This is a genomic window from Corallococcus sp. AB018 (assembly GCF_003986945.1).
GTDB lineage: Bacteria > Myxococcota > Myxococcia > Myxococcales > Myxococcaceae > Corallococcus > Corallococcus exiguus.
In genome coordinates this window covers 1-42,018 of sequence record NZ_RAWR01000073.1, presented here as the reverse complement: position 1 = coordinate 42,018, position 42,018 = coordinate 1, and the positions used below count along the sequence as shown (strand labels likewise).

The following is a 42,018-nucleotide window of genomic DNA, read 5'->3' as shown; positions in this document are numbered from 1 at the left end:
GCGTCCGTCCAACGTCACACTCACGGGCTGGTCGTTGATGGCCAGGGCGATGACCTCATAGCTCGCGCGCAGCCGCAGCCGCTCCGGACGCAGGGGCCGGCCCGCCACGGCTTGTGCGAGGAGCACCTTCTGCGCCTCGACGCCGAAGCGCACGTGGTGGAAGCCGTCCCGGTCCAGGGTGAGGTCCCCCTCCAGCGCCGCCGCGGGAACGAGCGTGAAGAAGCCGTTCGTCCGGTCGCGCTCCAGGGCGGGACCGGCCCGCAGGCGCACGTAGGACACGAGGTCGCTCGAGTGCCACAGGTCCAGCGTCACGTCTGTCGCGGCCACGGTGAGGAAGTCCGCGTGCACGTTCTCGCGGCGCACCTGTTCGCCGTGGAGCACCTCCATCCAGAAGCCCAGGTTGGCGTAGATGTCGAAGCGCCGGGGGTGGCCGTAGAAGGTCGTCACCCGGAAGAGCGGCGCGTCATTCTGGCTGCGGAAGTCGTAGCGCAGGAGCGTGGCCTCGTAGGAGGGCGCGTCCCCCAGGTACAGCTCCGTCTCCAGCAGCGTCATCCGGTGCAGCCGGTCCGAGTCCCCCGGCCACTCCAGGTCCACGCCGAAGTCCACCCGCACGCGTTCCTCCAGGCGGTCCGTCTCGCGCATCCAGCGCGGCGCCCAGGCCCCGCCCACGTAGACGCGCCGGTGCAGGTCGAAGTTGTACTGGAGCACCCGCCCGCGCTCGTCGCGGTACCAGCCCGGCGGCGCCTCCGCGATGGCGGGCACCAGGCGGTACTGGCGCACCGTCTCCGCGGGCATCAGGTTCGGCACGCACCCGTCCACCCGCTGCAGGGGCTGGTCCTTCTCGTGGCCCTCCGAGTCCAGCTCATAGGCGGGCGACACCAGGCACTCCATCTTCACGTCGTCGCAGCGGGCGCGCCACGCTCCAGAAGGAACGTCGGGCGTGGGCGGCAGGGCGAGGCACCGCACCTGCCCGTCGTAGGGCTGCTGGGGAGACGACGCGTTCGGGACGGCCATCTGGAAGTCCCACGGCTCCGGCTCCGCGGGAGGCTCCGGCGTCGCGGCCGGCGCTGCTTCCACTGGCGTTCCGACCGGAGCTTGCGGAGCCTCCGGTGCTTCCGGCGCCTCCACCTGCCCCAGCAGGAGGGCGCATCCCAGGGTCACCGCTGAAACCAGCATCACTGCTCCTCGTCGAAGTTGAGCGGCCCTTCGCGTTCCGGCCACGCGGTCAGGCTTGGTGATGGGGGGCCCTTACAAGGCCCGTGCCCCTGGCCGGAGCACGGCCTTTCGCGGACTTGCCCGTGCGGCTGTGCAGGCGCCTGCACAGCCCCTGTGCACGCGGAAGCGCGTGCGCTGGCGCGAGAACGACGCACCCCCTTCCAGGTCGGTCGACCGGCGGGGGTGGCGGGGATATAAGCCCCCCGGCCCCATGGGGTTCACGGTGGCCCGTCCCGGACGACGAAGGAGCACGCGCGCGTGGCAAGCGACGTCGAAAAGAACTCGCAGGGGGATTCCACCTTCACCCAGGCCATCCTCGGTGATGACACCCTGACGTCTTCATGGGGGCGGCGGTGGCTGGCCCTGTCCTTCAGCGCGCGCGTGGTCCTGGCGACCGCGGGCTTCGCGGCGCTGCTCTTCGTGCCCTACCTGGGCGCGGTCGGCCTGTGGGACCCCTGGGAGACGCACTACGGCGAAGTGGGCCGGCAGATGATCCAGCGCGCCGACTACGTCTATCCCTTCTGGGAGAACGCGTGGTTCTTCTCCAAGCCGCCGCTCACCATGTGGATGCAGGCGCTGGGGATGAACATCGTCGGCGCGCTCCGGGGCGACGGCGCCATGGGGCTCTACACGGAGTGGGGCATGCGCATGCCCTTCGCGCTCCTGAGCATCACCGCCGTGGCGCTCCTGTCGCTGGCGGTGGCGCGCACCGTGAACATGCGCGCGGGCCTGGCCACGGGCTTCGTGCTGGCCACCATGCCGCTGTACTTCCTGCTCACCCGGCAGACCGTCACCGACACGCCCTTCGTCACGACCTTCGTGTGCGCCATGGCATGCGCCATCATCGGGCAGTTGGATGACACCACGAAGCACCGCGCTGGCTGGTGGTACGCGTTCTATGTCTTCGCGGGCCTGGCCACGCTGGCCAAGGGCCTGCTGGGCGTGGGCCTGCCGGCGGTCATCCTGGTGCTGTACGCGGCCGCTGGCGTCATCCCGTGGACCCGCGAGAGCCTGGAGGCGCACCTGCGCTGGCTCACCAGTGGCGAGGTCCGCGCCCAGGTGCGCGCGGGCACTCGGGCCATGCCCGTGCTGTGGGCGCAGATGTACCGGATGAAGCTGGGCACGGGCATCCTCGTGTTCGCGGCGGTGGCGGTGCCCTGGTACCTGACGCTGTGCCTCTTCGACGGCGTGGACGACGAGGGCAAGCTGTTCTGGTACCGCTTCTTCATCCACGACCACCTGAACCGCCTCACCGCGGGCGTGCACACCACCACGCCGGGCGGGTCGTTCACCTACTTCATCGAACAGGGCGGCTTCGCCATCTTCCCGTGGGTGGCGCTGCTGCCCGGCGCGTTCGCGGTCGTGTCGCGCCTCAAGCTGCGCTCGCGGGACAAGGCGGACCACCTGGCGCTCATCGCCGTGCTGTGGGTGGCGTTCGCGTTCTACCTGCTGGCCTCCAGCGCGACGAAGTTCCACCACTACGTGTTCCCGGTGCTGCCGGGCCTGGCCATCCTCATCTCGCTGTTCGTGGATCGCCTGTGGAAGGACGGCGTCTCCGAGCACGCCGTCAGCCTCATCTTCGGCCTGATCCTCTTCATCCTGGTGGGCAAGGACCTGGCGGAGAACCCCAAGGACTTCACCGACCTGTTCGTCTACAACTACGACCGGCCCTATCCGCAGGACCTGGTCACCAAGCCCATCGCGTTCTTCTCCTCGCGCCCGCTGTGGATGGGCGACCTGGTGACGCTGGTGCTGCTGGCCTTCGGCGTGTACCTGGCCTTCGACGCGTTCTCCTCCAAGGCGAAGCTGGAGCGCCCGGCCGCGGCGCGCGCGGTGGCGCTGGGCCTGCTGCTCACCGGCGGGGCCACGCTGGCCACGGTGGCCACGCAGGGGCAGGTGTCCGCGATGGGTCTGTGGGGCGTGGCGCTGGTGGCGCTCGCGGGCTTCCTCATCTGGCAGGCGTCGCGGCCGGAGGAGGCGCCGGGGCGCACGGTGCTCCAAGCGGTGGGCTTCGGCCTGGCGCTGGTGGGCGTGGCGCTGGCGGTGCGCGGCTTCAAGGGGCCGCCCGCGTCGGACGCGCTGTTCAAGGCCCTGTCCGGCACCATCAACGTGAAGGTGGGCATGGGCTTCGCGTTCGGCGTGGCCGGCGTGCTGGCGGCGGTGGCCGCGCTGCAGCGCTCGCGCGTGTTGCTGTTCAGCACCTTCTGGGGCCTGGCCGCGGCGTTCGCGCTCTGGTTCAACTGGGGCCACTGGGTGGACCTGTCCCACCACTGGACGCAGCGCGACCTGTTCTGGCGCTACTACGACCAGCGCAAGGCGGGCGAGCCCATCGCCGCGTACATGATGAACTGGCGCGGTGAGACGTTCTACTCGCGCAACACGGTGGAGCAGTTCCGCGCCAACGACGCCAACACGCGCATGCGCCAGTACGCGGCGCGGCCCGGCCGTGAGTGGGCGCTGGTGGAGCACAACCGCGTGAACCTGCTGCGCACCGCGGTGGGCTCCGACAAGACCGTCACCCTCGTCGACCGCGACATCAACAACAAGTTCGTCCTGGTGACCATCGAGTGAGCATCCTCGTCCCGCCCCCGCTCGCGGAGGCCCCCGCGAAGGGAGGCCTGCGCGTCCGCGGTCTGGCGAAGCGCTTCGGCGAGCGCACCGCCGTGGAGGACCTCACCTTCGACGTGCGGCCCGGCGAGGTGTTCGGCCTGCTGGGCCCCAACGGCGCGGGCAAGACGACGACGGTGCGCATGCTGACGGGGCTGCTCAGGCCCTCCAGCGGCGACGCGGAGGTGTGGGGCCACTCCGTCACGCGCGACGGCGAGTCGCTGCGCAAGGTGGTGGGCCTGCTCACCGAACAGCCCGGGCTCTACGACCGGCTCACCGCCCGGGAGAACCTGCGCTTCTTCATGAAGCTGCATGAGCTGGACGAGTCCGTCGCGTGGCCCCGGGCGAAGCACTACCTGGATCGCTTCGGGCTGGGCGGCCGCGAGGACGACCCGTGCGGCGGCTTCAGCAAGGGCATGCGGCAGAAGCTGGCCATCGTGCGCACGCTGGTGCACGACCCGCGCGTCATCTTCCTGGATGAGCCCACCAGCGGCCTGGACCCGGAGTCCGCGCGCACCGTGCGCGACGCGGTGGCGGAGCTGGCCTCCGAGGGGCGCACCATCGTGCTGTGCTCGCACAACCTGGCGGAGGTGGAGCGGCTGTGCGAGCGCGTGGCCGTGGTGCGCCGCCGCCTGCTGGCGCTGGGGCCGGTGCGCGAGATGCGCCGCGCGGGACAGTCGCTGGACGTGCGCGTGGAGGGCGACGCGCAGGGCTTCGTCACCGCGCTGGCGGCGCTGCCCTTCCGGCCCAACGTGCTGGTGGAGGGCGGCCGCCTGCGGGTGATGCTGGCGGATGAAGCCCAGGCGCCGGACGTGGTGGCGTGCCTGGTGCGTGCGGGGGCTCGCGTGCACAGCGTGGTGCCCGCGCAGCGGCCGTTGGAAGAGGTGTACCTGGACCTGCTGCGGGAAGAGGGGACGTGAGCATGGCCTTCCGGCCGCGACGCGCGTTGGCGGTGTTCTGGAAGGACTGGCTGGACCTGCGCAAGAACGTGGGCCTGCTCGTGTCCATGGCGGTGTTGCCGCTGGTGATGGTGACGGTGCCCATCGGCGTGGTGTGGACGTACGTGCGGCAGCCGGACCACTCGGACCTGCGCACGGTGGCGCTCTTCTACGACCCCACGCTGCCTTTGGGCGCGAGCGCGGCGCGCTTCCTCGTCGACAAGTCGCTCACCGACTGGTTCGGCATGTTCCTGGTGATGCCCGTCTTCATCCCCATCCTCATCGCGTCCCAGAGCGTGGCGGGAGAGAAGGAGCGCCGCACGCTGGAGCCGCTGCTCGCGTCGCCGGTGTCCGCGGCGGAGCTGGTGGCGGGCAAGTGCCTGGCCGCGCTGGTGCCCGCGGTGGTGCTGACCTGGGTCGCCTTCGCGCTGTTCTGCGTGGGCGTGGACTGGGTGGCGTGGCCGCTGGTGGGCGCGCCGCTGATGCCCAATGCGCTGTGGGGCTTCGGCGTGTTCGTGCTCGCGCCGCTGTTCGCCTTCTTCGGCAACGGCGTCGCGGTGCTCATCTCCGCCCGGGTGAGCGAGGCGCGCATGGCGCAGCAGCTGGCCGCGCTGGTGGTGCTGCCGCTGGTGGGGCTGGTGGGAGGCCAGGTGGCCGGCGTGCTCAAGGCGGGCCCGGGGTACTACGCCATCCAGGGCGCGGTGGTGCTGGTGCTGGACTTCATCCTGCTGGCGGCCAGCATCCGGTTCCTGGACCGGGAACGTCTGGTCAGCCGCTGGGGTTGAGTCACTGGCGGGTTGGAGAGTGGACTGCCAGGGGGCCGGCCGGACGGGCAGGCGCCCGTGAAGCTGTTATGTTCCAAAGCAGGATGCCGGGGGAAGCGCACTGGCGCTTTCGTGCCGGCGGCCCCGCATTTAGGGGATGGGGTTACGAAGCTTTGAAGACCTGCCGCCCAGGCGGCCACGGAGGCGCTGAACAGACATGGGGATCTTCGACAGCATCAAGGGCGAGGCGCAGCGGAACTTCATCGCCCGCGCGGACAGCGCGAAGGGTGAGATCGTCTACAAGTATCCGGAGAAGAACGTCCGGATGAAGACGCAGCTCACCGTGGACGCGGATGAGGTGGCGCTGTTCGTCAAGGACGGCAAGGTGGAGGGGAAGCTGGGGCCCGGCCGCCACACCCTGGACACCAACAACATCCCGTTCCTGTCGCGCCTGCTGGAGAGCTTCACCGGCGGCAACATGTTCATGGCGGAGATCTTCTTCGTCTCCAACCGTGAGCACACGGGCGTGAAGTTCGGCGGCCCCATTGGCGACGTGCGCGACCCGGAGACGGGCCTGGGCATCGGCACCATGGTGTACGGCGACTTCTCCATCCGCGTGACGGAGCCGGAGAAGCTGGTGGTGGGCCTGGTCGGCATGGGCCGCGCCACCAACGAGGAGTTCCTGGGCTGGTTCAAGGGCCAGGTGCTCAAGGTGACGCGCGACCGCACCGCCGAGCTGCTGGTGAAGAAGAAGTGGCCGCTGCTGGACGTGACGAGCGGCGCCTACGTGGAGGAGATGGAGCAGGAGATCCTCGCCGGCCTGAAGCCGCACGTGGACTCCTACGGCCTCACCATCGTCCGCATGGGCAACTTCGTCGTCAGCATCAAGCCCGAGGACGAAGTCACCCTGAAGAAGCTGTCCAAGGACGTCGCGTACTCGCGGCTGGCGGGCGGCTTCCAGCAGTACGCCCAGGGCCAGGCGATGCTCGGCGCGTCCGAGGGCATGGCCAAGGGCGGTGGCGGATCCGACGGCGCCATGCAGGGCATGGGCATGGGCATGGGGTTCGGCATGGCGCAGATGTTCGCCAACCAGCAGAACAACCCGCAGCAGCAGCGCCCCGCGGAGCCCGCCCAGGCGGCCGCTCCCGCGGACACGCGCAGCCCGGCTCAGCGCCTCAAGGAGATCAAGGAGCTGAAGGACGCGGGCGTGCTCTCCGACGAGGAGTACGCCGCCAAGCGCGCGGAGCTGATGAAGCTGCTGTAGTCCCGCTGCTTTCGCGCTGACGCATGAGGGCCCTGTCTCCTGCTTGGGAGGCGGGGCCTTCGCGCGTTTCAGGGGGCGGGTGTGCCCGGCACGGCGAGGCGCAGCTGTTCGTGCAGCGTCTCCGCGCGCAGGTAGAGGAACTGCACGTCGCCGAAGGCCAGCGTGGCGCCGTCGTGGAGCATCACCTGGGCCTTGAAGCCCAGGGGCGCGCCGTTGATGAAGGTGCCGTTCATGGACTGGGCGTCGCGCACGGAGAAGTCCCCGGCGCCCGCGTTCCAGCGCAGGGTGGCGTGGTGCTGGGAGACGGAGGGCTCCGGCACCATCAGGTCGCACGCGTCGGTGCGGCCCACGGTGAACTCCTCGCCGTCCTGGTTCGGCTGGAGGAAGTGCACCTCCAGGTTGTCGAAGTCGCGCAGCATGGCGAGCAGCCGCTCCTCCATGCGCGAGCGGTGCGCCATCCCCACCGTGCGCATGCCCACCATGCCCGGGGCCACCACGGCCTTGAAGGCGGCGTCCACGGGCTGCTGGATGAGGGCGATAGCGCCGGACGCGGCCCGGAAGGACTCCAGCGAGGCGCCCGCGAAGGGACGGAGCTGTTTCACGGACACCATGGCCCTGGACCCTACGTGCAACCGGCGGGGACGGGAAGGGCCCGGTGGGGCGTCGAGGCCATGCCTACGAGGCCAGCGGCGTGGCCTGGGCCCGGGGCATCTGGGGTACCGGGGCCGGCGCCGGCGCCGGCGGTGGGGCCGGCTGCGCGGGCGTGTCGTCCAACCGGCGCAGGTCCAGCTTCATGGGCACCTGGAGCGTGGTGCTCAGCCGCAAGAGCAGCACGTCCGGCGCGAGGCCGTTCTCGCCAATCGCCTGCGTCACCTCGCGCGCGGAGGGCGCGGTGCCCCGGGCCCAGAGCTCCTTGAGGAACGCGCCCGCCTCCGGTGCGCGCCACCACGCCGGGCCGAAGCGCGCCTTCAGCTGCCCCTGGAGCTGCCCCGCCAGGAACCACGCACGGAAGCTGTCCGCGGACTGGTAGAAATCCTCCTGGTCCACGAGGTAGCGCTCCACGTCGTCCGCGGTCATGGGCATGGCGCCCGTGCGCGCCATCAGCGCACGGTACAGTTCGCGCGGGTCCACGTCCGTGCGGCGGTGCAGCTCCAACTGGTAGAGCAGCCGGCCCGCCGCGTGGCGGATGAGGTACAGCTTGTGCGCGCTGGAGGTCGCCAGGTACTGGGCGCGCTTGTCGGCATCCCCCAGCACTCCCGCGTTCTCCTCCAGCCACACCGGGTCCTCCAGCAGGTCCTCGAAGAGCGCGGAGTACGCCTCGCCCACGGTGGGGTTGCCCAGCCGCGCCAGTTCGAAGCGCTGCTCCTGCGTGAAGGCCATGTGCAAGAGGTGCCCCACCTCATGCAGCACGCGGCCCTGGTGCAGCACTCCCGTGCCCGGCTTGAAGGACAGCCTCACGTCGGACGGCACCTTCACCGACAGCGCCAGCGGGCGCGGGTTCTTCCGCGGCAGGTCGCGCGCGTCCACCTTCACGTTGGGCAGCGCGTTCAGGTCGATGCCCAGCCCCGCCACCGTGGCCTGCGCCTTCGCCAGCGACTCGCCCTTGGGGAACGCGTCCTCCACCTCGCGCGAGCGGAACAGGCGCGGGATGTCCGCGCGGGTGATTTGCGCGAAGGGCAGCCCCAGCTCGCGCTGGGAGAGCCGCTCCATCACCAGCCGGTACGGTTCCTGGGTGGCCTGGAGCACCTCTTCCGCCAGCTGCGCCAGCCGCTCCAGGTCCGCCTGCCGCAGCTCGCTGCCGAAGGCCTCGTAGGACTCGAAGCCCATCTGCTGCACCAGCTCGCGGGTGCGTGACTCGCGGCGCAGCAGCGTCTGGTTGAGGCGGGTGAGCGCGGGCGTGGCCGCCGCGTAGAGCGCCTTGCGCCTGAGGGCGCTCTTCTCGTTGGCGAGCAGCCGCTCCAGGTCGTGGTAGCGCACCTCTCGCCCGTCCACGCTCATCTTGAGGGACGCCTCCAGGTTGGCGGAGGCGTCGTTGTGCTCGGCCAGCTCGCGCGACAGGAACTCACCGGCGAAGTGACCGTGGAGCGCGGTGAGGGCGCGCAGTTCGCGCGGGTCCTTGGTCAGGTGCCGCAGCCGGTCGATGCGCCGCAGGTGCTCCAGGCTGAAGAGCGCCTGCTTGCCGCTGTAGGTGGCGGCGATGTCCACCGGTTTGCCCTCCGTCCAGAAGTCCCAGACGAGCCGGTGCTGCTCCTCCAGGAGGAGGGCGGCCTCCGTGGACAGGGCGTTCACTTCGCCGGTCAGCAGTTCTTCCTCGCTGGGAGGGGGGACCACCACCGGGGGCGGCGCCTTGTGACAGGCGCTCAGCAAACACATGGCGGCGGCGAGGAGGGACGGAATCCTTGGGGACATGGGCCGCCCATGTTACTTCCGACCCGCCGATGCCCAACGTAAACCCATGGCGAGCGGCCCGAGGGCGCCAGGGCCTCTACTCCGCCCTGCGACAGTTCTTCGCTGGCCAGGGTTACCTGGAAGTGGAGACGCCGCTGCTCGTGCCCACGCCCGGCATGGAGCCGTACATCTCCGCCTTCGAGACGCCCTTCGTCCCGGAGACGGACCTGGGCAAGGCCCGCACGCTCTACCTGCACACCAGCCCCGAGTACGCGATGAAGCGCCTGCTCGCGCAGGGCGCGGGGCCGCTGTTCCAGATCTGCAAGGTGTTCCGGAACGGCGAGGTATCCCAGACGCACAACCCGGAGTTCACGCTGCTGGAGTTCTACCGGCCGCACGCGGACTACCACGCCATCATGGACGACCTGGAGGGCGCGCTGGCGGCGGCGGGCCGGGTGGCGGCGGACGCGAAGGAGGGTGACCCTGTCGCGGACCCCGCCTTCTTCACGCGCACGCCGTACGAGCGCGTGACGGTGCGGGACGCGGTGCTGCGCGCCACGGGCGTGGACATCCACGTGCACTCGGACGGCGCGTCGCTCAAGCGGGCCGCGGACGCAGTGGGCGTGCACACCGGGAGCTCCACGTCCTTCGACGACGTCTTCTTCCACCTCTTCCTGGAGCGGGTGGAGCGGGGGCTCGGCCACGAGCGGCCCACCTTCCTCATCGAGTACCCCGCGTCCATGGCGGCGCTGTCCCGGCTGAAGCCCGGCGACGGCCGCGTGGCGGAGCGGGTGGAGCTGTACGCGAAGGGGCTGGAGCTGGCGAACGGCTTCTCCGAATTGACGGACGCGGTGGAGCAGCGCGCGCGGCTGGTGGAAGAGCAGGAGCTGCGCCGCAAGCTGGGCCGCGCCGTGTATCCCCTGGACGAGCGCTTCCTGGAGGCGGTGGGCCGCATGCCCCCCGCCGCGGGCATCGCCGTGGGGCTCGACCGAATCCTGATGCTGCTGCTCGGGGTCCAGCGCATCGAGGACGTCCTCCTGTTCCCCGCACACGGGTTCGTCTGATGCTCAAGGTGCTCCAGACGGTGTTCGCTGGCACGGCCACGGTGGGCCTCACGGGCGTGACGTCCGCGGCGGTGACGCTGCTGTCCGGGTTGGATCAGCACCCGGCGGCGGACAAGGTGCTGCGCGCGTGGGCCCTCTCGGGGCTGGCGTCCGCGGGCGTGAGGCATGAAGCCTTCGGCCTGGAGAACGTCCCCAGGGAAGGCAACGTCGTCTTCGTGAGCAACCACCAGTCGCACTTCGACGCGATGGTGAACTTCGCGCACATCGACAAGCACACGCGCTACGTCGCCAAGGCGGAGCTCTTCAAGGTGCCGGTGTTCGGCCGGGCCTTGCGCGTCGCGGGCAACATCCCCGTGCAGCGCACCGGCGGCGCGAATGACCGGGCCCGGCTCCAGGAGGCCGTGACGGCGCTGCGCGAGCGGGTCAGCGTGCTGTTCTACGCGGAGGGCACGCGCAGCCCGGATGGCGAGCTGAGGCCCTTCAAGAAGGGCGCCGCCACGCTGGCCATCCAGGCGCAGGTCCCCGTCGTCCCCATGGCCGTCGCCGGCACCCGGCTCATCCTCCCCAAGGGCGGGCGGGCCATCCAGTGGGGCCAGCGGGTCGCGCTGGTGGTGGGCAAGCCCGTGCCCACCGAAGGGCTGACGTTGGATGACCGGGATACCCTTACCCGCCGCCTGGAAGAGGCGGTGGCCGGGCTGTACGCCGAGGCGCGCGAGCGCTCGGGAGACCTTTCATGAAGAAGAGCACCCAGACCCAGTCGCAGGCCCACCCCTGGCATGGCATCTCGCCCGGGCCGGAGGCTCCTGAAGTCGTCACCGCGTACATCGAGATCGTCCCCACGGACGCCGTGAAGTACGAGATGGACAAGGAGTCCGGCATCCTGATGCTGGACCGGCCCCAGCGCTTCAGCAGCCAGTGCCCCACGCTCTACGGCTTCATCCCGCGCACGTACTGCGGCGAGCAGGTGGCGAAGCGCTGCGCGGAGCGCACCGGCCACAAGGACATCCACGGCGACGGGGACCCCATCGACATCTGCGTGCTGACGGAGAAGGTCGTCTCCAACGGCAACCTGCTGGTGCACGCGGTGCCCGTGGGCGGCTTCCGGATGGTCGACGGCAACGAGGCCGACGACAAGATCATCGCGGTGCTGGAGTCGGACCTCGTGTACGGCGAGCTCCAGTACATCGCGCAGCTGCCGCGCCCGCTGCTGGATCGCCTGAAGCACTACTTCCTCACCTACAAGCAGATTCCGGGCGAGGGAAAGCGCAGCGTCGAAATCGCGGAGGTCTACGACCGGCAGGAGGCGCTGGAGGTCATCCGCCGCAGCATGCGCGACTACGACAAGCTCTTCGTGGAGCCGGAGGCGAAGCCCGCGAAGAAGTCCGCGCCGGCCGCGCGCCGCAAGACGTCCGTGGCGAAGGTGGCGGCCAAGGGCCGCGGCAACCGGAGCGGGAAGTAGCCGCTTCCTGAAGTCACGACGCGCGGGAAGGGCAGGGCCCCGAAGGGCCCTCTTCCTTTCACGCGTGGGCCGTATGGGGCCCGCCTACGAGCGGCGGGCGCGCTTGGGCGCGGAGCTGGCGGCGCGCTTGCCCCGGGCCGGAGCGGGGGCCTTGCGAGCCGTCTTGGCCTTGGCGGCGGAGGCCGTCTTCGACACCTTCTTGGAGGCCTTCTTCGCCACGGTCTTCACGCGGGCGGCGGCCTTCTTGGCCACGGCCTTCACCTTGCCCACGACCTTCTTCGCGACCTTCTTCGCGGCCTTCTTCGCCGGGGCCACGGCCTGGCGTACGGAGGGCTTCTTGCCCGTGGCGGCCTTCTTGGCCGGCTTCGAGGCGGGGCCGGGGACGGCGGTGCCCCGGGCGGGGAGCTGGTCCACGAGCTTCTTCGGCGCGATGGCGCGATAGCTCTCGTCGATCCACGCCTTGATGACGGGCACCGGCACCTGCGAGGCCTCGTCGAAGTGGGCGGTCACCCAGCCGCTCTTTCCCAGGCCGTACTCGGTGGGCTCGGTGAAGGGCAGCGTGAGCGCGGCGTCCTTGGAGTCGGGCAGCTTGGCGGAGAGGTTCAGCTTCTCGCCGTCGACGGTCATGAAGAGGAAGGTCTTGTCATTGACCTTCATCGCGCGGTGGCCCCAGGGGAAGTCCTCGTGGGCGCCGGGGTAGCTCATCGCATGTTCGCGCAGTACCGCTTCGACCTTCTGCGTCTCGTTCTCTGCGGGCATGGGCACCTGGCTTCGTTGTGGGTCGGGACAGCTTAACCGCACCTGTCGCATCCAGCGTATTCCCCAATGTGTCGGTTGCTGACGGAAAGACAGGTGACGGGTCACCCGTGGTTTCCCGCATCCGTCGGAGCCCTTGGTCCTAGGTACGGGGTGGGGGGCACGCATAGTCTCGGGGTCAACGATAAGGAGTCGCTTCCCGATGCCCCAGTCCCTGCTCGCCACGGATGGCTACAAGTTCAGCATGGCGGAGGCCGGCTGGCCCCTGCGGAAGGAAACGTTCTACTACTCGCACCGCAAGGGCGGGCCCCAGGTGATGCCGCTGGACCTGGCGGCCTGGGTGAAGAACCTCCTGCCGGAGCCGCAGCCGGACGACTACGCGTTCCTCGCCCGCCACGACTACGAGATGGGCGTGGGCTTCAAGGCGGCCATCCTGCGCAAGGCGCAGCTGTCCGTGCGAGCCATTCCGCGGGGCGCGCTGTTCCTGCCGCGCGAGCCCATCCTCACCATCACGGGTCCCTCCGCGCTGGTGTCCTGGCTGGAGCCGATGCTGTTGCAGCTCAACTACCGCGTCCAGGTGGCCACGCAGGCGCTGCAGGACCGCGAGGCGCTGGCCCGGACGCTGGCCACGGTGACGTGCGAGGAGGAGAAGCGCATCGCCCTGGAGACGCTGGACCAGGTGGGTGTGCGGGCCGTGTCCATCCAGGTGGACCCGGAAGGTTACGTGCGGCGGGTGCGGGCGCAGGTGCAGGAGCTGGTGGACGTCGTCGAGGACCCCTCGCGCATCTTCGAGGTGGGCCTGCGCGCGGCGACCTGTCTGGAGCAGCACGAGCTGGCCCTGCGCGCGTGCCAGGAGGCGGGCGTGCAGCGCACGAGCAACGTGGAGGGCGCGCGCGTGCTGGGAATGATTCCCGTGGGCACCATGGGCCACGAGCACGTGCAGCGCTACGGCTCCGACGACGCGGCCTACCGCGCGATGCACGAGCGCCGGCCGCAGCGCTCCAGCTACCTGCTGGACACCTTCGACACGCTGACGTCGGGCATCCCCGCGGCGTTCAAGCTCATCGCGGAGGAGCCGCAGGGCGGGGACTCCATCCGGTTCGACTCCGGGAACAAGAAGCTCCAGTACCTGTACGCGGTGACACGCGCGCGCGACCTGGGCATCAAGCCGGTCATCATCCTGGAGGACGGCCTGGACGCGCAGATGACGCGCGAGTTCGAGGAGCTGCGCAAGCAGGTGGGCTGGGAGCCGACGACGCAGTTCTACGGCTACGGCGGCCACATCGTGGCGCGCACCATGTTCCATGCGCTGACGCGCGACCGGGTGGCGGCCATCTACAAGCTGTCGTGCTCGGGCGCGACGCCGGTGATGAAGTTCGGCAACGAGCTGGCGGAGGGCAAGCAGAGCGTGCCCGGGACGCCCATCGTCTTCCGCCGCCGCACGGGCACGGGGCCACTGGGACTGGTGGGGCAGGCGGGAGAGGCGACGCCCCAGGGCTACTTCCCGCTGATGGAGGCGGCACCGTCCATGCCGACGCTGGTGGGGACCGAAGGCCTGACGCCGGAGGAACAGCGCATCGGCTACACTGCCACCACGCAGGCGCTGGTGGAGTCCATCACCCGGCGCCACTTCCCGCAGGGCCGCTGACGCCAAGGGCGCGGTGGCGCTGAGGGGCCTGGAGAGCACGTCATGCCGCTGCCGCTTCCCCGGTTCCACGACGACGCACGTGTCGGCCAGCTCTACCTGGAGCGCGTGGCGGAGGTCTCCCAGGAGGCCTGGCGCTACGCCGCCGAGCACCGCGTGCGTCCGGCCCGCGAGGACAAGGTCCGCATCGCCGCGTTCGGCATCGACGCGCAGGTGGGCTTCTGCACCCCGGGCGCGAGCCTCTTCGTCCCGGGCGCGGTGGAGGACACGCAGCGCACGCTGCGCTGGCTGTACGCGCACCTGGACCGGCTGACGGGACTCGTCTTCTCGCTGGACACACACCGGGCCTTTCAAATCTTCCATCCGGCCTGGTGGAAGGACGCGGAAGGGCGTCCGCCCGCGCCCATGACGGTCATCAGCGCGAAGGACGTGCGGGAGGGCCGCTGGCGTGCGACGCGCCATCCGGAAGAGAGCCTGGCGTACTGCGAGGGGCTGGAGGCGAGCGGCCGGTACGTGCTGACCATCTGGCCGTACCACGCGCTGCTGGGCGGGCAGAGCCACGCGCTGGTGCCCGCGATGTACGAGGCGAGCCTCTTCCACGCCCTGGTGCGCGACACGCCCACGCACTTCGAGCTGAAGGGCGAGCACCCGCTGACGGAGAACTACTCCGTGATGGCGCCGGAGGTGACGGAGGTGAAGGGCCAGCGCGTGGGCGAGTTCAACGCGCGGCTGATGGAGCACCTGCTGACGTTCGACCGCGTGTACGTCTTCGGGCAGGCCAGCTCGCACTGCGTGCTGTCCACGCTGCGCGACCTGCAGCAGTACCTGGAGCGCACGGACCGCTCGAAGCTTCGGAACATCTACATCCTGGAGGACGCGATGAGCCCCGTGCCCGCGCCTCCGTTGGAGCCACTGCCTCCGGCGCTGGACTTCCCGCGCCTGGCGAAGGAAGCGCTGGCGGGCTTCAAGGCCGCCGGGATGCAGGTGGTGCGGACGACGGATCCGATTCCGTAGAGCTGCGCTGCCTCTACCGGCCCAGGTGCGCGAGTGCCCACTTCGCGGTGGCGTCGCGCAGCGTCTCCCTGGCGGTGGCGCCCGGGCGGGCCTGTCCGTTCAGCTCCACCACCTCGCGGAAGAGGGACAGCTCCGGTCCGTTGTCCCGCTGCACGACACCCGCGAAGAGCACCACGTGCGTGCCCTGCGCGCGCGCCAGCCTCGCGAGCGCCACGGGGCCCTTGCCCATGGACGTCTGCCGGTCGAAGCGGCCCTCGCCCGTGAGCACCAGGTCCGCGAGCAGCACGCGCCGCTCCATCCCCAGCGCCCGCGCCACCAGGTCATACCCGGACGTGAGCTTCCCGCCTCCGAGCGCCGCGAGCCCGTAGCCCAGGCCACCCGCCGCGCCCGCGCCCGGGAGGTTCGCGGCGTCCTCGTCCACGATGCGGCAGAACGTGGCCAGCGCCGTCTCCAGCTCCTCCACCGCCGCCGCGTCCGCGCCCTTCTGCGGACCGAAGAGGCGGGCGGAGCCGTCCGCGCCCAGCAGCGGCGTCGTCACGTCCGTGGCGATGAGCAGCTCCACCTGCTCCAGGCGCGGGTGCTTGCCGCTCGCGTCCACGCGCGAAAGCCTGGCGAGGCTCGCGCCCCCCGGCGGCAGCGGCGCCCCGTCCGCGTCCAGGAAGCGGAAGCCCAGCGCCTCCAGCGCGCCCTTGCCGCCGTCCGTGGTGGCGCTGCCGCCCAGGCCGACGATGAGCCGCTCGCATCCCGAGTCCAACGCCGCGCGCACGAGCTCCCCCGTGCCGTGCGTGCACGCGGCCCGCGCGTCCCGTTGGCTCGGCGGCACCAGCGCGAGCCCCGAGGCCTGCGCCATCTCCACCACCGCCGTGCGCCCGTCATCCAGCCACGCCCAGCAGGCGTCCACCGGCGTGCCCATGGGGCCGCGCACGATGAGCTTGCGGCGCTCGGCCCGCGGCGTGCCCGCGAGCAGCGCGTCCAGCGTGCCCGGACCTCCGTCCGCGAGCGGCGCGACGTCCAGCACCACGTCCAGCGAGGCCTGCCGCAGCCCCTCCGCCATGGCGTCCGCGGCTTCGGCCGCGCTCAAGGTGCCCTTGAACTCCTGGGGCGCAAGCAGCCAGCGTGGGGGGATCATGCTCGGGCACCTACGGGCTTGGACCGCGCGGACACGGGGGGACTCCGGTGGGCGCTCCGCCACCGCGTCTGCAGCATGGACGTCATCGTTCCTCCCGGGCCGGGGCGGTACTGACCCCGGCATACCATTCCAGGAGGGGACGTGGCCCCCGCAGCGACGGCATCACGCGTTGTGAAATCCGCTCCAACCGCAGGAGGAGCTTGGACACCTCGTCCGACGGCTGCCGGGCGGGGCCCTGGATGCGCTGACAGAAGAACGTGCGGCACCCGAACGGCCGGTCCGCGTACACGGTGCAGCGCAGGCCCGCGGCGTCCAGGTAGGGGCAGGCGCCGTCGGCGCGAGGGGACGGGAGGGGCTTGCTGCGCTTGAGCAGCTCCCACTCCGGGAGCCACAGCCAGGGCTGGCGCTTCGTGACGGCCAGCTGGCAGCACTCACCGCTCGCGGGGCACGAATACGGGGCATACGCCTCGTCCGCCTGGCGGTAGACGGTGCGTGTCTCCTGGAGGGCGCGCTCCAACGCCCGCGTCCCGGACGCGGGGGTCTCGTCGTCTGCGTCGTCCCAATCCCGGCGCGCCATGACTGAACCGTTCCCGCACGTCGGGGTCCGCTCGATGGACCCCTTGGATGGGTCCTACCCTATCTCACAACATGCGCAGAACGAAACATTTGAGGTAGCGCGTCTCGCGCAGGTTGAGGAGGACGGGGTGGTCGCGGCCGGCGCCGCGGCGCTCGATGATCTGCACCCGGCGCTTCGCGTCCGACGCCGCGGAGGCGAGCATCTCCTCGAAGCCCTGCTCATCCACGTGGTACGTGCAGCTCGCGGTCACCAGGATGCCGCCGGGGCGCAGGAGCTGGAAGGCGCGCAGGTTGAGCTCCTTGTAGCCGCGCAACGCCGCCGGAATCGCGTCCTTGTTCTTCGCGAAGGAGGGCGGATCCAACACGATGGTGTCGTAGCGCTTGCCCTCGTCCACCGCGTCGCGCAGGAAGTCGAACGCGTTGGCCGTCACGACCTCCAGGTTGGAGAGCTTGTTGGACTGGGCGTTGTCGCGCAGCTGCGCGGAGGCGGACTCCGAAATCTCCACCGCCGTGACGTGCTTGGCGCGCGTGGCCAGCTGGAGCGCGAACCCGCCCACGTAGCTGAAGCAGTCCAGCGCCTCGCCGAAGGCGTAATGCGCCGCCATCACGTGGTTCTCACGCTGGTCCAGGAACGCGCCCGTCTTCTGGCCCTCCAGCAGGTCCGCGCGCATGCGCACCAGGCCCTCGTCGAAGGACACGGGGCCCGGCGGCAGCGCACCGCGCAGCAGGCCCTTCTCCGGGAGGAGGCCCTCCAGGTGGCGCACGCTCACGTCGGAGCGGTTGACCATGCCCTTCGGGTGGAACTGCTCCTCCAGCAGGTCCGCGATGAGCGCCTTGCGCTGCTCCATGGCGGGGACCAGGAACTGCACGCTGAGGTAGTCGCCGTAGCGGTCCACCACGAGCCCGGGCAGGCCGTCCGCCTCGCCGTGCACCAGCCGGTACGTCGTCTCGCCGGGCAGCGCCAGCTTGCGCAGCGCTTCGGCGGACTGGAGGCGCTGGCGGAAGAAGTCCACGTCCACCGCGACGTCGTCGTTGGTGAGCCAGCGCAGCGAAATCTTGGACTGCTTCGAATAGAAGGCCTTGCCCATGAACCAGCCGCGGCCGTCCACCACGCGGACGACTTCACCGCCCTGGAGGCCGGGGTCGCCGTTGAGGTCCGCGCGGTAGATCCACGGCGGGCCCGCGAGCCACCGGTCGGAGCCGCGGCGCAGGAGCATCACCTGGGGCGTGCCGTCCGGGCCCAGCTCTGGCGACGTGCGGTCCGGCCGGAGCTTCTCGGGGCGATGGCCGTGCTTCTCCGGGCGCTGGCCGGGCTTCTCCGGGCGCTGGCCGGGCTTCATCGAGGCGTCTCGGGGGGAAAGAGGCGGGAGCAACCGCGCGGCGTATACTCGCAACCCACGTGAGTTACGAGTTGGTCCTTCAGGCGCGGACCCAGGGCGCCCCCTTCGACATGGCCCGGGTGGACGCCCTGCTGGCGGCACGCCCGGGGACCGACCGCTCGGACGGTGTGCGCGAGTGGGACCTGGGGGTGGGCACCGTGGAGGTGCTGCCCCTGCGCGACGGCAAGCGGGTGGTGGGCGCGGAGCTGCGCGTGCCGCTGGTGGACGGTGAAGAGCTCATCCGCGAGGTCCTCACGGAGGCCGCCGGGCTGGCCCACCAGGCTCAGCTCCGGCTATTCGACCCGCAGCTGGGAGAGGTCCTCACGGGCTCCGCCACGGAGCGGGTGGTCGAGCAGTACCTGCGCACGGAGCACTACCGGCGCACCGCGAAGCCCATGGAGATCACCCCCGGCCTGGCGGAGGCAATGGACCGGGCCGAGCGGGTGCAGTCGCTGGGCCTGCCGTCCGAGCGCATGTCGCTGTCGTCGCGGCTGGTGCTCTTCGCGGTGGGCGGCTTCGCCCTCCTCTTCTTCGTGATGCGCTTCCTGATGGAGAAGCTCAACGGGGAGTGAGCCGGGGGGCGCCGGGGACCCTGGAGGGCGGAAGACACGGCGTGTCCGTCCAGCAATGAGCGCTGGAGTGAATCTGGCGTTAACGTGCCAGCGTGCTCAAGGCCCTCGTCATCGTCTGCATCCTGTTGCCCCTGGCGGAGCTGTACCTGCTGATTACCCTGGGGCATCACATCGGGTTGGGGTCCACGCTCGCGCTGCTGGCGGTCTCCGCCGTGCTGGGGAGCCTCATCGCCCGGAGGCAGGGCGAGAAGGTGTTCCGCAACTGGCGCGAGGCCATGGCCGGCGGCGGCGTGCCCGAGGAGGGCCTGCTCAACGGCGTGCTGGTGATGGTGGGCGGCGCGCTGCTCATCGCGCCGGGGTTCATCTCGGACCTGATGGGGCTCTCGCTGATGGTGCCGCCGGTGCGCCGCTGGGTGACGGCGCGGGTGCGCCGCTCGCTGGAGAAGACGCTGCGGTCGGGCACCGTGCGCTTCACGCAGGTCGGGCCTGTTCCGGGAGTGGATCCGTTCGAGGAAGCCCGGCGCTTCGACGAGCAGGAGACGCCCGCGAAGGTGGAGCCCTCGCCCTCGGAAGAAGGCCCCGCCACCTTCCGCCGCCCCCGGAGCGAAGGGGGCGAGGTGGACGCGGAGTTCACCAGCGACGAGGAACCCCGGGGCTGACGGGTACGCGCTGGGGCGAGCCGTTCCAGCGAGGTGTCACGGGCGTGGGAGCCGGCATGGGCGCGGGGGCCTTCGCGGGGGCGCCGGGCTCGGGTTCGGCGGACATGCCCAGGGCGATGCGGGCCTCGGTGGCGTAGCGGCCGTTGGGGAACTCGCGGAGGTACTGGCGGAACTCGTCCTCCGCGTCCGCGGGCAGGTGCTGCCTGTTGAGGCAGCGGCCGCGCAGGATGCGGGCCTGTTCGCGGTGGTTCGTGCGAGGGCTGGCGGCGGCGATCTCCCCCAGTCCCACGAGGAACTGCCCGCACGTGGTGGGGGCCGTCTGCACCTTGGCGTAGCCGAGGAAGCGCTCGTCGGAGTCGTCCGACATCAGTCCGCCCGGAACGAGCGCTCCCAGCGTCTTGCGCTTGCGCGGCTCCGCGGGCGTGACCGGAGCCATGGAGGGAGCCTGCACGGCGCCCGGCACGGGCGCGGAGGACGCGAGCGAACCCGCTGAAGCGCCAGGGTAGGGCGCGAAGTCGTCGGAGGGGGTGGGCTCGCGCGGATGCACGGCCTGGGGAATCTCCGTGTTGGGAGCGTGCGCCTGGGCCAGGGCCTCGCCTGGCGAGGGCACCGCGGGGGCCTGGGCGACGGCGGTGCGAGGCGCCTCGGGAGCCGGAGCATCAGGCGTCTTCTGGGCGACGGCCTGCGACGGCGCGGCGTTGGTCTCTCCGGGCTGAGCCTCGGGCGCCTTCTGCGCGACGGCCTGCGACGGCGAGGCCTTGTTCTCCACGGGCGAGGTGCCAGGCGTGTTCTGGGTGACGGCCTGCGACGGCGAGGCCTTGTTCTCCACGGGCGGGGTGCCGGGCGTGTTCTGGGCGACGGCCTGCGACGGCGCGGCGTTGTTCTCCTCGGGCGGGGTGCCGGCCGCGGGCGTGCGCGCCTCCGAGGGCGTGTCGCGGGTGGCAACGGACGGGCTCACTTCGACGCGCGACGGTCCCTTCTTCGCTGGCACGACGCTCGCGACCGCTGCGCCGGGCTCCGCGGCCCGCAGGTCCCGGAACGCCTGCCGGTCTCCGGCGGAGAGCGCGCGAGGCTTCAAGGTTTCACCCGTGCCCGCGAGCTCCACGCGTTCGCCCGCGTCCACGAAGCGCGGAGGCTGACCCTCCGCGTCCACACGCACGCGCCCTTCGAGCACCGCCACCGCGGCTCCGGCCGCCGTGCGCTCCACGGAAAAGACCGTCCCCACGACGGACACCCGCAGGCCCGCGGACTCCACGAGGAACGCGTCGCGCCGCGCATGCGAGGCATTCACGGACAGCCGTCCCTGCTGGACGGTCAGGTGCACGGCGTTCGACTCCGCGCGGGCAAACACCACGTCCGAGCCCGCCGACAGACGCACGCGGCTCTCATCCGGAAGCCGCAGCACGGCCGACGCCTTCGGAGGCGTCCGCACCGCCATGCCCGAGCGCAGCCGCATCCCGGCCGCCAGCGCATGTTCCGCACCGGTGGCCTCCCGCACCACCGCGCCGGTGACGCGCTCCGCCTCCGTGGTGGACGCAGCCTCCGAATGAGCCGCGACCGCTTCCTGCTTCGCGGGCGCCACCTCTGGACGGGCCGCGACCGCTTCCTCCGTCGGAGCGTGGGAATCCTTCGTGCCGGAAACCGCCTCCGAAGGAGGAGTCCGCACCGCGACGGGCGTCGTGTTCCCGTCCTGCTTCCAGCGCGCCCCACCCAGCCACACCACCAGCGCGACGGCGCAGGCCCCCGCGAGCGTCATCGCCCAGGGCGACAGGAACCGCCGCTCGGGCACCGCCATCCGCTTCGCCGCGGCCGCCTTCAGCTTCGCCCCCGTCTCCTCCCACCGCACGGAGGGCTCCACGGAGCGCGCCGTGTGCAGCAGCGCCCGGGCCTCCACCACGCGCTTCCACTCCGCCGCGCACGCGGCGCACTCCGCCACGTGCGCCTCCACCCGGGCCTTGCCGGCGGCATCCAGCTCCCCCGCGGCCAGCGCCCACAGGGCCTGTGTCTCATGACCGGCCATGGGAACCTCCCACCGGCCGGGCGACGACCAGACGCTGCATGGCTTCGGTGAACTCCAATCTCGCGTGGTGCAGGCGGCTGCGCACGGTGTTGGGAGAGCTTCCCACGGCGAGGGCAATCTCGTCCGGGCTCATGCCGCACAGCTCGGCGTAGACGAAGACGATGCGCTTCTTGGGCTTGAGCTTCTCCAGCGCCGCCTCCACCAGCCGGGCGGCCTGACGACGCTCCGCGGCGCGCTCCGGGTCCTCCCCCGTCGCCACCATCTCCGGCGGGTCCGCGAAGGAGTCCTCCGGCCGGCGCCGCTTCCACCTCAGATGGCTGAGCGCCACGTTGGCGCACACCCGATAGAGGAACGTCTTGAAGCGAGACTCCCCCCGGAAGCCCTTCACCGCCGTGAGCAGCCGCAGGTAGGTCTCCTGAAGGAGGTCATCCACCTCCACGCGGTTTCCCACCAGGTGGCGCAGGGTGCGCGCCGCGTCCAGCTTGGTGGCCTCGTAGAGCTGCTCGAAGGCGGTCAGGTCCCCCTGCTGGACCCGCTGGACCAGGAGCCGCAGGCGGGCCTCGTCCGCGGAAGCCGGGCCACGCGCGTCCGCCACGTCCACGCCGGACTCCGGCGGGACCGCGGACGCCCACGTGCGCGCTCCTCGGCTGAACACCAGGCCTTCTCCTTCAGGGCGACGCCGGACGTCCCCTTCCTCCAGGAACGCCCTCCAGTCTGTAGTGGTGGTCCAGACGAGCACACTGCCTCCGTGCCCCTGGGTCTCCGGAGAGACGAAAAAAGATCAAAATTATTTGATCAATCTGGCCCCCTCTTGCGTCGAAGGCTCTCGAAATCGGATGACCCCCCCGGTGGCCGGTCCGGACCCATCCCCTTCTTTGGAGCCCCCACTCATGAGGAACATCACGCTTCGCGGCACATTGGTCGTGCCGTTCCTTGCGCTGTTAGGCCTGCTGTCGGGTTGCATCCTGGAGACGAACGGCGGCGGGTACTGGCCCGACGACGACTACGACTCCAGCTACGGCTGCTCCACCACGTCCGACTGCGGCTCGAACCAGTACTGTCACTCCGGTAGCTGCTGGGACCTGAACTCCGACTCCAAGAACTGCGTCTACTCCAGCGAGTGTCCCGGCACGCAGATGTGCATCAACGGCTGGTGCGCCCAGTCGTGCTACCGCGACTCGGAATGTGGCGCGAACGGCCGCTGCAAGGACAACTTCTGTACCTCCTCCGGCACCAAGCCGGACGCGGGCACCACGGACGGCGGCACCAAGCCGGATGCCGGCACCAAGCCGGACGCGGGCTCGGACGGCGGCACCAAGCCGGACGCGGGCACGGACGGCGGCACCAAGCCGGACGCGGGCTCCGACGCCGGCACCGCGGTCTGCCGGGTCAACTCTGACTGCGGCGCGGACCACTACTGCATCAACGGCGCGTGCCGTCAGCAGTGCGACAGGGACGACAAGTGCGGCCCGGGTGGCCTGTGCGTCCAGGGCCTGTGCCAGAAGCCGCCGACGGACCCGAACGCGTGCACCACGGAGGCCCAGTGCCCCTCGGGCCGCGACTGCGTGAACGGCCAGTGCCGTGCGCCCTGCTCCTCCACGACGGAGTGCTCGGCGGACACCAAGTGCGAAGTGGGCTACTGCCTGCCCATTCCGTCCGGCGGCCAGTGCACGGCGAACTGCGAGTGCCCGGCGGGCCAGGTCTGCAACAGCGGCCAGTGCAAGTCGCCGCAGCCGGACCCGGGCCAGGCGTGCCTCGCCAACTGCGACTGCCCCTCCGGTCAGGTGTGCACGAGCGGCTACTGCAAGGCGCCGGTGCCGGACGCGGGCTCGGGCAGCAACTGGTCCTGCACGGTGAACTGCGAGTGCCCGTCCGGTGAGGTCTGCACCAGCGGAAAGTGCAAGCTGCCTCCGCCGCAGCCGTCGAACGACGCGGGGACGTCCGGCACCGTGTGCCGCGCCAACTGCGAGTGCCCGGCGGGCCAGGCCTGCAACAGCGGCCAGTGCAAGCCGGTGAACCACGGCTCCGGCAAGGTCTGCCAGGCCAACTGCGAGTGCCCGTCCGGCGAGCGCTGCCAGGACAACGTCTGCTGGCTGTAGCCGTCAGCGGATGAAGCTCACCGCGAGGGGGCCACCATGCGCCAGCATCGGTGGATCTCCTTGCGGTGGAAGTCCTCGGGGATGGAGCGGGGGGTGATTTCCTCCACCTGCGCCATGTCCCGGGTCGCGGAGTCCTTCAGTTCGAAGCCCAGGAAGTTGGTGGAGAAGTAGAGGACGCCTCCGGGGGCCATGAGCGCCCGGAGGTGTTCCATCATCCGCACGTGGTCGCGCTGCACGTCGAAGTTCCCCGACATCTTCTTCGACGTGGAGAACGACGGCGGGTCGCAGACGATGAGGTCGTACTTGTCGTCCCCGTGCTTCGCCTGGTCCTCCATCCACGCCTTCGCGTCCGCGCGGATGAGCACGTGGCGCGGATCCGCCAGGCCGTTGAGGACCAGGTTGTCCTCCGCCCAGTCCAGGTACGTGTTGGACAGGTCCACGCTCACGCTGCCCGCCGCGCCGCCCGCCGCCGCGTACACGGTGAACGCGCCGGTGTAGGCGAAGAGGTTGAGGAAGTGCTTCCCCTTGGCCTCGCTGCGCACGCGAGCGCGGGTGTTGCGGTGGTCCATGAAGAGGCCGGTGTCCAGGTAGTCGCCCAGGTTCACCCAGAACTTGAGGCCCTGCTCCTCCACCACCAGCCGCTCGCTGCCCTCTCCCACGCGGCCGTACTGCGAGCGGCCCCAGGGCTGGGGAGTGTGCGTCTTCACGGACGTACGCTCGGGCGGCACGGCCAGCACGGCGGTGACGGCGGCGAGCACCTCCGCGCGGTCCGCGTCCGCGTTCGCGCCCTTCGCGTGGGCCTTGCGGCGCGGGAACTCCACGACGTGGGCGTGGTCGCCGTAGACGTCCACGGCGTAGGAGTACTCGGGGATGTCCCGGTCATAGACGCGGAAGGCGGTGAGCCCCTGCGCGCGGGCCCACTTGCGCAGGCGCTTCGCGTTCTTGCGCAGGCGGTTCTCGAACATGCCCGCGCCCTGCGTCTCCTGATTGCCTTCGTCCGCCATGGCTCCCCTCATATTGCAGGCCGCCCCGGGGGCGGGGGAAAACCACGGCCCATGAGCGTGCGCGTCGAGAAGAACGGCCCCGTCACCACCGTCATCCTCCACCGGCCGGAGGTCCGCAACGCGGTGGATGCCGACACGGCGCGCGAGCTGGCGGACGCCTTCCGTGCCTTCGACGCGGACCCCGACGCGCGCGTGGGCGTCCTGTACGGCGACGCGGGCACCTTCTGCGCGGGCGCGGACCTGAAGGCCGTGTCGGAAGGGCGCCTGCTGCGCCTGGAGCCGGACGGCGACGGGCCCATGGGGCCTTCGCGCATGCGCCTGTCCAAGCCGGTGGTGGCGGCCATCAGCGGCCACGCGGTGGCGGGCGGCCTGGAACTGGCGCTGTGGTGCGACCTTCGCGTGGCGGAGGAGGACGCGGTGCTGGGCGTCTTCTGCCGGCGCTGGGGTGTGCCACTCATCGACGGAGGCACCGTGCGCCTGCCCCGGCTGATTGGCCTGTCGCGCGCCCTGGACCTCATCCTCACCGGCCGCCCCGTGTCGTCTGCCGAGGCGCTGGGCATGGGCCTGGTCAACCGCGTGGTGCCGAAGGGCGAGGCCCGGAGCGCCGCGGAGGCCCTGGCCGCTCAAGTCGCCGCCTTCCCCCAGGCCTGCATGAACGCGGACCGGGCCTCCGCCTATGCCCAGGGCGACCTGGCCTTCGAAGACGCGATGCGCCAGGAGTTCCAGGGCGGGGTGAAGGTGCTCCAGTCGGAGTCCATCCCGGGGGCCACGCGCTTCGCGAAAGGGGCGGGCCGGCACGGCCGCTTCGAGTAGGACGACTCCGGGACAGGCCGGGGACGCTGCGCGGCCGGTGGGACTGTGTTAGTTCGCGAAGCCATGCGCTTCGACACGCTCGCCATCCACGCCGGCCAGGAGCCGGATCCCACCACCGGCGCCATCATGACGCCCGTGTACCTGACCTCCACCTACGTCCAGGACGGACCGGGGGAGCACAAGGGCTACGAGTACAGCCGCACGCAGAACCCCACGCGCAAGGCGCTGCAGGACTGCCTGGCCGCGCTGGAGGGCGCGAAGTACGGCGCCGCGTTCGCGTCCGGCCTGGCCGGCACGGACATGCTGATGCACATGCTGGAGGCCGGTGACCACGTCATCGTCTCCGACGACGTGTACGGCGGCACCTTCCGCATCTTCGACAAGGTGTTCAAGCGCTCCGGCCTGAACTTCTCCTTCGTGGACCTCTCCAAGCCGGAGAACTTCGAGGCGGCCATCACCCCGAAGACGAAGATGGTCTGGGTGGAGACGCCGACGAACCCGATGCTCAAGCTCATCGACCTGGCGCGCATCGCCGAGGTCGCCAAGAAGCGCGGCATCATCTCCGTCGCGGACAACACGTTCATGACGCCGTACTTCCAGAAGCCGCTCGACCTGGGCTTCGACGTCGTGGCGCACTCCACGACGAAGTACCTGAACGGCCACAGCGACGTGGTGGGCGGCTTCGTCTGCACCAGCCGCGATGACATCGCCGAGCGGATGTACTTCCTGCAGAACGCCGTGGGCGGCGTGTCCGGCGCCTTCGACAGCTTCCTCGTGCTGCGCGGCGTGAAGACGCTGCACGTGCGCATGGACCGCCACGCGCAGAACGCGATGAAGGTGGCCCAGTACCTGTCCACGCACAAGCAGGTGAAGAAGGTCACCTACCCGGGCCTGGAGACGCATCCGCAGTACGCGCTCGCCAAGCAGCAGATGACCGGCTTCGGCGGCATGCTGACGTTCGACATCCACGGCGGCCTGGAGGCGGCGCGCACCTTCCTCAAGACGGTGAAGGTCTTCGCCTGCGCCGAGTCCCTGGGCGGTGTCGAGTCCCTCATCGAGCACCCCGCCATCATGACCCACGCCTCCGTCCCCAGGGAGATGCGTGAGAAGCTGGGCATCCTGGACGGCTTCATCCGCCTGTCCGTCGGCATCGAGGACGCGCAGGACCTCATCGACGACCTCGCGCAGGCGCTCGACCGCGTGAAGTAGTCCCCGGCGCTCGCTCGCGCTCCAGGCGGCCTGGCCTGCCCTCCGGGGCAGGGGGAATGTTGGTTGGTACACAACGTTTCCGGCGCGATGCGTAACCGACTGCTTGGCCCCACCTGCCTCCTGGGCGCGTGGCTCGCGACTGGCTGCGAGTCTCCGCCCGTTCCCACTGACTCCGACGTTCCTCCGGCCGCGCTGCCGGAGTCGCTCTCCGCGTCCAACTGCAATCAGCTCGTCACGAAGACGGTGACGGCCAGCGGTGACGACGGCAACGTTCCCGGCAACACGCAGGACGACAACCTCTCCACGCGCTGGAGCGCGCAGGGGACGGGCGTCTGGCTCCAGATGGACCTGGGCTCGGCGCAGACGCTCACGGGCACCACCATCGCGTGGCACCGGGGCAACGAGCGCCAGAACCACTTCGTCGTCTCCACGTCCACCGACGGCGGCACCTTCACCCAGGCATACGCGGGTGACAGCGCGCTCAATGCGTCCGCGCAGACGGTGGCGTTCTCCTCGCGCAGCGCGCGCTACGTGCGCATCACCGTCAACGGCAACACGGTGAACGACTGGAACTCCATCGCGGAGGTCCGTGCGTGCGCGGCCAGTGCGCCGCCGTCCTCCAGCGACTCCGGCCCCACGCTGCCGCGCCTGCCATACCTCCAGAGCGTGAAGCAGACGTCCGCCATCGTGGCCTTCCGCACCGCGAGCACCTGCAACCCCACGGTGCGCTACGGCGAGGGCACCAGCCTCACGTCCTCCGTCAGCGCGGGCATGTCCGGCACGCGCCACGCGGTGAAGCTGGACGGCCTGTCCGCGGGCCGCACCTACGGCTACGTGGTGGAGGCCTGCGGCAGCAAGACGGGCCTGCGCGGGTTCCAGACGTCCACGACGTCCTCGGCCCCCAAGGCGCACTTCACCGCGATGGGTGACTTCGGCACCGGCGGCAGCATGCAGGCGAAGGTGATGGCGGTGATGAACACGCCGCAGTGGCGCTCGGAGCTGCTGCTGGCCCTGGGCGACAACGCGTACCCGAACGGCACGGACGCGGAGTTCCAGGAGCACCTCTTCAAGCCCATGGCCGGGCTGCTGCGCGAAGTGCCCATGTTCGCCACTCCCGGCAACCACGAGTACGTGACGAACCAGGGGCAGCCCTACCTGGACAACATGTACCTGCCGGCCAACAACCCACAGGGCTCCGAGCGCTACTACTCCTTCGACTGGGGCCCGGTGCACTTCATCTCCCTGGACTCCAACTGCGCGGTGGGCCTGGCGTCCGCGGACCGGTGCACGCTGGCGGCGCAGAAGGCGTGGGCGGAGTCGGACCTGGCCGCGAACACGCGTCCGTGGACGGTGGCCTTCTTCCACCACCCGTCGTGGTCCAGCGGCGAGCACGGCTCGCAGCTCACCATGCGCCGCCAGTTCGGCCCGTTGTTCGAGAAGTACGGCGTGGACCTGGTGCTCACCGGGCATGATCACGACTACGAGCGCAGCAAGCCCATGTACGGCGACAACGTGGCCTCCGGCACCCAGCGCGGCATTCCGTACCTGGTGGTGGGCAGCGGCGGCGCCACGCTGAGGCCCTTCGCCACCAGCCAGCCCGCGTGGACCGCGCTGCGCGACAACCAGGCCTACGGCTTCCTGGATGTGACGGTGGACGGCGGCACGCTCACCGCGCGGCTGATCACCTCCAGCAACACCGTGCGCGACACGCTGACGCTCAAGAAGACGTTGGCCAAGGCTTCGGTCCGCGGCGTCCAGGCCAGCGCGCTGGAGGCGGATGAAGCCGCGGCGGAGGAGGCGCACGACACGCCGCCGGGCCCCACGGACGACCGCGCGGAGCCGGCCTTGCGTGGCCCCGTTCCGCCCGCGGACACGCCGGAGTCCGTGGCCGACCCTGAAGAGCCGCTTCCGCAGTAGCCGCGAGACCCGCCGGAGGGTAGGGAAGGGCTGAACCGCCGGCGGGCCCGGCACCCACAGAAGGGACACCATGCGCTACTTCGAGGACTTCCCCGTCGGCGAAATCATGGAGCGGGGGCCGTACGTGGTGACGCGCGAGGAGATCATCGCGTTCGCGCGCCAGTTCGACCCCCAGCCCTTCCACATCGACGAGGACGCCGCCGGCAAGAGCATCTACGGCGGCATCATCGCCAGCGGCTGGCACACCGCCGCCATCTGCCACAAGCTCATGGTGGAGGGCCTGCTGGGCCAGGCCGCCGGCATGGGTTCGCCGGGCCTGGACGAGCTGCGCTGGAAGAAGCCGGTGCGCCCCGGTGACTCGCTGCGGATCCGCATCGAGACGCTGGAGGCGAAGCCCTCCACGAGCAAGCCGGACCGCGGCGCGCTCAAGCTGCGCCTTGAGGTCGTGAACCAGAATGGCGAGGTGGTGATGACGGAGGTGGCCAACGCCCTCTTCGCTCGCCGCCCTCCGTCCCCCTGACGGTTCAGTCCCTTTTTCCGCGCCGGGGAACCCACACTTTGAGTTCCGGGGCTGACCTGGGTTACCAATACGCCCAAAGGAGAAGCCCATGTCCAACACCAATGAGGTCGTTCCTCCTCCGGCGCCCAGCCGGCTGAAGCGTCCCGTGGAAGTGGTGCGCGCGGAGCTGCTGGCGGATGCCGACGTGCAGCAGCAGGCGGAGATGCTGAAGATCCCCGTCGCGCAGTACGTGGAGAAGATCCTCGACTACGCCATCCACCCGGACAAGCCGCCCCAACTGGAGATCATCCCCGACGAGGAGCTGAAGGCGCGCGACCCGAAGATCCCCACGGTGGAGGAGATCGGCACCCACCTGCAGAAGATCATCGACGGGGAGATCGCCATCAGCCCCGCCCAGCAGCGCGACGGCTTCAGCAGCGACAAGAGCCACGAGCAGCGCTACAGCGCCGCGCTGGGTGCCACCGCCAAGCCCGGCCAGCCTGTGGCCGCCAAGCCCGGCGCCGCCGTGGATCCGGCGGAAGCCAAGAAGGGCCCCATCCGGGGCTGAAACGTCCCTCCAAGGCCCTGGAATCACAGGGCTTTGGGGTGGGTCACTCGGATAATCCCGGAACCGGAAACTTCTCCGGCGTTCCTCCGAGAATCCCACTGTCAGTCTCACTTCGAGGGCCCGCGCGGCCCTCCACGAAAAGGATCAGACCATGGGTGGCATCGGCAAGGCTCTCGGCAAGGTGATGGACATCGTCAAGCCGTTCGTGTCGGCGGTGAACCCGCTGCTCGGCGCGGCGATGGGCTTCGCCAGCGGTCTGATGCAGGGCAAGAACCCCCTCCAGGCGCTGCTGGGCGCGGCCACCGACCTCATCCCGGGCGGCGGCGTGCTCAAGAACGCGCTGGGGGCCTTCGCCGGCTCCGGCCTGATGGACGGCGCGGGCGGCAACAGCCTGCTGTCCGGCGCGCTGAACCTGGCGAAGGGCAAGAGCAAGGTCACCGACATCGTCGGCGACCTGTTCAAGGCCACCAAGAGCAACCCGCTCACCAACCTGGGCATGAACAACGCGACCGAGCTCGCCGCCCAGAAGATGTCCACGTTCCTGTCCTAGTCCATGAAGCCCGTCCGCTTCGACCCCAAGGTCCACCACGAACTGCTCAACCTGTGGCGCAAGCCGTGGGATGAGACGATGACGCCAGAGGCCCTGCCGGAGTACGGCTTCGTGGTGCCGGAGAAGGCGGCGGGCTTCCTGTACCGCACGGACAGCTCGGTGGCGCTGATTGAAGGCATCATCGCCGCGCCCGGGCTGACCAAGGAGGACCGCAACGAAGCCGTCAACGCCATCGTCGCCGCCGTCCGCGACGAGGCCCGGAAACAGGGCTTCAAGCTGCTCCTGGGCTACTCGCAGCTGGACGCCATCAAGAACCGCGCGGAGCGCTTCGGCTTCATGCACGTGGGGCCGGGCTACCACATGGTGGCCCTGGACCTGACGAAGCCGGACCCCGCGGGACTCTGAAGAACCCGCAGCACCGCTCAAGAAACACGACGGGCCCGAAGGGAGGATGTCCTCCTCCTTCCGGGCCCGCGGTGTTTCAGGCGCTCGCGCCCGCGGCCTTAAGCGGCGGTGCGGTGCAGGTGGTCGATGAGGTCGATCTTCGTGACGATGGCGATGACGGTCTCGCCGTCCTTCACCACGGCCACGTTGTCGCGCGCGAAGATTTCACGCAGCCGGTCGATGCTGGCGTCGGCGGACACGGCGCCCTGGAGCGGGGCGACGATGGGGTCGATGGCGTCCTGGAACTTCACCTTGTTGGCCACCAGGGCGTTGAGCAGGTCGTACTCGTGCACCATGCCCACGGCGCGCCCGTCGTCGGACACCACGGGCATCTGGCTGATGCCATTGCTGCGCATGGTCTCCACCACGTGGTCCACGCGGTCACCGCGCTTGGCCGTCTTCAGGTCGCGGGGCTTCGCGCCGATGATGTCGCGCACCGTGCCGGCGCCCTTCTCCTGCATGAAGCCGTTGTCGCGCATCCACTCGTCGGAGTGGAACTTGCTGATGTAGCTGCTGCCGGAGTCCGGGAGGACGACCACGATGGTCTTCCCCTTGCCGACCTCCTTCGCCAGCTGCACCGCCACGTGCACCGCCGCGCCGGACGAGCCGCCCGCGAAGATGCCCTCTTCGCGCGCGAGGCGGCGAGCGGCGTTGAAGCACATGCGGTCATCGACCTGGCGCACGTCGTCCACGACCTTGAAGTCCATGGCGCCGCAGAGCATGTCCTCGCCAATGCCCTCGACCTTGTAGACGTGCGGCTCGGTGAGCTTGCCCGTCTTGAAGTAGCCCTCGTAGACGGAGCCTTCCGGATCCACGCCGACGTTCTTCAGGCCGGGGATCTTCTCCTTGAGGTACTTGCCGGCGCCGCTCATGGTGCCGCCGGTGCCCAGGCCGGACACGAAGTAGTCGAACTTGCCTTCGGTCTGCTGGAAGATCTCCGGACCCGTCGTGTGGTAGTGCGCCTCGATGTTGTCCGGGTTGTGGTACTGGTTCAGCATGAACGCGCCGGGCGTCTCCTTGGCCAGGCGCTTGGACGTCTCGTAGTAGCTGCGAGGGTCCTCCGCCGGAACGTTCGTCGGCGTGACGACGACCTGGGCGCCCATGGCCTTCAGGCGGTTGATCTTCTCCAGGGACATCTTGTCCGGCATGGTGAAGATGCACTTGTAGCCCTTCACCGCCGCCGCCAGCGCCACGCCCATGCCGGTGTTGCCGGACGTGTTCTCCACGATGGTGCCGCCGGGCTTGAGCTTCCCCTCCCGCTCGGCCTTTTCGATGATGTAGAGCGCCATGCGGTCCTTGATGGACGCGCCGGGGTTCATGAACTCGCACTTCACGAGCACGGTGGCGTCGTTCGGACCGACGAGCTTGTTGAGCTTCACCAGCGGCGTGTGGCCAATGGCGGTGAGGATGTTCTGTTGGATGTCCATCGTGCGTGGCTTCCCGAAAAAAGTGAGGGTCGGGGCCTTATATGTGCTCCGCCCTGTCAGGGGGAACATGCCCGAAGGCACGGCCCTTCCTGACGCAGGATGCCGCGACCGTGTGGGGGCTTCCTGGGGCTCCTCGTCGCGTAGGCGACAGGGCAGGCGGCCGCCGGACGCGAGGCCCACGCGGGCTTTGACCCGCCGCGCCGTGCCTCCGATACTCGCGGGCGTCTTTCCCTTCCCCCTCTGGAGTACCCGCCCCCCATGGAACTTGAGGCCGCCCTTCGCGACCAGGTGGGACAGGCCATTGGCCGTCCCGTCCCCGATGCCCCCATCAAGAAGTTGAAGGGCGACGCGAGCAACCGCTCCTACTACCGCGTCGGCAGCGCCCCGGAGAGCTGGGTGCTGATGGTGATGCCGCCGGACGCGACGAAGAAGAGCGAGGAGGCCACCAAGGGCGAGCCCCCGAAGGAGCTGCCCTTCGTCAACGTGCACCGCTACCTGGAGAAGCTGGGTGTGCGCGTGCCGCGAATCCTCCGCTACGACGAGCCCGCCGGCATCATGGTGCTGGAGGACCTGAGCGACATCACCTTCGAGTCCGCGCTGGAGGGGGGCCGTCACAACCAGGCGCTCTACACGCGCGCGGTGGACCTGCTGGCGAAGCTGCGCGTGCAGGCGGAGAAGCAGCGCGACCCGGAGTGCCTGGCCTTCACGCGCGCCTTCGACGAGGACCTGTACGATTGGGAGCTGCACCACTTCCGCGAGTGGGGCCTGGAGGCCTGGAGCGGCAAGCTGCCCACGGACGCGGAGCGCGCGGAGCTGGACGCCACGTTCCGGGACATCGCGAAGCAGCTGGCCGCCGCGCCGCGAGGCTTCACGCACCGCGACTACCAGAGCCGCAACATCATGGTGAAGGAGGGCGAGCTGGTGGTCATCGACTTCCAGGACGCGCTCCAGGGGCCGCGCCAGTACGACCTGGTGGCGCTGCTGCGCGACAGCTACGTGGAGCTGGACCGCGACTTCGTGGACACGATGCTGGACCGCTACATCGCCACGTTCGAGCAGGAGAGCGGGGAGAAGATCGACGCCAGGGAGTTCAAGGCGTTCTTCGACCTGCTCACCATCCAGCGCAAGCTGAAGGACGCGGGGCGCTTCGAGTTCATCAACCGCGTGAAGGGCAACCCGGGCTTCCTGGTGTCCATCCCGGCGTCGCTGCGCTACGTGAAGGCCGCGTTCGCGCGCCGGCCGGAGCTGGCGCCGCTGCAGAAGCTGGTGGCGAAGTACGTGCCCGAGCTGGCGGCCTGAAGCCATGAAAGCGATGGTCCTCTGCGCGGGCCTGGGCACGCGCCTGCGTCCGCTCACGGAGCGCTGGCCCAAGCCGGCCATGCCGTTCCTCGGGCAGCCGCTGCTGCGCTACCACCTGACGGTGTTGAAGGCGGCGGGCGTGACGGAGGTGGGCATCAACACGCACCACCTGCCGGACACGATGGCGGCGGTGGCCCGCGCGGAGTGCGAGCGCGCGGGGCTGCCGCTGCACGTGGTGCACGAGCCGGTCATCCAGGGCACGGGCGGAGGCATCCGCGGCTTGCGCGACTTCCTCTCCGGCGAGGACTTCCTCGTGTTCAACGGGGACATCCTCTTCCCAGTGGACCTGAAGCCCGTGGTCGCGGCGCATCGCGAGTCCGGCGCGGTGGCGACGATGGTGCTGCTGCCCATGCCGGAGGGGGAGAAGTACGCGGCGGTGGAGGCGGACGCGGGCGGGCAGGTGCGCCGCATCGCGGGCTACGGGCCGGGCGGCGAGGGCCTGAAGCCGTGGCACTTCACGGGCGTGCACGTGATGTCCCCCAGCGTGTTCGACTTCATGACGGCCGAAGGCCCCGAGGACATCAACCGCGAGGTCTACGTGCGGGTGATGCAGGCGGGGCTCCAGGTGCGGGGCCACGCGGTGGACGCGTACTGGTCCGACCTGGGCATGCCGTCGCGTTACCTGGCCACGGTGCGGGACGTGCTCGAAGGGCGCGTGCCGTTGCAGGCGCTGGGGAAGGACTCACCGTTTCACGGGCTGAAGGCCGGAGCGGACGGAGCCTGGGTGCACCCGGAGGCCCGCGTCGCGGGGACGGTGCGCGGGCCCGCCTACGTGGGCGCGGGCAGCGTGGTGGACGCGGAAGCCACCGTGGGCCCGGGCGTGTCAGTGGGTCCGGGAGCGAGGGTGGGGCCGGGCGCGCGGCTCGAGCGCTGCGCCGTGTTCGAGGAGACGCAGGTGTCCCCCGGTGAAGCGCTCACCGAGGTGCTCGCGTGGGGCCCGCACCGGGTGCCCGCGCCGCTGACGGGGCGCTGATCACGGTCTGGCGGCGACCGTTTCCACCTTCACGCCGGAGCCATCGGGTTTCCAGGTGGCCTCCAGCGTGAGGAGGGTACCGAACGTCACGCGCAGCTTCTGTCCCGGCCTGGCCCAGTGGAGCTCCGGGATGATGTCCTCGTCGGCGCTCTCCGGGTACTGCGCCAAGTGCTGCTTTCCGTCCGAGATGCCGCTGCCGCAGTCGTCCCAGGTCAGCAGGACGGTCCGCTTAGGCCCCTGCTTCTCCAGGCGCACGAGCTGCACCGTGACGACGGTCGCGCCGCCGCAGGGGCCGTTCGTGTAGCGGCCATACATGGGGTCATCGCTCCGCTCCACGAGTCCCGGCGTGCCGTCCTTGAACCGGAACGTCTCCACCACCTGGCTGGACAGCACGGCGCGTAGGTCGCCCGGCGCCCGGGCGAGGTACAGCGTCGTCGGGGCGCCCGGGGCCTTGAATTGGATGCTCGCGGTGTCACCGCCCACGAACGGGGTGGGCGGACCGAAGACACTGGCCTGGGGGCTGTATCCGGTGACATCGTCGAGCGTCACGGAGCAGTGCCGCCTCTCGGTGCTCCAGGGGACCTTGCGGAGCACCCGCACGCCGGTCCACGTCTCCCCCGTGCGCAGGAAGTAGGGCGGCAGCTCATTGAACGCCTGCTTCGCGCCGGGCGCCTTGGTCAGGGGCCGCCCCAGCTCCGGAAGGCCCTCCACCAGCTTCATCGTGAGCGGCTTCGCGAGCTTCACGGTCCGCAGGGTCTCCGCGTCACCCCACTTCGGGGCCGGGTGCGTGGAGCGCAGCGTCTCCTTCGTGCCCGCGGCGCCCGCGTCGATGGCGTCCACCCGGACGCGCAACGTGCGCACGCCGTCCTTCGGGACGAACAGCAGCGCCCCGGGCTGGAGCACCGCGCGCACGTGGTAGCCCGTGGCCGTCCGCAGCACTTCGTAGCGCACGTCGCCTTCCCCCAGGGCCGGGGACAGGCCCGGGTAGCGCTCGACGTCGTAGAGCACGGGGGGGCGGCCGTCTGGAAAGAAGCCCAGGTGCGCGAGCCCCAGCAGCACCCGCGTCCGCTTGGGCGCCGTGCCCAGCTGCTCGCGCACGGCCCGCTGATCCTCCTCGCAGCCTTTGTCCACCGGGAACTCGTCGCGGATGATGGCCTCGAGCGCCTTCGGGTCGTCCTTGTCTCTCACCGTGAAGAGCTTCCCCTCGGGGGACGTGGTGACGACGCGTGAAGGCATCAGCGCGTCGGGCGCCTCCAGCCCGAACCACACCTCCACGTGGTCCGAGTGGACGTCGTCCGTCGCGTCCGATGGCGTCGCGTCCACCACGTCCACGTCCAGCACCAGCTGCTGTCCGTCCGAGACGAGCGTCGCGACCGACGCGGGCGCCGTTCCTCCGGAGCCTCCGAGGGGCTGGGAGAAGTCAGGCGGGGCCGCCATCAGCAGCAGGCCGGTCAGCAGGTTCCAGGACATGGGGACTCCTCAAGGCAAAGGCCCGCGCTCCTTCGGGGAGCACGGGCCTTCACGCGGCCGGATGGGGCGGCTGCCTCAGGCGGCGTGGTAGCGCGCGAGCACGCAGGTGACGTTGTCGTTGCCGCCCGCCGCGTTGGCCAGGTCGATGAGCTGGCCGCACGCCTTCTCCAGCTCCGGCGTGCGCGACAGGATGTCCTGCATCTGCGCGTCGGTGATCATGCCGCTCAGGCCGTCCGAGCACAGCAGGAAGACGTCGTTCTCCAGCGGATCCACGCGGGTGACGTCCACCTGCACCTGCTCCTTCATCCCCAGCGCGCGGACAATCACGTTCTTGTGGGGGAAGTTCTCGATCTCCTCCGGCGTGAGCTTCTTCGCCTTGAGGTAGTCGTTGAGCAGCGAGTGGTCCTCCGTCACCTGCTGGAGCATCCCGCCGCGGAAGAAGTACACGCGGCTGTCGCCCACGTGGCCCACGTAGACGCCGTTCTCCGCGAAGTGCACGGACACGATGGTGGTGCCCATGCCCTTGTACTTGGTGTCCACCGTGGCGCGCTCGAAGATGCGCGCGTTCGCCAGCTTGATGCCGGTGGCCAGGCGGTTCTCGTCGTAGTTGCGCTGCTTGTCCATCTTGAAGGGCCAGGTGGCGTCCTGGTCCTTGGACGTGAGGCGGAAGAACTCACCCAGCTCGTCTACCGCGATGCGGCTGGCGATCTCCCCGGACGAGTGACCGCCCATGCCGTCCGCCACGACCATGAGGTTCTCCTCGGGGAGCACGAGGTAGTTGTCCTCGTTGTGGTTCCGCTTCATCCCGACGTGGGTGCTGCCAGCGACCTCGATGCGCATGCGAAGGGACTCTTCCGGGGAGAGGCGTGAAAATCGGGGCGCGACGTTAACAAAGCGCTCCAAAAGGGGTCAAAAACCTCTCGTCTGTCCCAGCATTCCCCCCTGCGGGTACGGGTGGGTGGGACGGCACGAGCCCTCGGCCCCCTAGGCGCCCGGGGGCTCTCCGGGGCCGAAAACCAGGCGGTCGCCCTCCTGGGTGCCGCTGGCCAGGAGGACCCCGGCGGGCAGCTCCAGGACGGAGCGGGCCTTGAAGTAGATGGACGAGGTCCGCCAGGGAGGCATGGCGGACAGTTGCTTGACGATGCGCCCTTCCGCGTCCAGGAAGGCGACGTCGATGGGGATGCGCATGAAGAAGGTGTGGATGGAGTTGCAGGGCTCGATGTGCATCCCGCCCCCCATGGGCAGCGAGGCGCGGCCCATGAGCCCCTGGAAGCGCTGGACGAAGGACTCGGCGCGTTCGGCGCGGTCCGCGAGCAGCCGCTGCCGCGTTTCGTTGGTCACCCTCCAGTGCATGTCCGGTGTTCTATCCCATGCTTGAGCCCCTGGCGTCCCCCCTGCACCTGGTCCTCGTCTCCCCGCAGATTCCGCCCAACACCGGCAACGTGGCCCGGCTGTGCGCGGTGACCGGCTGCCGGCTCATCCTGGTGGAGCCCCTGGGGTTCTCCATCGACGACCGGAACCTGAAGCGGGCGGGGTTGGACTACTGGGACAAGGTGTTCCTGAAGCTGTACCCGACCTACGACGCCTATGTGGCGGAGTACCCCCAGGCCCGGCGGTGGCTGTTCTCCGCCCGGGCGGAGACGTCGCTGTACGCGGCGCGGTTCGAGCCGGGGGACCACCTGGTGTTCGGCTCGGAGGTGACGGGGCTGTTGCCGGAGGTGATGGAGGGGGGGACGGGGACGCCGGTGACCATCCCGATGCTGCCGGAGCGCCGGAGCTTGAATCTTTCGACCTCGGTGGGGATTGGCGCCTACGAGGCGCTGCGGCAGGTGCAGCTGGGGATGGCGGCCAGGCAGGCACCGCCGTCGAATTGAGGGGCGAGCGGGACGGGCTACACTCCGTGGCCGAATGTCCGCCTCGCAGGTCGCCGAAGCGCTGTATGCCGCCCACAAGTCCCGAGCCACCGGCCGGCTGACGCTGCACGCCGGTGGACGCGAGTCCGCGCTGTGGCTGCGCGAGGGCGACCTGGTGGGCGCGAAGCTGGGCTTCGGCTACCAGACGCCGGCGCAGGCGCTCTTCCAGAACGGGCTGTTGGGCGTGGACGCCCTGGACGCGCTGTGGGCGCGGGGTGGGGCGGCGGCGCCGGACGAGGAGCTGCTGGAGGACAGCGGGCTGCGGCCCGCGGTGGTGCACGAGCAGCAGGTGCTGGCGCAGGTGCGGCGGCTGAGCGAGCTCGCGGAGCGCGCGGACTTCGAGGCGGAGTCGGTGGACGCGGTGGGGGATTTCGCGCCCATCGCGGGGGTGCGGGTGGTGCGGGCGGCTCTGGAGCCGGCGCCCAGTGAGCCCGTGCCCGCGAGGGTCTACCGCTGCCCGGAGGTGGCGGCGTGCGAGCCGTGGCTGACGGATGCGTCGGAGCGGGGCCTGTTGGAGACGCTGGGGGCGTTCCGAAGGCCGGAGTCGCTGACGGGAGCACAGCAGGCGCTGCTGCGGGTGCTGGAGCGCGAGGGCCGCATCGAGGCCCTGTCGGTGGAGGAGTGGGACGAGCGCGAGCGGCTGCGGCGCGAGGAGGAGCTGCGGCAGGCGGAGGAGGAGGCCTGGGCCATCGAGGAGGCGCGCCGCCGCGAGGAGGCGGAGCGGCTCGCGGAGGAGGCGAGGCTCGCGGAGCTGGCGCGGCTGGAGGCGGAGCGGCTGGCGGAGGAGGCTCGGCTCGCGGAAGAGGCGCGGCTGGCGGAGCTGGCGCGCATCGAGGCGGAGCGGCTGGCGGAAGAGGCTCGGCTCCGGGCGCTGGAAGAGGCGCGGCTGGCGGAGGAGGCACGGCTTCGGGCGGAGGAGGAAGCGCGGCGGGAGGCGGATCGGCTGGCGGAGGAGGCCCGGCTCGCGGAACTGGCGCGCATTGAAGCGGAGCGGCTCGCCGAAGAGGCCCGGCTGGCGGAGCTGGCTCGGCTGGAGGCGGAGCGGCTCGCCGAAGAGGCCCGGCTGGCGGAGCTGGCGCGCATCGAAGCGGAGCGGCTGGCGGAGGAGGCTCGGCTCGCGGAAGAGGCGCGGCTGGCGGAGCTTGCTCGGCTCGAAGCGGAGCGACTCGCCGAAGAGGCTCGGCTTGCGGAACTGGCGCGCATTGAAGCAGAGCGACTCGCGGAGGAGGCTCGACTCGCCGAAGAGGCGCGCGTTGAAGCCGAGCGTCTCGCGGAGGAGGCTCGACTCGCCGAAGAGGCGCGCATTGAAGCCGAGCGACTCGCCGAAGAGGCGCGGTTGGCTGAACTGGCGCGCATTGAAGCTGAACGTCTGGCCGAAGAAGCTCGGCTCGCGGAGCTTGCTCGCGTTGAAGCAGAGCGACTCGCGGAGGAGGCGCGGCTCGAAGCAGAGCGACTCGCGGAAGAGGCTCGGCTCGCGGAGCTGGCGCGGCTCGAAGCAGAGCGACTCGCGGAGGAGGCTCGGCTCGCGGAACTGGCGCGGCTCGAAGCAGAGCGACTCGCGGAAGAGGCTCGGCTGGCCGAAGAAGCACGCCTTCGTGCAGAGGAGGAAGCCCGCCTTGCAGAAGAGGCCCAGTTCGCGGAGGAGGCACGGCTTCGTGCTGAGGAAGAGGCCCGACTCGCGGAAGAGGCACGTCTCCGGGCGATAGAGGAAGCCCGCCTTGCGGAGGAGGCCCGACTCGCGGAAGAGGCTCGACTCCGCGCGGAGGAGGAAGCGCGTCTGGCGGAAGAGGCGCGTCTGGCCGAAGAGGCTCGGCTGCGTGCGGAAGAGGAGGCTCGGCTCGCGGAAGAGGCGCGTCTTCGTGCGGAAGAGGAAGCACGTCTGGCCGAAGAGGCACGCCTTGCCGAAGAGGCTCGCCTCGCCAAAGAGGCACGCCTCGCGGAGGAAGCCCGCCTTCGTGCTGAGGAAGAGGCGCGGCTCGCCGAAGAGGCTCGCCTTCGCGTGATCGAGGAGGCCCGGCTCGCCGAAGAGGCCCGGCTCGCCGAAGAGGCCCGGCTCGCGGAAGAGGCTCGGCTGCGTGCGGAAGAAGAGGCTCGGCTCGCGGAAGAGGCTCGGCTGCGTGCGGAAGAGGAGGCCCGGCTCGCCGAAGAGGCACTCCTTGCCGAGGAAGCCGCTCGAATCGAAGCAGCGCGCCTTGCTGAAGAGGCTCGACAGTCAGAGGAAGCACGCCTCGCCGAGGAAGCCCGGCTGCGAGCAGAGGAAGAAGCCCGGCTCGCGGAACTGGCACGCATTGAGGCAGAGCGACTCGCGGAAGAGGCGCGGCTTGCGGAAGAGGCTCGCCTGGCCGAAGAGGCTCGCCTGCGTGCGGAAGAGGAGGCCCGGCTCGCGGAAGAGGCCCGTCTTCGCGCTGAGGAGGAAGCGCGTCTGGCAGAAGAGGCGCGTCTGGCCGAAGAAGCTCGGCTGCGTGCGGAAGAGGAGGCCCGGCTCGCCGAGGAGGCCCGCCTCGCCGAGGAAGCGCGCCTTCGTGAAGAAGAGGCACGTCTGGCCGAAGAGGCTCGGCTCGCCGAAGAGGCCCGGCTTCGTGCCGAAGAAGAAGCTCTCTTGGCGGAGGAGGCCCGCCTTCTCGCGGAGGAAGAGGCTCGGCTCGCAGAGGAGGCTCGCCTTCGTGCTGAGGAGGAGGCTCGACTCGCCGAAGAGGCTCGGCTTGCGGAGGAGGCTCGACTCGCAGAGGAGTCTCGCCTTCGTGCGGAAGAAGAGGCCCGGCTCGCGGAGGAGGCTCGCCTAGCCGAAGAGGTTCGTCTCGCGGAAGAAGCCCGCCTGCGTGCAGAGGAAGAGGCCCGCCTCGCGGAAGAGGCTCGGCTCGCGGAGGAGGCACGGCTTCGTGCCGAAGAGGCACGACTCGCAGAGGAGGCGCGTCTGGCCGAAGAGGCCCGGCTTCGTGGGGAGGAAGAGGCTCGCCTAGCCGAAGAGGCACGACTCGCCGAAGAGGCGCGTCTGGCCGAAGAGGCCCGGCTTCGTGCGGAGGAAGAGGCTCGCCTTGCCGAGGAGGCACGTCTCGCCGAAGAGGCGCGACTCGCGGAAGAGGCTCGGCTCGCGGAAGAGGCTCGGCTGGCCGAAGAGGCTCGGCTGCGTGCGGAAGAAGAGGCTCGGCTCGCGGAAGAGGCTCGGCTGGCCGAAGAGGCTCGGCTCGCGGAAGAGGCTCGGCTCGCGGAAGAGGCTCGGCTCGCGGAAGAGGCTCGGCTGGCCGAAGAGGCTCGGCTGCGTGCGGAAGAAGAGGCTCGGCTCGCGGAAGAGGCTCGGCTTCGTGCTGTAGAAGAGGCGCGCTTGGCCGAAGAGGCCCGGCTCGCGGAAGAAGCTCGCCTAGCCGAAGAGGCGCGCCTGCGCGCAGAGGAAGAGGCCCGACTCCGTGCAGATGAAGAGGCGCGCCTCTTGGAGGAAGCGCGGCTTCGCGCGGAGGAGGAAGCCCGACTCCGTGCAGAGGAAGAGGCCCGGCTGGCGGAAGAAGCGCGCTTGGCCGAAGAGGCTCGGCTTCGCGCGATTGAAGAGGCTCGACTCGCTGAGGAAGCGCGTCTGGCTGAAGAAGCGCGCCTGCGTGCGGCGGAGGAAGCTCGCCTCGCCGAGGAAGTTCGCCTCGCCGAGGAAGCTCGCCTTCGTGCTGAAGAAGAGGCTCGGCTTGCAGAGGAAGCTCGCCTTGCCGAGGAAGTTCGCCTCGCCGAGGAAGCTCGCCTTCGTGCTGAAGAAGAGGCTCGGCTTGCAGAGGAAGCTCGCCTTGCCGAGGAAGCTCGCCTCGCCGAAGAGGCGCGGCTGGCCGAGGAGGCTCGCCTCGCGGAAGAAGCCCGCCTGCGTGCGGAGGAAGAGGCCCGTCTCGCGGAAGAGGCGCGACTGGCCGAAGAGGCCCGCCTCGCGGAAGAGGCTCGGCTCGCCGAAGAGGCCCGTCTTCGCGCAGCGGAAGAGGCTCGGCTCGCGGAAGAAGCCCGCCTTCGTGCGGAAGAAGAGGCGCGACTGGCCGAAGAGGCCCGCCTCGCGGAAGAAGCCCGTCTTCGCGCGATCGAGGAAGCCCGACTCGCAGAGGAAGCGCGTCTGGCCGAAGAAGCGCGCCTGCGTGCGGAGGAAGAGGCTCGGCTCGCGGAAGAGTCCCGCCTGGTCGAAGAGGCCCGCCTTCGCGCTGAGGAGGAAGCCCTCCTCGCCGAAGAGGCCGCTCGAATCGAAGCCGCCCGGCTCGCCGAGGAAGCTCGCGTTCGCGCCGAAGCCGAAGCTCAGCGCCTCGCCGAAGAGGCCCGTGCCGCCGAAGCCCAGCGCCTGTCCGAACAGGGCAAGCCCGCCCAC

37 protein-coding genes are annotated in these 42,018 nt (G+C 70.3%); 23 read left to right on the top strand and 14 right to left on the bottom strand.

The annotated features are described in order from the left end of the window. On the bottom strand, positions 1 to 1,176 hold a 1,176-nt coding region (locus D7Y11_RS17165), incomplete at its 3' end, for a hypothetical protein (protein WP_126934218.1). Positions 1,177 to 1,473: 297 nt separating this feature from the next. Here D7Y11_RS17165 and D7Y11_RS17160 point away from each other — a divergent pair. The 4 genes from D7Y11_RS17160 (at position 1,474) to D7Y11_RS17145 (ending at position 6,788) form a co-directional block, all read left to right on the top strand. Further along, complete coding sequence (locus D7Y11_RS17160) at positions 1,474 to 3,786, top strand: glycosyltransferase family 39 protein (protein WP_126934217.1); 2,313 nt, start codon at positions 1,474 to 1,476, stop codon at positions 3,784 to 3,786. Beyond that, complete coding sequence (locus tag D7Y11_RS17155; protein ID WP_126934216.1) at positions 3,783 to 4,742, top strand: ABC transporter ATP-binding protein; 960 nt, start codon at positions 3,783 to 3,785, stop codon at positions 4,740 to 4,742. Before D7Y11_RS17160 ends, D7Y11_RS17155 begins: the two co-directional genes overlap by 4 nt. 2 nt (positions 4,743 to 4,744) lie before the next feature. After that, positions 4,745 to 5,545, top strand: coding sequence for an ABC transporter permease subunit (locus D7Y11_RS17150; protein ID WP_120579436.1), 801 nt, complete (start codon positions 4,745 to 4,747; stop codon positions 5,543 to 5,545). A 196-nt stretch (positions 5,546 to 5,741) separates the two neighbouring features. Next, entirely contained in the window at positions 5,742 to 6,788 is a 1,047-nt protein-coding gene (locus D7Y11_RS17145; RefSeq protein WP_121755252.1) for an SPFH domain-containing protein, read from the top strand. Between the two features lie 68 nt (positions 6,789 to 6,856). Here D7Y11_RS17145 and D7Y11_RS17140 read toward each other — a convergent pair whose 3' ends face one another. Continuing rightward, a complete protein-coding gene (locus D7Y11_RS17140) occupies positions 6,857 to 7,399 on the bottom strand; it encodes an FHA domain-containing protein (RefSeq protein WP_120579434.1) in 543 nt (180 codons plus the stop codon). 64 nt (positions 7,400 to 7,463) lie between these two features. Continuing rightward, positions 7,464 to 9,197 (bottom strand): chromosome segregation protein SMC, encoded by a 1,734-nt coding sequence (locus tag D7Y11_RS17135; protein ID WP_126934215.1) that lies wholly within the window; start codon positions 9,195 to 9,197, stop codon positions 7,464 to 7,466. Between the two features lie 29 nt (positions 9,198 to 9,226). Between D7Y11_RS17135 and epmA the strand changes: the two genes are divergently transcribed. Genes epmA through D7Y11_RS17120 form a run of 3 tightly spaced genes read left to right on the top strand, consistent with a single transcriptional unit; the run spans position 9,227 to position 11,699 of the window. Further along, a complete protein-coding gene (gene epmA, locus D7Y11_RS17130) occupies positions 9,227 to 10,240 on the top strand; it encodes an EF-P lysine aminoacylase EpmA (RefSeq protein ID WP_120579432.1) in 1,014 nt (337 codons plus the stop codon). Beyond that, positions 10,240 to 10,977, top strand: a complete 738-nt coding sequence (locus D7Y11_RS17125) for a 1-acyl-sn-glycerol-3-phosphate acyltransferase (RefSeq protein ID WP_233597283.1) — start codon at positions 10,240 to 10,242, stop codon at positions 10,975 to 10,977. The genes epmA and D7Y11_RS17125 overlap by 1 nt, the downstream gene beginning before the upstream one ends. Then, positions 10,974 to 11,699, top strand: coding sequence for an inorganic pyrophosphatase (locus tag D7Y11_RS17120; protein WP_120579430.1), 726 nt, complete (start codon positions 10,974 to 10,976; stop codon positions 11,697 to 11,699). The genes D7Y11_RS17125 and D7Y11_RS17120 overlap by 4 nt, the downstream gene beginning before the upstream one ends. An 84-nt stretch (positions 11,700 to 11,783) precedes the next feature. On the opposite strand, the gene D7Y11_RS17115 is transcribed toward D7Y11_RS17120, so the two are convergent. Next, a complete protein-coding gene (locus D7Y11_RS17115; RefSeq protein ID WP_126934214.1) occupies positions 11,784 to 12,458 on the bottom strand; it encodes an MmcQ/YjbR family DNA-binding protein in 675 nt (224 codons plus the stop codon). Positions 12,459 to 12,657: 199 nt separating this feature from the next. Between D7Y11_RS17115 and D7Y11_RS17110 the strand changes: the two genes are divergently transcribed. Both D7Y11_RS17110 and D7Y11_RS17105 read left to right on the top strand, forming a co-directional pair. Further along, a complete protein-coding gene (locus D7Y11_RS17110) occupies positions 12,658 to 14,103 on the top strand; it encodes a nicotinate phosphoribosyltransferase (protein WP_120579429.1) in 1,446 nt (481 codons plus the stop codon). A 42-nt stretch (positions 14,104 to 14,145) separates the two neighbouring features. After that, a complete protein-coding gene (locus tag D7Y11_RS17105; RefSeq protein WP_126934213.1) occupies positions 14,146 to 15,114 on the top strand; it encodes a nicotinamidase in 969 nt (322 codons plus the stop codon). 13 nt (positions 15,115 to 15,127) lie between these two features. On the opposite strand, the gene D7Y11_RS17100 is transcribed toward D7Y11_RS17105, so the two are convergent. The 3 genes from D7Y11_RS17100 to D7Y11_RS17090 all read right to left on the bottom strand — a co-directional run bounded on the left by D7Y11_RS17100 (position 15,128) and on the right by D7Y11_RS17090 (position 18,159). Continuing rightward, the gene (locus tag D7Y11_RS17100) at positions 15,128 to 16,243 is read right to left on the bottom strand and encodes a glycerate kinase (RefSeq protein WP_126934212.1); all 1,116 of its coding nucleotides are present in this window, start codon (positions 16,241 to 16,243) and stop codon (positions 15,128 to 15,130) included. Between the two features lie 82 nt (positions 16,244 to 16,325). Beyond that, positions 16,326 to 16,820: a YkgJ family cysteine cluster protein gene (locus D7Y11_RS17095; protein ID WP_120579426.1), complete on the bottom strand. Its 495-nt coding sequence runs from the start codon at positions 16,818 to 16,820 to the stop codon at positions 16,326 to 16,328. A 64-nt stretch (positions 16,821 to 16,884) separates the two neighbouring features. After that, a complete protein-coding gene (locus tag D7Y11_RS17090) occupies positions 16,885 to 18,159 on the bottom strand; it encodes a class I SAM-dependent rRNA methyltransferase (RefSeq protein ID WP_233607315.1) in 1,275 nt (424 codons plus the stop codon). A gap of 59 nt (positions 18,160 to 18,218) precedes the next feature. Here D7Y11_RS17090 and D7Y11_RS17085 point away from each other — a divergent pair, with 59 nt between their 5' ends. Beyond that, entirely contained in the window at positions 18,219 to 18,770 is a 552-nt protein-coding gene (locus D7Y11_RS17085) for a hypothetical protein (protein WP_126934211.1), read from the top strand. Positions 18,771 to 18,862: 92 nt separating this feature from the next. Further along, the gene (locus D7Y11_RS17080) at positions 18,863 to 19,429 is read left to right on the top strand and encodes an FxsA family protein (protein ID WP_120578616.1); all 567 of its coding nucleotides are present in this window, start codon (positions 18,863 to 18,865) and stop codon (positions 19,427 to 19,429) included. Here the strand turns inward: D7Y11_RS17080 and D7Y11_RS17075 are convergent. Continuing rightward, on the bottom strand, positions 19,401 to 21,449 hold the full coding sequence (locus D7Y11_RS17075) for a FecR family protein (RefSeq protein WP_126934210.1): 2,049 nt from the start codon (positions 21,447 to 21,449) through the stop codon (positions 19,401 to 19,403). The genes D7Y11_RS17080 and D7Y11_RS17075 overlap by 29 nt on opposite strands. Beyond that, positions 21,436 to 22,104, bottom strand: a complete 669-nt coding sequence (locus tag D7Y11_RS17070) for an RNA polymerase sigma factor (protein WP_121754983.1) — start codon at positions 22,102 to 22,104, stop codon at positions 21,436 to 21,438. Before D7Y11_RS17070 ends, D7Y11_RS17075 begins: the two co-directional genes overlap by 14 nt. Positions 22,105 to 22,339: 235 nt before the next feature. On the opposite strand from D7Y11_RS17070, the gene D7Y11_RS17065 reads away from it, so the two are divergent. Continuing rightward, the gene (locus D7Y11_RS17065) at positions 22,340 to 23,548 is read left to right on the top strand and encodes a Dickkopf N-terminal cysteine-rich domain-containing protein (protein WP_121754982.1); all 1,209 of its coding nucleotides are present in this window, start codon (positions 22,340 to 22,342) and stop codon (positions 23,546 to 23,548) included. A gap of 17 nt (positions 23,549 to 23,565) precedes the next feature. Here the strand turns inward: D7Y11_RS17065 and D7Y11_RS17060 are convergent, their stop codons facing one another. Beyond that, positions 23,566 to 24,552 carry a class I SAM-dependent methyltransferase gene (locus D7Y11_RS17060; protein ID WP_126934209.1) on the bottom strand — a complete coding sequence of 329 codons (987 nt, stop codon included), beginning with the start codon at positions 24,550 to 24,552 and terminating at the stop codon, positions 23,566 to 23,568. A gap of 51 nt (positions 24,553 to 24,603) precedes the next feature. Here D7Y11_RS17060 and D7Y11_RS17055 point away from each other — a divergent pair, with 51 nt between their 5' ends. The 7 genes from D7Y11_RS17055 to D7Y11_RS17025 all read left to right on the top strand — a co-directional run bounded on the left by D7Y11_RS17055 (position 24,604) and on the right by D7Y11_RS17025 (position 30,513). Continuing rightward, positions 24,604 to 25,365: a crotonase/enoyl-CoA hydratase family protein gene (locus D7Y11_RS17055; protein ID WP_121754981.1), complete on the top strand. Its 762-nt coding sequence runs from the start codon at positions 24,604 to 24,606 to the stop codon at positions 25,363 to 25,365. A 63-nt stretch (positions 25,366 to 25,428) separates the two neighbouring features. Then, a complete protein-coding gene (locus D7Y11_RS17050) occupies positions 25,429 to 26,574 on the top strand; it encodes a cystathionine gamma-synthase (RefSeq protein WP_126934208.1) in 1,146 nt (381 codons plus the stop codon). Positions 26,575 to 26,661: 87 nt separating this feature from the next. Further along, a complete protein-coding gene (locus D7Y11_RS17045; RefSeq protein ID WP_126934207.1) occupies positions 26,662 to 28,491 on the top strand; it encodes a discoidin domain-containing protein in 1,830 nt (609 codons plus the stop codon). Between the two features lie 70 nt (positions 28,492 to 28,561). Further along, the gene (locus D7Y11_RS17040) at positions 28,562 to 29,011 is read left to right on the top strand and encodes a MaoC family dehydratase (protein ID WP_120578608.1); all 450 of its coding nucleotides are present in this window, start codon (positions 28,562 to 28,564) and stop codon (positions 29,009 to 29,011) included. Between the two features lie 88 nt (positions 29,012 to 29,099). Continuing rightward, a complete protein-coding gene (locus D7Y11_RS17035; protein ID WP_126934206.1) occupies positions 29,100 to 29,558 on the top strand; it encodes a hypothetical protein in 459 nt (152 codons plus the stop codon). 151 nt (positions 29,559 to 29,709) lie between these two features. Further along, positions 29,710 to 30,108 (top strand): hypothetical protein, encoded by a 399-nt coding sequence (locus tag D7Y11_RS17030; protein ID WP_120578606.1) that lies wholly within the window; start codon positions 29,710 to 29,712, stop codon positions 30,106 to 30,108. A 3-nt stretch (positions 30,109 to 30,111) separates the two neighbouring features. Continuing rightward, the gene (locus tag D7Y11_RS17025) at positions 30,112 to 30,513 is read left to right on the top strand and encodes a hypothetical protein (RefSeq protein WP_120578605.1); all 402 of its coding nucleotides are present in this window, start codon (positions 30,112 to 30,114) and stop codon (positions 30,511 to 30,513) included. A 98-nt stretch (positions 30,514 to 30,611) separates the two neighbouring features. Here the strand turns inward: D7Y11_RS17025 and D7Y11_RS17020 are convergent, their stop codons facing one another. Then, positions 30,612 to 31,979 (bottom strand): pyridoxal-phosphate dependent enzyme, encoded by a 1,368-nt coding sequence (locus D7Y11_RS17020; protein ID WP_120578604.1) that lies wholly within the window; start codon positions 31,977 to 31,979, stop codon positions 30,612 to 30,614. A gap of 258 nt (positions 31,980 to 32,237) precedes the next feature. Between D7Y11_RS17020 and D7Y11_RS17015 the strand changes: the two genes are divergently transcribed. Together D7Y11_RS17015 and D7Y11_RS17010 are read left to right on the top strand one after the other, a co-directional pair. Continuing rightward, entirely contained in the window at positions 32,238 to 33,278 is a 1,041-nt protein-coding gene (locus D7Y11_RS17015; protein ID WP_120578603.1) for an aminoglycoside phosphotransferase family protein, read from the top strand. A 4-nt stretch (positions 33,279 to 33,282) separates the two neighbouring features. Further along, on the top strand, positions 33,283 to 34,311 hold the full coding sequence (locus D7Y11_RS17010) for an NDP-sugar synthase (RefSeq protein ID WP_120578602.1): 1,029 nt from the start codon (positions 33,283 to 33,285) through the stop codon (positions 34,309 to 34,311). Here D7Y11_RS17010 and D7Y11_RS17005 read toward each other — a convergent pair whose 3' ends face one another. From D7Y11_RS17005 to D7Y11_RS16995, 3 genes are all read right to left on the bottom strand, one after another. Then, positions 34,312 to 35,781, bottom strand: coding sequence for a hypothetical protein (locus D7Y11_RS17005; RefSeq protein WP_120578601.1), 1,470 nt, complete (start codon positions 35,779 to 35,781; stop codon positions 34,312 to 34,314). It lies immediately after the preceding gene. A gap of 75 nt (positions 35,782 to 35,856) precedes the next feature. Next, entirely contained in the window at positions 35,857 to 36,621 is a 765-nt protein-coding gene (locus D7Y11_RS17000) for a Stp1/IreP family PP2C-type Ser/Thr phosphatase (RefSeq protein WP_120578600.1), read from the bottom strand. 144 nt (positions 36,622 to 36,765) lie between these two features. Then, on the bottom strand, positions 36,766 to 37,134 hold the full coding sequence (locus D7Y11_RS16995) for a DUF192 domain-containing protein (protein ID WP_120578599.1): 369 nt from the start codon (positions 37,132 to 37,134) through the stop codon (positions 36,766 to 36,768). A 17-nt stretch (positions 37,135 to 37,151) separates the two neighbouring features. Between D7Y11_RS16995 and D7Y11_RS16990 the strand changes: the two genes are divergently transcribed. Beyond that, positions 37,152 to 37,655 (top strand): tRNA (cytidine(34)-2'-O)-methyltransferase, encoded by a 504-nt coding sequence (locus D7Y11_RS16990; protein WP_120600063.1) that lies wholly within the window; start codon positions 37,152 to 37,154, stop codon positions 37,653 to 37,655. Between the two features lie 34 nt (positions 37,656 to 37,689). Further along, positions 37,690 to 42,018, top strand: a 4,329-nt coding sequence (locus D7Y11_RS16985) for a DUF4388 domain-containing protein (protein ID WP_148139212.1), incomplete at its 3' end; no start/stop codon positions are given.

Bases quoted from the DNA above. Each gene is read 5' to 3' on its own strand.
- D7Y11_RS17150 (WP_120579436.1), top strand. From the start codon at position 4,745: ATGGCCTTCCGGCCGCGACGCGCGTTGGCGGTGTTCTGGAAGGACTGG.
- D7Y11_RS17145 (WP_121755252.1), top strand. From the start codon at position 5,742: ATGGGGATCTTCGACAGCATCAAGGGCGAGGCGCAGCGGAACTTCATC.
- D7Y11_RS17140 (WP_120579434.1), bottom strand. From the start codon at position 7,399: ATGGTGTCCGTGAAACAGCTCCGTCCCTTCGCGGGCGCCTCGCTGGAG.
- D7Y11_RS17135 (WP_126934215.1), bottom strand. From the start codon at position 9,197: ATGTCCCCAAGGATTCCGTCCCTCCTCGCCGCCGCCATGTGTTTGCTG.
- epmA (WP_120579432.1), top strand. From the start codon at position 9,227: ATGCCCAACGTAAACCCATGGCGAGCGGCCCGAGGGCGCCAGGGCCTC.
- D7Y11_RS17125 (WP_233597283.1), top strand. From the start codon at position 10,240: ATGCTCAAGGTGCTCCAGACGGTGTTCGCTGGCACGGCCACGGTGGGC.
- D7Y11_RS17120 (WP_120579430.1), top strand. From the start codon at position 10,974: ATGAAGAAGAGCACCCAGACCCAGTCGCAGGCCCACCCCTGGCATGGC.
- D7Y11_RS17115 (WP_126934214.1), bottom strand. From the start codon at position 12,458: ATGCCCGCAGAGAACGAGACGCAGAAGGTCGAAGCGGTACTGCGCGAA.
- D7Y11_RS17110 (WP_120579429.1), top strand. From the start codon at position 12,658: ATGCCCCAGTCCCTGCTCGCCACGGATGGCTACAAGTTCAGCATGGCG.
- D7Y11_RS17105 (WP_126934213.1), top strand. From the start codon at position 14,146: ATGCCGCTGCCGCTTCCCCGGTTCCACGACGACGCACGTGTCGGCCAG.
- D7Y11_RS17100 (WP_126934212.1), bottom strand. From the start codon at position 16,243: ATGATCCCCCCACGCTGGCTGCTTGCGCCCCAGGAGTTCAAGGGCACC.
- D7Y11_RS17095 (WP_120579426.1), bottom strand. From the start codon at position 16,820: ATGGCGCGCCGGGATTGGGACGACGCAGACGACGAGACCCCCGCGTCC.
- D7Y11_RS17090 (WP_233607315.1), bottom strand. From the start codon at position 18,159: ATGAAGCCCGGCCAGCGCCCGGAGAAGCCCGGCCAGCGCCCGGAGAAG.
- D7Y11_RS17075 (WP_126934210.1), bottom strand. From the start codon at position 21,449: ATGGCCGGTCATGAGACACAGGCCCTGTGGGCGCTGGCCGCGGGGGAG.
- D7Y11_RS17065 (WP_121754982.1), top strand. From the start codon at position 22,340: ATGAGGAACATCACGCTTCGCGGCACATTGGTCGTGCCGTTCCTTGCG.
- D7Y11_RS17060 (WP_126934209.1), bottom strand. From the start codon at position 24,552: ATGGCGGACGAAGGCAATCAGGAGACGCAGGGCGCGGGCATGTTCGAG.
- D7Y11_RS17055 (WP_121754981.1), top strand. From the start codon at position 24,604: ATGAGCGTGCGCGTCGAGAAGAACGGCCCCGTCACCACCGTCATCCTC.
- D7Y11_RS17050 (WP_126934208.1), top strand. From the start codon at position 25,429: ATGCGCTTCGACACGCTCGCCATCCACGCCGGCCAGGAGCCGGATCCC.
- D7Y11_RS17045 (WP_126934207.1), top strand. From the start codon at position 26,662: ATGCGTAACCGACTGCTTGGCCCCACCTGCCTCCTGGGCGCGTGGCTC.
- D7Y11_RS17040 (WP_120578608.1), top strand. From the start codon at position 28,562: ATGCGCTACTTCGAGGACTTCCCCGTCGGCGAAATCATGGAGCGGGGG.
- D7Y11_RS17035 (WP_126934206.1), top strand. From the start codon at position 29,100: ATGTCCAACACCAATGAGGTCGTTCCTCCTCCGGCGCCCAGCCGGCTG.
- D7Y11_RS17030 (WP_120578606.1), top strand. From the start codon at position 29,710: ATGGGTGGCATCGGCAAGGCTCTCGGCAAGGTGATGGACATCGTCAAG.
- D7Y11_RS17025 (WP_120578605.1), top strand. From the start codon at position 30,112: ATGAAGCCCGTCCGCTTCGACCCCAAGGTCCACCACGAACTGCTCAAC.
- D7Y11_RS17020 (WP_120578604.1), bottom strand. From the start codon at position 31,979: ATGGACATCCAACAGAACATCCTCACCGCCATTGGCCACACGCCGCTG.
- D7Y11_RS17015 (WP_120578603.1), top strand. From the start codon at position 32,238: ATGGAACTTGAGGCCGCCCTTCGCGACCAGGTGGGACAGGCCATTGGC.
- D7Y11_RS17010 (WP_120578602.1), top strand. From the start codon at position 33,283: ATGAAAGCGATGGTCCTCTGCGCGGGCCTGGGCACGCGCCTGCGTCCG.
- D7Y11_RS17005 (WP_120578601.1), bottom strand. From the start codon at position 35,781: ATGTCCTGGAACCTGCTGACCGGCCTGCTGCTGATGGCGGCCCCGCCT.
- D7Y11_RS17000 (WP_120578600.1), bottom strand. From the start codon at position 36,621: ATGCGCATCGAGGTCGCTGGCAGCACCCACGTCGGGATGAAGCGGAAC.
- D7Y11_RS16995 (WP_120578599.1), bottom strand. From the start codon at position 37,134: ATGCACTGGAGGGTGACCAACGAAACGCGGCAGCGGCTGCTCGCGGAC.
- D7Y11_RS16990 (WP_120600063.1), top strand. From the start codon at position 37,152: ATGCTTGAGCCCCTGGCGTCCCCCCTGCACCTGGTCCTCGTCTCCCCG.